This window comes from Actinomyces sp. 565 (assembly GCF_010365615.1).
In the GTDB taxonomy this organism is placed as follows: Bacteria; Actinomycetota; Actinomycetes; order Actinomycetales; family Actinomycetaceae; genus Actinomyces.
This window is the reverse complement of sequence record NZ_PIZD01000049.1, coordinates 112,257-165,856: the sequence shown is the minus strand read 5'-3', so window position 1 is coordinate 165,856 and position 53,600 is coordinate 112,257. Positions and strand designations below refer to the sequence as shown.

The window sequence follows — 53,600 nt, the reverse complement described above, 5'->3', positions numbered from 1 at the left end:
GGGGCCCGCCCACCGGTTGGTGGGCGGGCCCCGATCATGGCTGTGCTCCGGGAGGGTGGCCACCGAGGTGGACCCCGGTGAACCGGATCAGTTGCCGGTCAGCTTCTCGCGCAGCGCGGCCAGCGCCTCGTCGGAGGCGAGAGTACCGGTGGCCTCGGGCTGCGTTGAGGAGAAGGAGGTGGCGGCTTCCGCCGGGGCGGCCTCGCTGTCCTCCTGGTCCTCTTCCAGGGCGCGGGCGACCTGGGCCTTGTGAGCCTCCCAGCGGGCCTGCGCGGCCGCGTACTCGGCCTCCCAGGCCTCCCGCTGCGCCTCGTAGCCCTCCAGCCACTCGTTGGTCTCCGGGTCGAAGCCCTCGGGGTACTTGTAGTTGCCGTTCTCGTCGTACTCGGCGGCCATACCGTACAGCGAGGGGTCGAAGTCGTCGGAGTTCGGGTCGACGCCGTCGTTGGCCTGCTTCAGCGACAGGGAGATGCGGCGGCGGTCCAGGTCGATGTCGATAACCTTGACGAAGACCTCGTCACCAACCTTGACGACCTGCTCGGGCAGCTCCACGTGGCGCTGAGCCAGCTCGGAGATGTGCACCAGGCCCTCGATGCCGTCCTCCACGCGCACGAACGCGCCGAAGGGAACCAGCTTGGTGACCTTGCCGGGCACGACCTGGCCGATGGCGTGCGTGCGGGCGAAGGCCTGCCACGGGTCCTCCTGCGTCGCCTTGAGCGACAGGGAGACACGCTCGCGGTCGAAGTCGACGTCGAGCACCTCGACGGTGACCTCCTGGCCGACCTCCACAACCTCGGAGGGGTGGTCGATGTGCTTCCAGGACAGCTCGGAGACGTGGACCAGGCCGTCCACGCCGCCCAGGTCCACGAAGGCACCGAAGTTGACGATGGAGGAGACCACGCCCGTGCGGACCTGGCCCTTCTGCAGGGTCTGCAGGAAGTTGGTGCGAACCTCGGACTGGGTCTGCTCCAGCCAGGCGCGGCGGGACAGAACCACGTTGTTACGGTTCTTGTCCAGCTCGATGATCTTGGCCTCAAGCTCGCGGCCGACGTAGGGCTGCAGGTCCCGCACCCGGCGCATCTCCACCAGGGAGGCGGGCAGGAAGCCGCGCAGGCCGACGTCGAGGATCAGGCCGCCCTTGACGACCTCGATGACGGTGCCGGAGACGACGCCGTCCTCCTCCTTGATGCGTTCGATGGTGCCCCAGGCGCGCTCGTACTGGGCACGCTTCTTGCTCAGCAGCAGGCGGCCCTCCTTGTCCTCCTTCTGGAGAACCAGGGCCTCGATGTCATCGCCGACGGAGACGATCTCCTCGGGGTCGACATCGTGCTTGATCGACAGTTCGCGAGCGAGGATGACGCCCTCGGTCTTGTAGCCGATGTCGAGGAGGACCTCGTCGCGGTCGACCTTGACAACGGTGCCCTCGACGATGTCGCCGTCATCGAAGTACTTGATGGTCTCGTCGACGGCGGCGAGGATCTCCTCGGTCGAGCCGATGTCGTTGACGGCGACCGGGGCGGGGCTGGGCGTGTTGGTGGTCATTGAGTAGTTGCTCCGAATATGGACAGAAGGGTCGGGTCGATAGATTCCACACGTCCCCCGCCGCGCGAGCCGGCCCGGACCGGCTGCGCACCACGGTTGGTCGCCGCATATGCGACGCCCAGGGGCGTGCCCGTAAGACCATACCAGCACGTTCCCAATCCGTGACTTGTGGGCGTGTCACAAACCCGGCCGAGATTTACGTGGATTTTCTCACGCCAGTGTCGGTAGTCACTCCGCGACGGGTCAGTGAGCGGCTTCCCGCCAAGTGGTGCCGCGCCCCATGGACACGTCCAGCGGCACGGACAACTCGGCCGCGCCGCTCATCCGGTCCCGCACCAGCGCCTCAACGGACTCGATCTCACCGGGGGCGATCTCCAGCAGCAGCTCATCGTGGATCTGCAGCAGGATGCGGGAGCGCAGGCCGGCACCGGCCAGGGACTCGGCGACGTCCACCATGGCCTGCTTGACGATATCTGCGGCGCTGCCCTGGATGGGGGCGTTCAGGGCGGCGCGCTCGGCCATGTCCCGGCGCTGGCGGTTGTCACTGTTCAGGTCCGGCAGGTAGCGGCGACGCCCGAACATGGTCTGGGTCCACCCGTCACGGCGGGCCTGCTCGACCACATCCTCCAGGTAGTCGCGCACACGGCCGAAGCGGGCAAAGTAGGCCTCTCGCAAGGCTGCCGCCTCGGCTGTGTCAACTCCGAGCTGGCGTGCCAGGCCGAAAGTTGACAGCCCGTAGGCCAGCCCGTAGCTCATGGCCTTTACATGGCTGCGCTGCTGGGGGGTGACCTCGTCGACGCCGATGCCGTGCACCATGGCCGCGACGTAGCGGTGCAGGTCCTCCCCGGAGCGGAATGCCTCGATCAGGGCGGCGTCACCGGAAAGGTGCGCCATGATCCGCATCTCGATCTGCGAGTAGTCGGCGGTCAGCAGGCATTCGTAGCCCGCCCCCACGGTGAAGGCCTCACGGATACGCATGCCCTCCTCGGTGCGTGCCGGGATGTTCTGCAGGTTCGGGTCCGTGGAGGAGAGCCGACCGGTGGCCGCGATAGTCTGCTGGAAGGTGGTGTGAATGCGCCCGTCCGGTCCGATCGCCTTGCGCAGTCCCTCCACGGTCTGCCGCAGCTTGATGGCGTCGCGGTGCTCGAGCAGGTGCTCCAGGAACGGGTGACTGGTCTTGACGTAAAGGGATGCCAGGGCATCGGCGTCGGTGGTGTAGCCGGTTTTGGTGCGGCGCGTCTTGGGCATCTTGAGCTCGTCGAAGAGCACGGCCTGCAGCTGCTTGGGGCTGGAGAGGTTGAGCTCATGCCCGGCGGCGGCGAAGGCGCCCTCGGCGGCGTGAGTCACGCGGGCGTCAAGCTCGGCCTGGCGCACGGCCAGGACGCGGTCGTCAACCGCGATGCCGGCGTCCTCCATTTGCGTCAGCGTCGCCGACACCGGCATCTCCAGGTCCAGGTACAGGTCCAGAACCCCGCGTTCGCGCATCTGCCCCTCCAGGGCCCGCTGCAGGGGCAGGAGCACGGCCGCCCGGTGGGCGGCGGCGAGCGCGGTGGCCGCGGGGGCGTCGTCGGCGAGGGACTCCAGGTCGAAGGCACTTTGGTCCTGGTCGCCCCGCGGTGCGGTAAGTGCCTCCAGGTCGACGCCGAGCCACCGCTGCGCCAGCGCGGCGACGTCGTAGGAGCGCAGCTCTGGGCGGCACAGGTAGCCGGCGAGCGAGGGATCGGCGATTACGCCGTCCAGGTCGACGCCGCGGGCGTGCAGGGCGTGCCATGCGCCCTTGGCGTCGGATACGACCTTAGGACGGTCGGCGTCGGCGAGCAGGGCGAACAGGGCCGCCTCATCGGTCGGCTCGAGCAGGGACAGGTCCGCTACGAGGGCGGCAACGCCGTCGCACAGTGCGACCATGGTCGCATCCCCCTGGCCGGGGCGCATCGTGCCGACCACATCCAGTCCGAGCGGAGCGGACGGCTCGCGGACCGGGAAGTTGGCGTCCAGCCACCGCGCGACGTCGCCGGGGGCGACGTCGTGGCCGACAGCAGCGACGGTGACGGCCTCCAGACTCGCAGCGGGTGAATCGGCGTCGGCACGGGCCCCGTCAGCGAAGGTCAGGATCCGCTCGGAGCGCTGCTGGAGGGCACGGAATTCCAGGGCGTCCATGATGCGGCCGAGCGCCTCGCGGTCGGCCCCGGCCAGCCGCAGGTCGGCGGCGGGGTCGAGTCCGAGGTCGAGGTCGGTCAGCAGATGGTTCAGGCGGCGGTTGCGCAGCACGTCGTCGAGGTGGTCGCGCAAGGACTGGCCGGCCTTGCCCTTGATCTGGTCGGCGTTGGCGATGACGCCTTCCAGGCCGTCATACAGGCGGATCCACTTGGCGGCGGTCTTCGGGCCGACTCCCGGCACGCCCGGAAGGTTGTCGGAGGTCTCGCCGACCAGCGCGGCCAGGTGGGGGTAGCGCTCCGGCGGCACGCCGTAGCGCTCCTCGACTTCGGCCGGGGTCATTCGCCGCAGCGTGGACACGCCCTTGATCGGGTACAGGACCGTGCAGTGCTCGGTGACCGTCTGGAAGGAGTCGCGGTCCCCGGAGCAGACGAGCACCTCCATTCCCTCGCGCTGCCCCTGAGCGGCAAGAGTGGCCAGGATGTCATCGGCCTCGTATCCGGGTGCGGTCACCGTGGGCACTCCCATGGCCGCCAGCACGTCCTGGAGCAGCTCGACCTGGCCGGCGAAGGCGGGTGGCGTCTCATCGCGGGTGCTCTTGTACTCGGCGTACTCCTGGGTGCGGAAGGTACCTCCGGGCAGGTCGAAGGCCACGGCCGCGTGCGTGGGCCGCTCCTGCTCCAGCAGGGACAGGAACATGGATACGAAGCCGTACACGGCATTGGTTGACTGGCCGGTAGTAGTGGTGAAGTTCTCTGCCGGCAGGGCATAGAAGGCGCGGAAGGCCATGGAGTGCCCGTCTATGAGGAGCAGACGCCCTGCGACGTCCCGGGCGGCGGGGCTGGTCTGTTTGGTGCTCACCGTGACAGCCTAAGGGTATGAGCGACAAGCATCCCGCATCCGCCTCGGCGGACGCGCCCGTGGCCTTCCCCGCCAAGTCCGCCCGTCCCTTCCCGGTGCCCCGGGCAGCCGGCTCGGCGGTCTCGGCAACTAGCGCCCTGGGCGCATCCGGGCCCGTCGACTCCCTGGACGGCACTCTCATGGCGACGCTGCGCATGGAGCTTCAGGAGCGTTCTGCCGAGCACACGGTGGTGCGCATGCCGGTGGATGGCGCCCGGCAGGTCACCGGAGTGCTGCACGGGGGCGCCAATGCGGCCCTAGTGGAGACGGCGGCGTCCGTCGCGGCGCGGGAGGCAGCGCCGACGGGCACCGCCCCGGTGGGCACCGACCTGCAGGTCAGCCACCTACGGCCGGCACGGCGCGGCTGGGTGACCGCAGTGGCCACGCCCCTGCACCGCGGGCGGCGCACCACCGTATACCGGGTGGAGGTCAGCGACGAGGACGGGCACGTCGTCGCCCACGGCACGCTGCGCTGCCTGTACGTGGAGGTGGACGGCTTCTGAAGGCCCGTCCGTAGTTCCCCTGGCCCCCGCGCGCGGGATCCCTCCCGCCTACTCCTTCTTGGCGCCGCCGACCTGCTCGATGACGGCGTCGGCTACCTCACGCATGGTCAGGCGACGGTTCATGGATGTCTTCTGCAGCCAGCGGAAGGCCTCGGGCTCACTGAGGCCCATCCGCTCCATGAGCAGGCCCTTGGCACGGTCAACGCGCTTACGAGTCTCGAAGCGCTCCTGCAGGTCGGAGATCTCCGACTCCAGGGAACGGATCTCCTCGTGACGGGACATGGCGATCTCGATGGCGGGAATCAAGTCCGCCGGGGTGAAGGGCTTGACCACGTAGGCCATGGCGCCGGCGGCGCCGGCGCGCTCCACCAGTTCAGTCTGGGAGAAGGCGGTCAGCATGACCACGGCACAGCCGTGCGCGTCGATGATGCGCTCGGCAGCAGTGATGCCGTCCAGCACCGGCATCTTCACGTCCATGACGCACAGGTCGGGCTCGTGCTCCTCGGCGAGGCGAATCGCCTCCTCCCCGTTCGCGGCCTCGGCGACGACCTCGTAGCCTGCATCCGTCAGGGTCTCGACGATGTCCAGGCGGATGAGGGTCTCGTCCTCGGCGACAAGGACTCTGCGGGACTTGGAAGAAGCGGACTCGTTGCTCACGGCTCGATACTAGTATGCTCGGGTCCGTCGTGAAGCCCGCACGCCGCCCCGCGTGTGAGCGAACGCGCCTCCGTAGCCCAATTGGCAGAGGCATCCGACTCAAAATCGGAGTGTTGTGGGTTCGAGTCCCACCGGAGGTACCGAGGAACGGCACTGTCTCAACGAAAGACGGCGGTCGTGCCCAGTGCGGACACGAGGGAACAAGCCGCAACTCGGCGGTTTGCTCGACGGTTTGAAGCTTTGACACGCCGCGCTTGCAGGCCCGGAAGGGCAACTCGTGCGGTCGTGGTGGTCACAGTGCTCTGCTCGCCGAGTGTCTGACGGACTGGGCGGCGGAGCGCCCAAGGTCCGGGACGCTGGGGCGCCGTCCCGGCGTGCACGAGGGCGGAGCCGACCGTGAGCGTGAGCGGGCTGGGGAGTCTGCTACGCCGGTTGGAGGTTAACAACGCCACTTAACGGCCTGCTGTATACCTCAGAGCCCTTCAGCAGGCAGTTAACAGGCGTTGTTAACCCCGAAGTGGCGTTGCAGATGTCCCCGCTCCCGGAGATGGAGAGGCCGCAGCCAAGCCCCGACGCGGCGACCCCGCACGGCTCACCGCATTCTCGCCGGGTGCCCGCCGGTGCGCACAGGACAAGTGTGGCCCTGTAACGCACTATGCGTCACAGGGCCACATGGCCAGTGCGGGGCAGAGATTCTGCCGTTCGTAGGCTGAGGACCGGACCGGGCCAGCTACTCCTACCTGCGCTGCCGCCATCCCCTTACCAGAGCGACATTGCGCATAGCCGCGGCATCACACCCGGTAGTCGCTGCGCTCCCCCACCGTGTGCACGCGGATGGAGTTAGTGGAGCCGGGAGTGCCCGGGGGCATGCCCGCGACGATGATCACCTCGTCGCCCGGCTGGGCCAGGTGCTTGGCCTGAAGCACCTCATCGACCTGGTCGACCATGTCATCGGTGTGCTTGACCTCGGGCACCTCGTATGTCTGTACACCCCAGGAGACGGAGAGCTGATTGCGGGTCGAGCGCAGCGGGGTGAAGGCCAGCAGCGGAATAGTTGAACGTAGGCGGGACAGGCGGCGCGCCGTATCACCGGACTGGGTGAAGGTGACCAGGTAGGTGGCATCGAGCTGCTCGCCCATCTCGGCGGCGGCACGGGTGATGGCGCCGCCGCGGGTCTGCGGGTAGGAGCCCAGCGGAGCGATGCGCTCGCCGCCGTTCTCCTCCACGTTCTCAATAATGTTGGCCATGGTGCGCACGGCCTCGATCGGGTAGGCGCCCACCGAGGTCTCCCCGGAGAGCATGACGGCATCGGCACCGTCAAGGATCGCGTTGGCGCAGTCGGAGGCCTCCGCGCGGGTGGGCCGCGGGTTCTGGATCATCGACTCCAGCACCTGGGTGGCGACGATCACCGGCTTGGCCTGGCGGCGGGCGAGCTCGATGGCGCGCTTCTGCACCAGCGGCACCGCCTCCAGTGGCATCTCCACCCCGAGGTCGCCGCGAGCCACCATGATGCCGTCAAAGGCGGAGACGATGTCCAGCAGGTTCTCCACCGCCTGCGGCTTCTCGATCTTGGCGATCACCGGGATGCGTACGCCGACCTCGTCCATGATCTCGTGGACGTCCTTGATGTCGTTGGCATTGCGGACAAAGGACAGGGCGATGAGGTCAGCGCCGATCTTGAGCGCCCAGCGCAGGTCCTCACGGTCCTTCTCCGACAGGGCGGGGACGGACACGGCCACGCCCGGAAGGTTGATGCCCTTGTGGTTGGAGACGTAGCCGGGAACCTCGACGCGGGTGACCACGTCGGTGTCCGTAACCGCTGTGACGCGGACGGCCACGTTGCCGTCATCGATCAGCAGGCGGTCGCCGGGACGGCAGTCCCCGGGCAGCCCCTTGAAGGTCGTGGAGACGCGCTTGACGGTGCCCAGCACGTCATCGGTGGTGATGGTGAACTCGTCGCCCTTGTTGAGCATCACCTTCTGGTCGTCCACGAAGTTGCCCAGGCGGATCTTCGGGCCCTGCAGGTCCACCAGGATGGCGACGGCCCGGCCCGACGCCTCAGCAGCGGCACGCACGCGGGCGATGACCTCCTCCTGGTCCTCGGCGCGGCCGTGGGAACGGTTGATGCGGCATACGTTCATGCCGGCGTCCACGAGCGCCTGCACCTGTTCAGGAGAATCGGTGGCGGGCCCAAGGGTGCATACGATCTTCGCTCTGCGCATGGGCCAAGCCTAATTGACTACCGGCCCGGGCACGAGCAACCGACGCACTTGCCGCCCGGTTGGGACCGTCATCACCGGCGCTGCGCAGTGACCTCATCGTGCAGGGGGCGACGTGACAGGACGGTGAAGCAGGCCAGCCCGACCAGGAAGATGAGGATTGATGTCCACACGTTCAGCCGCAGTCCGGCAATGATGTGGGCGTCGTCGATGCGCAGGCACTCGATCCATACGCGGCCGGCGGTGTACACCATCAGGTAGGCCCAAAGCAGCCGTCCACCCACGGCGCCGTCGCGGCGTCGCAGCCGCCGCTCCAGCCAGATCAGGAAGGCTGCGCCGGCCAGGTTCCACAGGGCCTCGTACAAGAACGTGGGGTGGAACAGGGTGCCGGAGGCGTACCCGGGCGGAAGGTGCGCATCGTCGATCTGCAGTCCCCAGGGCAGCGTGGTCGGGGAGCCGAACAGCTCCTGGTTGAACCAGTTGCCCAGCCGGCCGATGGCCTGCGCTACCAGCAGCGCCGGGGCGACGGCGTCGGCGAAGGGCGCCCAGCGCAGCCCGCGGCGGCGCAGCAGCCAGGCGGCAGCGAGCGCGCCGAAGAAGATGCCGCCCCAGACGCCGAGTCCGCCGCGCCAGACCTGCGGGATGAGCGCTGGGTTCCCATGTGCACCGAAATACGCCTCCGGGGAGGTCACGACGTGGTACAGCCGCGCCCCCACAATGCCCCAGGGCACGGCCAGCAGGGCGACATCGAGCACCTGGTCCGCTCCCCCGCCCGCGGCACGGTAGCGGCGGTCGCTCCACCACACGGCGACGAACACCCCGGCAAGGATGCACAGCGCATAGGCGCGCAGCGGCAGTGGTCCCAGCTGCCACACCCCGCGGGCCGGACTGGGGATGGAGGCCGCGAGCACCGCGGCGGGGGCGAGGGAGGTGACGGGCACTTACGGCGCCTCTCGGTAAGTTGCAGGAAGGAGCGCCGGATGGCTGCCCGCGGCAACCAGCTCGGCAACGAACTGTTGGGGGTCGGCGGAGCGGATGACCGCCTCACCGACGAGCACGACGTCCGCCCCCGCGCGCGCATAGCTCATTACGTCATGGGGCCCGCGCACACCCCCGGCGGCAATGCGGGTTACGGATGCCGGCAGGACCTGCGCCACCCGCTCGAAGCGGGAGCGGTCAACTTCCCGGGTCTGGGGGTCACGGGCGTCCACGGAGACGAGGCGCGCACCCGACTGCACGGCCTGGACGGCCTCGCTGCGCGAGTGCGCCTCCACCACGGCGGCCATGCCCAGGGACTGGGTCCGGTCGATCAGCGACTCCAGGATCAGGGGCTCGAGCCGGGCGTCGAGCATGAGCAGGTCGGCACCGTGGGCGCGCGCCTCGTGTACCTGGTACGGGGTGACGATCACGTCGTTGACGAGGACCGGCACCTCGACGGCGGCGCGCACGGCATCCAGATCGGCCAGGCGGCCGTGGGAGCGGGCCGGCTCGGTCACTACCGAGACGCAGGCGGCCCCGCCGGCGGCGTAGAAGCCCGCCAGAATGGCGACGTCGCCTACGCCGGAGAGATCAGCGAAGGTGGCGGTGGCGCGCTTGACCTCAGCGATGACCGACACCGCTCTCCCCTCGCCGCGCAGCGCGGCGAGGGCGTCACGGCAGGCCGGTGCCGCGCGCACGGCCTCCTTGAGCTCATCCAGCGGGACGTGGTGCTCGCGCACGGACACGCAGGCACGCGCCGTCGCGGCAAGCTCTTCGAAGCTGTTCACCCGGTGGTCACTCCCTCCGCTCCTCATGGTTCCCGGCGAGGGGGCGCTCAGGCAAATCTGTCCGGCTAGAGGGACGCTCCCCCGCTCGGGCACCCAAGTCACCACCTGCCAGGAAGCAGGTGCGCTTACCGGTGTGGCAGGCGGCGCCGACCTGGTCCACCTCAACCAGCAACGCGTCTCCGTCACAGTCCAGAGACACCGCCTTGACGTACTGGTAGTGGCCGGAAGTGTCGCCCTTGCGCCAGTACTCCTGCCGAGACCGGGACCAGTAGGTCACACGGCCCTCGGTGAGGGTGCGGTGCAGCGCCTCATCGTTCATCCACCCGAGCATGAGGACCTCGCGGGTGTCGTACTGCTGGACGACGGCGGCAACCAGGCCGTTCGCATCCCGCTTCAGCCGGGCAGCGAGCTCCGCCGGCAGGGGCGAAACCGGGGATGAGTCCCCCAGGTGCGGATTACTGGGCTGCGCTGGAGTGTGGGAGGAAGTCACTGCGCAATTCTCCCACGGCCGGGTGCGCCGTCGGCCACCGTCATCCGGGCGGGCCCAGGAGAGGGCCCAGATAGACCCACATACCCGGAAGGTTGCGCAGCAGGGCGAAGACACCCGCCACTGCGAACACCGCAACGGCCTCACGCGGGGTTAGCAATGGGCGCGGCTTGCCACGGCAGCGGCCGATGATCCAGCGCAGTAGCACTGCGGCACCCGCGGCCAGAACCACCAGGGCAAAGGGGTTGTACCCCGCAGCCGCCGTCAGGTCGCCGTGCAGGAGCGCCCGGGTTGCGCGCGTGCCACCGCACAGGGGGCACCACAGTCCGGTCGCGCGGTGTACCGGGCACAAGTCCATTCCGTCCCGGCCAAGGAGTCCGGATCCGATGATCAGTGCTCCGGGCAGGAACGATATGGCCACCGCCGCGCCCATTAAGACGCGGCGGCGTGTATCGACCTCGAGAACTCCGGAGAGTTGGTCATAGCTCACAAGACGGACGGGTCACCTGTTGAGGAGCTCTGAGTACGTGCCGGTGGCGAAAGCGATAATCATCGACACGATGGACAGCGCGCCAAGAATGATGCCGGCGATCGACATGCCCTTGTTGCTGGCCCGCCCCTCATTAGCGGCCTGGATTCCGAGGTAGCCCAAAATGGCGGCGGGAATACCGGTGAAAATCCCGCAGCACAGGACGGAGGCGATCCCCAGTCCCAGGGCCCATCCACCGAGGTTGTTCTTCTCGGTCGACGGCATCATCGGGTTCATGCCGTAGCCAGCGGGCTGGTTGTAGCTGGGAGCCTGGTTCTGCGGGGCCTGCCCTGCCGGGTAGCCCTGATTGTTCCCGGGGTTCTGGTTGGGGTCATAGCTGGTCATATATCTGCCTTTCCTAGTGTGTCACGGATCGTAACACGAGGACTCGGCTCGAAAGTATGGGGAGAATTACCCATCCTGGACCGGTCTGGTTGCCCAGTGGCTCAGCGCACCGGGTGGCCGGCCGCCTGCAGCGCCTCCTTGGCCTGCCCGATAGTCATGGTGCCGTAGTGGAAGACACTGGCGGCGAGGACCGCATCGGCACCGTGGTCGGCGGCAGCGGCGAAGTCATCGGGCCGCCCGGCGCCTCCGGAGGCGATCAGCGGAATGCGCACGGCGCGGCGCACCGCGTCGAGCATCTCCAGGTCGAAGCCACCGGTGACGCCATCGGCGTCCATGGAGTTGAGCAGGATCTCACCGGCGCCGAGCGCGGCAGCACGCGCCGCCCACTCGACGGCGTCTATGCCGGTGGAGCGGGTGCCGCCGTGGGTGGTCACCTCATAGCCGGAGGCCGTGGCCACGCCCGGTGGGCAGCGGCGGGCATCCACGGACAGTACTACGACCTGGTTGCCGAAGCGGGCAGCCACCTCCGTCAGCAGCTCGGGGCGGGCAATGGCGGCGGTGTTGATACCCACCTTGTCGGCGCCGGCCCGCAGCAGACGGTCGACATCTTCCACACTGCGGACCCCACCACCGACGGTCAGGGGAACGAATACCTGCGCAGCAGTAGCGGCGACCACCTCAAGCATGGTGGCGCGCCCCTCGGCAGAGGCGGACACGTCCAAGAAGGTGATCTCGTCGGCGCCCTGGGAGTCGTAGCGGGCCGCCAGCTCCACGGGGTCGCCCGCATCACGCAGACCGGTGAAGTTGACGCCCTTGACCACCCGACCGTCCTTGACGTCCAGGCAGGGGATCACGCGCACCGCAACACTCATGGACTACCGCTCCTCCTTCCCGCTCCCACCAGCAGGTGCGGCAGCTGCGGGCCGCGCGGCCTCTGGACTGGGAGTAACCCTGATAATGCCCTCCGTGTCAGCCGTGGCCCCTGCACTGGGTGCCGTCGTGGCGTCGGTGAGGGTGCCGTCGGCGGCGACGGCGAGAATATCGATGACCACGGCCAGGGCGTCGTCGCCAGCCGCCTGATCGGCCGGCAGCGCCAGCACGATCCGGCTGCCCACGGTTACGTCTACGAGCTGCTGGGCAATCCCGGACATCGTGTTGGACATGTCAATCGTGCCGGGAACGGTGCTGGCGCCGTAGCTGGAGGTACCCAGGGTGGAATCGGACCAGTTGACAAAGGCGTAGCGGGCAATGATGACGTCACCGGAGTCGATCTGCTGCCCCGCTCCCACTATCAGGACGGAGGCGGCGGCCCGGCTGGGGGCGCGCAGGCCTTCAATCGACAGCGAGACGGTGCCGTCGTCGGCGACGGCTACAACCGGCAGGCCCTCGACGGGGCTCTGCTCCTGCCCTACCGCGGTGGTGGGCAGCACGTCGACCACCGTGATCTCGGTGGCGACGGCGCCGTCCGGGGCGGATACGGGGGCGCGCAGCACCAGGCGGGACCCCTCGGTCGCCCCGGTCACCGTTTCCGCGAGTATCTCGCCGAGTGCGTCCGGGTCCACGGTTCCGCGGTAGATACGCACGCCGGTGGGAGTTCCGGTGGTGTTCGCCCCGTTGGTGCCCGAGAACGTGGATACGGACAGCAGTACGGCGTCGCCTGCCGACAGGCTGCGACCGTCGCCGACGATCAGTGTGTCGGTGCTGACGGAAGTGGCCGGTGCCAGCGGGGAGATCAGGGACACCACGGGGACCGAGCCGACCCGGCCGGCCACCTCCAGCACCGAGTCGATGGGCGCATCCGCCGCGGTGACCTGGCTGCTTACGCTGCCCGTCTCCTCGCCGCCGTGACCGAGGCGGGAGACAATGACCGGCATCAGCACGATCGCCGCAACCACGATGACGGCGAGTATGACCGCGACGCGTCCGCGGGGCCGGGGCCGTCCCAGAGCGGCCCCGATCGCACGCTGTGCACCGGTAATCGGCGGCGGCTCCGGCTGCGAGCTGCCGACCAATGAGTTGACCGCCGTGGGAATACCGGGACCGCCGTCTACATGCACCACCGCCGGGGGCGGCGCCGTACCGTGCTCGCTAAGACTGTGCTGACGAGCACGCTCGAATTCCCGCTCGAGCTCGCGCAGCTGCCGGCGGGTCAAGGGCTTGCCGTCCGGCCCCGATGCGGGCACGGGCGTGGTCTGATCGGCGTACGGATTCATGGGCTGGTTACGAGTATGCCAGAGCGTGGCGAAATCGGCCCCTCCATTGCGGCCACCAGATCGTCGACGCGCGCATCGACGGCGGCGAAGGGATCGCGCAGGGCGACGGGGCGGGTGTGCCCGTCGTCGAGCTTGAGGTTGACCCAGTCCACTGACAGGTCGCGGCGCAGCTCTTCGGCGCGGGCGACCGCGGTGCCGCGCAGGTGCGCGCGGGTGGTGGCCGGAGGCGTGTCGACGGCGGCCCGGCAGGCGGGCTCGTCCACGATGCGCTTGAGCAGGCCGGCGGCCTCCAGGCGCAGGCGCAGCCCGTCGGTGGGGTCGACGTCGTGGTAGGCCAGGGCCAGGCGGGCCACGCGCGGGTCGTCCAGGCCGGTGCCGGCGCGCTGGGCGTAGCGGGTCAGCAGCTGCTGCTTGGCGGCCCAGTCGAGTTCGGTCGCCACCAGCGCCGGGTTGCCGGCGCGCACGGCCTCCAGGCCGCGCTCCCACAGGTCCAGTACGTGCCGGTGCGCGTCGGTGAGGTCCAGTTCGGCGTCGGCGTGGGCGCGTACGCGTTCCAGGTGCTCGGCCTGCAGGCCGACGGGAGTGATGGTGCGTCCGTCCGCCAGCTCCAGCTGCACGGTGCCGGTCAGGTCATGGCAGGTGTCGCGGATGGCCCGCATGGGGTTGGCCAGGCGCAGGTCGGACAGGTCACCGCCGGCCTCCAGGTAGTCCAGCAGCAGGTCCATGGCACCGACCTTGAGCAGGGTTGAGCCCTGGGCGATGTTGGAGTCCCCGACGATCACGTGCATGCGCCGGTACTTCTCGGCGTCGGCGTGCGGCTCGTCGCGGGTGTTGATGAGCGGGCGGGAGCGGGTGGTGGCCGAGGAGACGGCGTCCTCCATCTGGTCGGCGCGCTGGGAGAAGACGTAGCGGGCGGGACGCTTCCCGGCCGGGTCGGTGAGGATGTGGCCGGCGCCGACCAGGATCTGCCGGGTCACCAGGTGGGGTACCAGGGTGCGGGCGTCGTTCCAGAAGTCGCCGCGGCGGCGCACCAGGTAGTTCTCGTGGCAGCCGAAGCCGGCGCCCTCGGCATCCAGGTTGTTCTTGAGCAGGTGGATGCGGCCGGGCACGTCCTGCGCGGCCAGGCGCGCGTTGGCCTGTGCGGCCAGGTCGGCCATGGTGAGTTCGCCGGCCCGGTCCTGGGCGAGCAGGTCGGTGAGGCTATCGCATTCGGCGGTGGCGAACTCGGGGTGGGAGCCCACGTCCAGGTACAGGCGGGCGCCGCCGCGGGTGAAGACGTTGGAGGAGCGGCCGCGGGCGATCAGGGGGGCGAACAGCTCGCGGGCGGCGTGGTCGGCGTCCAGCGGTGGGGGGCCGCCGGCGGTGGAGGCGCAGGTGATGCCGTACTCGGTTTCGACGCCGATGATCCGCCGGGCGGGGGCGCGCCGGTCGGCTGGAGTGCCCGACGGCGCACTCAACGTCACTGCCCGCCCTTCTGGACGAAGCCCTGGACGAAGGCGGCGGCGTTGGTCTCCAGGACGGCATCGATCTCATCCAGGATGTCGTCAACACCGACGGCCTGCGTCTGGCCGGAGCCTCCGGCCGGTGCCGGGTCGGGCGCGGCGGGTTCGGGAGAGGGCTGGATCTGCTCGTTCAGGCTCATGCGCGTGACTGGCTTTCTGATTCTTCCGGTTCTGCGGGGGTGGCGGCGTCTTGGACGGCGCCCAGGATACGTGCTGACTCGGCTTCCGATACGGCCACGGCGTCGGGCAGCGGCAGGCGCAGCAGCTCGGCGCGCCCGGGCACGTCCAGCACCAGGCTGGTCCAGGAGGCGGCGACGACGGCGGCGTGGTTGGCCACCGCCGTGCCGCGAACTGCGGCACGCGTGCCGACGGGCGGCTGGTCGGCGGCGGCCTCCACCTCGGCGTCGGTGACCAGGCGGCGGGTGCGGCCGGCGGTGATGAGCTTCTCGGCCAGGCCGCGCCCGGCGCGCAGGTCGGCCCACTGGATGTCGGCGGCGGCCAGGCGCGGGTCGTCCCAGCCGGTGCCGGAGCGCTCGCGTAGGCGCTCGCACAGCTGCAGCTTGGCGACCCATTCGACCAGCTGCGCGGAGCGGGCGGTTGCCTGCGCCTGGGCGGGGGTGCCGTGAGCGGTGGCGTAGGCGTCCAGCGCCTCCAGGGTCTCGTCCCAAAGGGCGAGCGCCTGGGCGGTTTCGGCGCCGACGTGTTCGGCGTCGATGCCGCCGTAGTCCTCGCCCAGGGCAGCGGCGATGGCGTACAGGTGAGCGCGCTGGATCTCCACTGCGGTCAGCCGGCCGCGGGCGGTGGCGAGCGCGTAGCTGAGCGTCGGGTCGTGGGACAGGGCCCAGTGCTCCTCCACCGGGTCGGTGGTGATACGCAAGTCTTCCAGCGCCCCCAGGCCCTGGCCGCGGTCGTGGGCGCGCTCCAGGTACCACAGCAGCAGGTCGGTGCTGGCGACCTTTAGGTAGATCGGCACGTCGAAGCGGTTGGCGTCCCCGTTGATCACGTGCAGGCGGCGGAAGCGGGCGGCGTCGGCGTGCGGCTCGTCGCGGGTGTTCACGATGGGCCGGTTGAAGGTGGTCTGCAGGGCGATGTCGGTGCCGACGTAGTCGGCGCGCTGGCTGATCTGGAAGCCGGGGCGCTCACTGCGCTGCCCGATACCGACCCGGCCGGCTCCGGCGAATACGGGCCGGGTCACCAGGAAGGGGATGAGGGCGGCGGCCAGCGTGTCGAAGGGCAGGTCGCGGCGCACCAGGTAGTTCTCGTGCGAGCCGTACGCAGCCCCCTTGCCGTCGACGTTGTTCTTGTACAGGACCACCTCGCCGTCGCGCGGGTCCAGGGCGGCCATGGCGCGGCGGGCGATCACCTCCCCGGCCCGGTCCCACACCAGCGCGTCGCGGGGGGTGAGTACCTCCGGGGAGGAGTATTCGGGGTGGGCGTGGTCCACGTACAGGCGGGCACCGTTGGCGAGCACGGCGGTGGTGGCCTGCGGCAGGGCGGCCTCGGCGGCACTGGGACGCGGGCGCGTGCCCCATGGGGCCGGCGGGAGGTCGCCGGAGGGGGCGGGGCGGTCGGGGTCGTCGGTGAGTTGGCTGGGGTGGGCGGCGGCGCGCTCCAGCCTGCCGCCGCGCAGGTCGGCGAGCGGGTCCTCCCCCTCGTAGTCCCAGCGTACGGCCTGCCGGGTGCCGGCGTCGGGGCGGGCCGACGTGCCGTAGGCGGACACGATGCGGCTGGCCATGACTACGGCGTTGGCATAGGGGTTGCCCGGCTCAAGCACCCCGAACTCGGTCTCCAGGCCGACGGGGCGCCGCACCGGGCTGAACTGGCTGGACTCGGGCGCGCTCATGCGTTCTCCTGTCGGTCTGTGGTGATCGCGTCCGTCAGGCGGCGCACCGCGCGCACCATCTCGCCACGGTGACCGACGACGCGGGCCGCGGCCTCCGGGGCGGTGGCGGCAGTGATCTCCTCGTTCTGCTGGGCCTCGACGGCGACCGCCGCGCGCAGCCGCTCGGTGGACAGGCCGCCGTCCCCGCCGGCCAGCTCATCCTTAATGGCGGCGGTCTTGGCGCGGGCGACGATGGCGGCGAGCATGGCGCCGGAGACGAAGTCAGCCAGGTACAGGGTCTCGCGCCGCCCGGAGGCGTAGGCGAGCTCCAGTACCGCCCGTTCGGGGGTGCGGGCGTACAGGTCGGTGACGGCGGCGCGACGCATGGCCGCCGCGGCGGTCTCCCGGTGGCCTCCAGCTGCGGCGAGTTCCGCCGGGTCCAGGGGCAGGTCGGCGCGCAGGTGCTTGGCGAGGATCTCCTGCGCACCGGCGGCGTCGGGGCGGTCGATGCGAATCTTCACGTCGAATCGTCCGGGCCGGAGGATCGCCGGGTCGATCATGTCCTCCCGGTTGGAGGCGCCGATGATGACCACGTTGTTCAGCGACTCAACGCCGTCGATCTCGGTGAGGACCTGCGGCACGATCATGGTCTCCACGTCGGAGGAGACGCCGCTGCCACGAGTGCGGAACAGGGCCTCCATCTCGTCGAAGAAGATCACCACCGGACGGTCCTCGGCGGCGACCTTGCGGGCCTGGTCGAAGATGGCGCGTATCTGCCGCTCCGTCTCACCGACGAACTTGCTCAGCAGCTCCGGGCCCTTGATGTTCAGGAAGGCGGCGTCGTGGACGCCGGCGCCCGTGGAGCGGGCCAGGGAGGTGGCGACCGCCTTGGCTATCAGGGTCTTGCCGCAGCCGGGCGGGCCGTACAGGAGCATGCCCTTGGGGGCCTGCAGCCCGTAGGCGCGGTACAGGCCGGGGTGGGCGAAGGGCAGTTCGAGGGAGTCGCGGATCTGCTGAATCTGCGGGCCCAAGCCACCGATGTCGTCCCAGGACACGTCCGGGGTCTCGGCGACCACCAGCTGCTGGACACTGGTGCGGGCGATGCGGGCGGTTACCAGGTCGGCGCGCAGGTCGGCGGCAAGCGTGTCGCCGGGCCGCAGCGCGTCGGCGTCGAGGTGCCCGGCCACGCGCACCACGCGGGTGGCGCCGGAGCCGGTGGTGACCAGGGCGCGGGCCGTGGGCACCGCCGTGCTCTCGCCGGCGGTCGCGGCGTCGTCGACGTCGGCCAGCACCTCATCCAGGGTGACGGCCTCGCCGGTGTCGGGCGCGGGCAGGGCGGCGACGACCAGCATCTGGTCGTTGACGGCCACGCGCTGCCCCACTTCCAGCTCGGCCACCTCCAGATCGGGGTGCAGCCCCAGCCGCAGGTGACGTCCGCCCAGGGACACGTCGGCCTCCGCGGGACCGGGCAGGCCGGTGAGCAGGCCGAGCGTGACGGGTGGGCGGGTGACGGCGTCGAGCTGGGTGCCGAGCTCGGCGATGCGCTCGCGGGCGGCGCTCAGGGCCGACGCGAGGCGCTCGTTCTTGGCGGACAGGCTGATGGCCTCGGCGCGGGCCTCACGCAGCTGGTGGCTGGTGAAGTCGCGCGCCGGCATGCCCAAGGGCTGGGACTCACTCATGTTCCGACTCCTGTGGACCGGGCAGGCCCGGCTGAACCGGGGTGGCGTCCTCGGGCTGCTTGGCCCGGCAGTCGCGCAATACTCGGCGAACCTTGCGGTCGGTGCTGGTGCGCTCCCCCACGTCCTCGATGGTCCAGTAGCCGGCGTCGTCGTAGGCGCCGCGGGCGGGCGGGCGCTTACGGGTCAGCGGGGTGCAGTCCGCGGCGAGGCGGCGGGCGGAGACCAGGAAGCCGGTGTGGGCGACCATGCGGTGGTCGGGACGCACGGCCAGGCCGTCGACATGCCAACTGCGCACCGCCGACTCCCAGGACTCGGGCTCGGTGAACCGCCTGGAGTGGCGCAGTGCCTCCACGGTGCGCGACAGCTGCGGGACGGTGGCGACGTAGGCGAGGAACACGCCACCGGGTACCAGGGCGCGGGCGGCGGCGTCGATGTTCTCCCAGGGGGCGAGCATGTCCAGCACCACCCGGTCCACGCTCGCGTCAGCGACGTGGGCGGCGACCACGTCGACGAAGTCGCCGGTGCGCAGCTCCCAGGCGGGGTGGTGGCGACCGAACCAGGAGTCGACGTTGGAGGCGGCGATCGCCGCGAAGTCATGGCGCCGCTCGATGGACAGCAGGTGGCCGCCTTCCCCGATCGCGGACAGCAGGCTCATGGTCAGGGCGCCGGAACCGACCCCGGCCTCCAGCACGCGGGCACCGGGGAAGATGTCGGCGAAGGCGATCACCTGGGCGGCGTCCTTGGTGTAGACGACCTGGGCGCCGCGCGGCATGGACAGCACGTAGTCGGCCAGCAGCGGGCGCAGCAGCAGCAGCTCGTGTCCGGATTCGGTGGTGATCACCGTGCCCTCGTCGCGGCCGATCACGTCACGGTGGTAGAAGCTGCCGCGTTGGGACTGGAAGTAGCCGCCGGGGTCGAGCACGAAAGTGTGCTTGCGGCCCTTGGAGTCGGTGACCTGCACGCGTTCGCCGTAGCGGAAGGGGCCACGGCGCCCGGCCTGCCCCAGCACCTGCTGGGTGGCCACGCGTGGTTGCACGGCGGGAGTCGTCTGCTCGCTCATCGCGTCCGAGTCTAGTGATTCCCGGGTACGCCGGCGTTACACGGTATGCCCGCGCACACGCGTCGGCAGCGGAACGAAAACGGCTTCAGCGCGAGCGCTGCGAGCAACGCCGCGAAAAAGCTAAACGCCGCCACCGGGGTCACTGAGCTGCGGCGCGCTCCGGCAGGTGGGCCACCACCGCGAGCTGAAGCGGAAGCCGGTCACGCAGGGCCGGGTCGGCGAAGCGGAAACCCTCCGCACAGCGTTCCATGAGTTCGGGCCAACGGCACCAGGCGGAGTAACGGGTCTCGGTCACCTCGTCGAGCACCAGCCCGGCAGCAAGCAGAGCGGTGAGAATCTCGCCGACGCCGTGGTTCCACTGGTGGCTGACCGCATGGGTGATGGCGGGCGACCCGTCGGCGGCGGCGACGTAGGAGCCCGCATCCTCCCAGGTCATGGGATCGGCGCGTTGGAAGTAGGGCTCGTGGAGCATCAGGCCGCGACTGACGTCGTCACCCACCGCCTGGAAGACGGGATGGTCATCGCGCAACACCAGACGACCCCCGGGCCGCAGCAGCGAGGCGACCACGCGGGCCCATGCTGCCACGTCGGGCAGCCAGCACAGCACCCCCAGGGAGGTGTATACGAGGTCGAAGTCTCCCGTGAGCGCCTGACGGGCGTCGTAGACATTGGCCCGCATGAACTCGATGTCGGCGCCGGCGCGCTCGGCGATGGACCGGGCGCGGCGCAGGGACCCGCCCGACAGGTCCAGACCAACCACCCGGCGGGCTCCCAGGCGCGCCAGGCTCACCGTGTCCAGGCCGAGATGGCATTGGAGGTGCACGACGTCCAATCCGCTCAGGTCACCCAGGCGCTCGCGGTCCGGGGCGATCTCGGCGGTGATGGCGGTCGGGGAGGCGAGCAGCGCCTCGATGCCGTAGCCACTGGCCTCGTGCAATGCGGCGCGATCGTCCCAGTTGGCCCGGTTGTCGGCGAAGTACTCGGCGTGACGGGTCGGGTCGGCGGCGCTCATGGGGCCAGTGTCACATGTCAGTTGCGCGGAAGCGGGATTGAGGCGGCGTTATCAGCGGGCGCCGGTGGGGACGGCACCGGTGACGCGTCCGCCTTCCACCAGCACCAGCCACCGCGACACGCCCCGCGCCCGCGCCAGGGCATCGGCGGCAGGTTGTCCGGTGACCTGGGTGGTGACTGCGGCCGCCGGCAGCACGGTGCATACCTGGCCGACGGCGACGGCGGCGTCGTCGGGCAGTCCGGAGCGCTCCAGCTCGGCCAGGGCGGAAGCGTCGAGCGTGCCCAGGATCCGCGCGCCATCGGTCACGAGCACCAGCCCCGCCCCGGCGTCGAGCTGCTCGCGCGCAGTTGCCAGAGGCGTTTGGGCACCGGTGACGGCGACCGGCCGGGTCAGATCGCGCAGGTCGAGGCGGGCCGCGGCGCGCGTACCCCGGCCCAGGCCGAGGACCTGCCAGGAGGTGGTGGCGATGGGCCAGGAGACTATGACGGCGAGAAACAGGGTGAAGGCGTCGGGCTGTCTTCCCGTCACCAGGGGAACCAGAATCCAACGCCAGGCCAGGCCCGCCACTACCAGCAGCCCGCCGACCGCAGCGACCTTTTGACCGAGCCGGCGCCGGCCGCTGAGCTGTTCGACAAGCGCGCTCAACGCATGCCCGCCGTCAAGCGGCAGACCCGGCAGGGCGTTGAAGGCGGCCAGGGCGAAGTTGAGCCAACTCGCCATAAACAGCGCCACGAACAACGGTTCGGAGCTTACCCGCCCAAGCGTTCCGGTCCCGATGACCCCCAGTACCAGGTTCGCGGCCGGCCCGGCCAAGGAGGTGAGCACGTCCTTCCATGGCCGCCATCGACTGGTCGGGCCGAAGGTTGTGCGTCCGCCCCACAGGTGCAGCTCGTAGCGCACCGGTCGGCGCCCCAGCAACGCGCCGACCGCCCCGTGGGCCAGCTCGTGCGCCAGGATGCTTACCGTGAGTGCGAGCACTACCACCGCTAACGTCCCGAGCGCGGTGGCGGGTCCGTACCCGTCCAGCGCCGCGGCCACCACCGGGTACCAGCTGCCGGCGATGAGCAGGCCCAGCAGCAGCGAGGTCTGTGCCACAACGACGGGTGCGCCGCCGATTGTGAACAGAGTCCAGGAACCTGAGCGCCGGGCAGTTGATGCGGTCATAGCACGAAGAGTATCCGCGGCGGCCCGGAGACGCCGCGCTCGGCCCCGCTAGTCCCCCGTGTCTAGTGTGTCCACGTTGTCTGCGGTAATCCACACGGCCTCGGTGTAGTTGACGGCCTCGACCGTCTCGCCCTTGATGAGCTTGTCCATGGTGCCGACCGCCAGTCTGCCGATGCCGGCCGTGTCCTGGGAGACGGTTCCGGCCATGCCACCGCCACGGATCGAGGCGACGCCGTCGTCGGTGGCGTCCACGCCCGATACGTGCACCTCACGTTGTTCGCCGGCATTGGTAAGAGCCTTGAGCGCCCCCAATGCCATGGAGTCGTTCTGCGCGACGATCGCGTCGATGTGGGTGCCGGTGGACAGCCAGTTCTCGGTGACGGTGAGTGCCTCGGCGGTATCCCAGTTGGCGGTCTGCTCCAGCACGATATTCACTCCCGGGTGCTCGGCAAGAACCGCGTCATAGCCCGCCTTGCGCTGCAGCTGCCCGTCCGATCCCATGGGACCGTACAGGACGGCGACCGTCCCCTCCTCTCCGATCGCCTCAATGACCTTCTCCATCTGTAGCCTGCCGGCGGCGGTGTCGTCTCCGCCGATGTACGCGGCGGCACGGTCCTGCTGCTCGGCCTGCTGCACGATGGTGGCGATCGGAATCTCCGCCTCGTTGGCCGCCTTCAGGCCCGGGGCGACCCCCTCCTTGGAGACCGGCTCAACCAGAATGCCGTCATACCCCTGCGCGACGGCGGATTCGATCTGGCTGATCTGCGTAGCGGCGTCGGAGTTGCCGTCGAACACGGTCACTTCCAAGCCCAGCGCCTCGCCCTCCTCAACGGCGGCGTGCGCCAGCGTCGTCGTGAACGAGTTGGTCATATGGCTCATCATCAGGGCGATTCGGGTCCTCCCATCTGATCCGCCGACCACACATGCCGAAACCATGGCCGCGGCGATTATCAGCGAACCGACTATGGCGAGTAGGCGCTTCATGATTCCTCTCCCCCTTCGGGCCGAGCACCAAAGCAGCTCATTTCCGCTGCCGTGCCTTCACATCTAGCAGCACCGCCAGCACGATGATGGCGCCCTTAACAACCCGCTGGAAGTTCGCGTCGATTCCCAGGATGTCCAACCCGTTGGCGATCACGGCGATCATGAGCGCGCCGATGAGTACACCAGACGCCCGGCCTCGCCCACCGGACATGGACACTCCGCCGATCACGACCGCAGCAATCGCATCCAACTCATAGGACTCACCGGCGGTGGGGGCGCCGCTGATTGTCCGCGAGGCGAGCAGTACGCCGCAGAAGCCGGCCAACAGTCCCGCGATCACGAACACTGAGACCTTGGAGCGCCTGACATTCACCCCGGAGACCTCGGCGGCCACGGGGTTGCCGCCCACGGCGTACACCCTGCGGCCGTACACCGTTCGCCGCAGAACGAATGCGCAGACCAGAAAGATGACCAGTAGGTATACCGCCATAACGGGGAACCTTCCGATCCTGGCACTGGCGAAGGCCTCGAAGGTTTCGGATACGTTGAAAATCGGGGCGCCGCCGGAGACGATCAGCGCGAGTCCCCGTACCGCGGTCATGGTCCCCAACGTGACGATGAAGGACGGTATGGCCCCGTAGGCGACGCCGATTCCATTAAGCAGCCCAACCAGCGCACCGACCACGAGTGCCGCTACGATCGGCACGATGACCGGGTACTCACCGGGATGGGCGAGCATGGCGGCAACGACGCCGGCCAAGCCTATGGTCGATCCGACCGACAGGTCGATCTCCCCGGAGATGATGACGAACACCATACCCATCGCAAGAATGCCGTTGATCGTGGTCTGGACCAAGATCAGAAGCACGTTATTGACGCTGAGAAAGTGGTGCTCAGGGGATACCAGCCACAGCACCAGCACGAGGGCAAGGAACACCAGCAGTATTCCCGCGTCGCGGACGGACCAGGCCTTTGCCCTTCGTATAACTGCGTCCATGATTCATCCTTCAAATCTTGAGGCGAGCTCCATGACCGCCTCCTGGGAGAAGTCGGGGCGCGCCAGCGTCCCGGTGCAGCGGCCCTCCGCCAGAACCATGATCCGGTCGCTGAGCCCTATCAGTTCCCCCATCTCCGAGGAAATGAGGATGACGGCCTTCCCCTGCTCCACGAGTTCTCCGATGAGCTCGTAGATATCGCGTTTGGCGCCGACGTCGATGCCGCGGGTAGGCTCATCGAAGATGACGACGTCGGGCTCAGTCAGCATCCACTTCGCCAAGACGACCTTCTGCTGATTACCGCCCGACAGCTCAGCCACGTACTGGTTCGGCGAAGCTGCCTTGACCCGTAGCGACTGCATGTAATGGATCACGGTCCGGCGCTCTTTCCTCGGCGCTATCAGGCCGGAGGCGAATAATCGCCCGAGAGAGGGCAGGGTAACGTTCTCCAGGACGCTTCCCCTGAGGTTGAGGCCGGTGCGCTTGCGGTCCTCGGTGATCAGGGCAATGCCGCGTCCGATGGCATCGGCGGGGCGGCGCAACTGCACTTCCACGCCGTCGCGCAGCGCCGTGCCGCCGGAGTGCCGGCCGAACCCGAAAAGCGACTCGACCAGCTCGGACCTGCCGGCGCCGACGAGCCCGCCGATGCCGATGATCTCACCGCGGTGCAGCGTGAGGCTGACATCTTGGACGCGGCCCGGCACGCTCCAGTGGCGTACCTCGAAGGCCGGCTCCCCCAGCGGCACCTCCCGCTTGGGGAAGACATCGTCGATGCTCCGTCCGACCATGGCCCTGATCAGCGCGGGCTCATCGAGCTCCGCGGCCGGGCCGGTGCTCACACGCCTGCCGTCCCGCAGCACCGTAATGCGGTCCGCGACCCGGAAGATCTCCTCCATCTTGTGGGAGATGTAGATGATGCCGACCCCGGCGTCGCGCAGGCGCTGGATCTGGGCGAACAGGTTCTCAGCGTCGTCATCGGTGATCGCGGAGGTGGGCTCATCCATGATGACGATGCGCGCGTCCACCGACAGCGCCTTGGCGATCTCCACCTGCTGGCACTGCGCGACTGACAGGTCGCGCATATAGGCGTCCACGGGCAGCTTCACGCCCATGGCATCCAGCAGCTCGGCGGCCTCCCGACGCATCCGGCCCAGGTCGGCGAGCCCAAGGCGCCCCCGCGGCTCGCGGCCGATGAAGATGTTCTCGTACACGCGCATGTCCAGCACCGGGTTGAGCTCCTGGTGAATCATCGCGATACCGAGGTCCATCGCCTCGCGCACGGACCCGATCCGGACAGGCCGACCACCGATCAGGACTTCCCCGGCGTCCGCATGCAGGACGCCGATGAGGATCCGCATGAGCGTGGACTTGCCCGCGCCGTTCTCCCCCATGAGGGCATGCACCTCGCCGCTGCGCACATCCAGGCAGACATCATCAAGGACCTTGATGCCCGTGAAGGACTTGTCAATCCCGCGCGCCTCCAGCACCACCTCGCCCATGACCGCTCCCTTGCGTAGACGATTCAGTGATCTGAAGCCTAGGACGCCCACCATTGTCCTGTCAATAGCGGGATCACAGGCAGGTTTCTCCGGCGTCCACAGGCGGCGTAGCCGCAGGGCCGTGCTACCGGCCTGTGGACAGCCGAACCGGGCATTGCCGTTCATGTCACCGGGCCGCGATAGGTTCACACCGTGACTGAGCAACCAGACCTTCCGGCCGCGACAGCAGCCGCAGCACGCCCCACAGGACCCGGCGGTGGTGGTCGCCGCGGCTCGGGACGTACCGCGTTGTCGCCGTCGCGGGCCAAGGACTTCATGCAGTGCCCACTGCTGTTCCGCCTGCGCACCGTCGACCGCCTCCCTGAGCCCGGCTCCCTGGCCACGCACAAGGGCACGCTCGTACACGCGATCCTGGAGCGCCTGTACGACCTGCCGGCACGCGACCGCACCCGCGAGGCCGCCCTGGACATGCTGCCGGGGCAGTGGCAGACGCACCGGGAGAAGCATCCGGAGGTCATGGGCCTGTTCCCGGACTCCGCCGCAGTTGCCCCCTGGCTGGATGAGGCGCGCACGCTGATAAGCGCCTACTTCCACCTGGAGAACCCCAAGCGGCTGGAGCCTGCTGAGCGTGAGCTGTTCGTGCAGACCGAGACGCGCGACGGGCTGCTGCTGCGCGGCTTCGTAGACCGCCTGGACGTGGCCCCCGACGGCGCTATGCGCGTGGTCGACTACAAGACCGGCCGCTCCCCCGGCCCGCGCTTCCAGGAGGAGGCGCTGTTCCAGATGCGCTTCTACGCCCTGGTGCTCTGGCGCCTGCGCGGGCGAGCGCCGGCGCGCCTGCAGATCGTCTACCTCAAGGACGGGCGCACCCTCACCCACGATCCGCGCCTGCCCGAGCTGGAGGCCACCGAGACCAAGCTCGCCCACATCTGGGACGAGGTGGAGGACTGCACCGCCTCCGGCGAGTTCGCCCCGCAACGCTCCCGCCTGTGCGACTGGTGTGCCTACCAGGCCCAGTGCCCGCTGTTCGGCGGAACCACTCCCGAGCTGCCCGCCGACGGCGTCGCGCGCCTACTGACCGCCAGACGCTCACCCGGCGCCTGAAACGCGCCCACAACCCGTCTCACGAAGTGGTCACCCGCTGGCGCCGGGCATCCGGCCACGTCTAGCATCGCGGCCACGGTTACCGACCGTGGCCGGAAGAACCCGTATCAGTTTCCTGAACCTGATCCTGGAACCGATCCCGAACCCGCAAGGAAGACAGCACTCATGAGCTCCCAGATCGTAGCCCGCACCCTTCGCGCACAGCGCGGAGCGTGTTGCTGCATGCTCGACCTGGCCAGGGCTCAGTGAGGCAGCAGCACCCGTCTAATACTCACCTGCTTCTTCCCCCGACCTGCCGGCGCGGCGGCACGCGCCCGTAGGCGCCCCTGGTCAGGCCGTAGCCCATCACCCACAGTCGCGGGTGGGCCTACGCCTGTGCCGACGGCCTTCAGCGCCGCAGCAGTGCCCTACCCGCGTCCTCACCAACCGGACCGCGCTCACGGCGGTTCGTACAGTCGGACGAAGGACCCCCATTGATTTTCACCGGACTACTCGTCGGCGGCGTACTCGGACTCGTGCTCCAACGCGGCCGCTTCTGCATCACCGGAGCCTTCAGGGACCTGTGGGTCTCCGGTTCCTGGCGGTGGATGACCGCCTTCCTGCTGGCGGTCGCCGTCCAGGCGGTCGGCGTAACCCTGCTCACAGCCACCGGCGCCATCACCCCGGAGGTGCCCACGCTCTCCGTGGTGGCAACCGCGGTCGGCTCCCTGCTGTTCGGCGTGGGCATCGTGCTGGCCGGAGGCTGCGCCACCGGCACCTACTACCGTGCCGGAGAGGGCCTGGTGGGGTCCTGGTTCGCGCTCATCGCCTACGCCGGCACCGCAGCCGTGTCCAAGACCGGGGTGCTCGCCCCGGTAACCACGTGGGTCAAGGGACTGTGGCCCACTCAGCTGACCACGATCCCCGCCACCTTCGGCCTACCCGATTGGGTCGGCGTGCTCGTACTCGTCGCCGGCGTCGCCGGCCTCGTGCGGTGGCAGCTCCGTCTGGCCGCGGACAGGCCGGTCCCGCTGCAACTGGCCGCGCAGCGCACCGGGCTGAACCACCTCTTGTTCGAACGCGCCTGGAACCCACTGGTCACGGGCGTACTCGTCGGGCTGGTGGCGATTGTCGCCTGGCCGGCCTCCTGGGCCACCGGCCGCCATGACGGGCTGGGAATCACCACGCCGTCGTCGAACCTCGTCGGTTGGCTGGTCACCGGGGACACCGACCGACTCGACTGGGGCGTAATGCTGGTCCTCGGAATCCTGCTCGGCTCCCATCTCAGTGCACGTGCCTCAGGCGAGTTCCGCGTCCGCGTCCCCTCCGCCACCGTTATTCGCCGGTCCATCGCCGGCGGCCTGCTCATGGGTGTGGGCGCTGCCTGGGCCGGCGGCTGCTCCATCGGCAACGCCCTGGTGCAGACCTCTCTGCTGTCCTGGCAGGGGTGGACCGCCCTGGTCTTCCAGGTCCTCGGCGTCGGGATCACCGCCTACTTCACCCTTATCCGCCCCCGCAACCAGAGACGTGCCGCACGCGAGGCGGCGTCGTCCCCCTCCGGGCGCGCCAACGGCACCCAGGCGGCGAGCCCGGTTGCCGCGCGCTGATGCGCCGCCGTGCACACCCGAGTTCCATCCATGTCCTAGTCAAGTTCCATCTCAGAAAAGGAGTCGATTATGCGCACCGTACTGGAGACCGAGGGCCTGGTCTGCCCGTTCCCGGTTATGGAGGCAGAGGAGGCCATGGCCGATCTGGAGATCGGCGACGAACTGGTGATCGCCTTCGACTGCACCCAGGGCACCCAGTCCCTGCCGGCCTGGGCGGCGGATAACGGCTACACCGTCACGGAATTCGCCAAGACCGGTGAGGCCTCCTGGAGCATCACCGTCCGCAAGTAGCCTCCCTACCCCGCCTTCCGCCCTGGCCGTGCCGGCGCGGGAGGCGGGGCGCGCCGTTGTCTGCCTGCGCGGTCAGACAGGCTGTTGGCCATACGGTTGGCCCATGGAACACAGGAGGCTCGGGCGCACCGGGCTGCGCGTCTCCGCAGTCGGGCTGGGCACCATGACCTGGGGCCGAGACACCGATGAGATCGAGGCCAAGGATCAGCTGGAGATCTTCCTCGACGCCGGCGGCACCCTGCTGGACACGGCCGCCTCTTACTGCGAGGGCGCCGCCGAGGAGGTAATCGGCTCCCTGCTCGCTGGAACAGTAGACCGGCACGAGCTGGTACTGGTCTCCAAGGCGGGTGTGCGTACCTGGCGCACCGGTGCGCGCTCGACGGCGGCCGATGCCTCCCGCGGCACCCTGCTGGACACGCTTGACGACTCCCTGGCGCGTCTGGGAACGGACCACCTGGACCTGTGGCTGGTGCAGGTCCCCGATGCCACCACGCCGCTGGAGGAGACCGCCGATGCGCTGCGCACCGCGGTGGCCACTGGGCGGGCCCGGTACGTAGGAGTGTCCAATCACCCAGCCTGGGCGAGCGTGCACCTGGCGGATCTGCTGCGGCAGGGCGGCGGCCCCGGTATGGCTGCAGCAGAGGTGGAGCACTCGCTGCTGGCACGCGGAATCGAGCGGGAGCTGGCGCCGGCGGCGGATGCGCTCGGCTTCGGCGTCATCGGCTATGCGCCGCTGGGGCGCGGAGTCCTGACCGGTAAGTACCGGGCCGCCACTCCCCCGGACTCGCGCGGCGCCTCGCCCCATCTGCGGTCATATGTGGCGCCCTACCTGGGCGAACGGCACCAGGGCGTGGTGGAGGCGGTAGCAACGGCCGCTGTCGGCCTGGACCGTAAACCGGTGGAGGTGGCGCTGTCATGGGCTCGAGACGCCGAGGGCATCGCTTCCAGCATTGTGGGTGCCCGGACTCCCGGGCAGCTGCGTGGCGCTCTGGCAGCCGAGGACCTAGTGCTACCGGTGCAGATCCGACGCGCCCTGGATGAGGTGACGGCACCGGTGCTCGGCTACCCGGAGCGATTCTGACCGGCTGCGCCCCTGGTGCCCGACGATCGGGGGCTCAGTCCTCGTAGTCCTCGTCGACCTCCCGGTCGTCGTAGTCGTCGTAGTCGTCCTCGTCCACGTCCTCGTCGTCGTAGTCGTCCTCGGCGCCCTCGTCCTCATCATCCTCCGCATCTTCGTCATCCTCATCCTCGTCCTCGTCCTCGTCGGAGTCGAAGGCGTCGAAGGGCAGCTCGATGCCGTAGGCGGTGAACAGGGCGTCGTCGTAGGTGAAGAAGGCATCCTGAAGCGCGTCCTCTGCCGCGACAACGGCCGGAGACGCCTCATCACCCGTCGCGGCGGCGTCCAGGTGCGCCTCGAAGGCGGCAATGAGTCGATTGAGCGCTAACCGCGGGTCGTTCGTCATGTGGCACAGGATACCGGTTAAGTACCGGAGTTCACCCTCAGGCCGAACAACGATCTAGTTCAGTCCGCGGCGCCGCAGCAGCGGCTCGATCCGCGGATCGCGGCCGCGGTAGGCGCAGTAGGAGACCAGCGGGTCGCGGGAGTCCCCCCGGGAGAGGAACTCGCGGCGGAAGCGCTCCCCGGCCTCGCGATTCAGGCCCAGGTCGCCGTCGCGGGCGCCCTCGCCGTCGGTGCGGAACCACTCGGTGGTGTCGGCATCCATAACCTCGCTCCAGATGTAGGCGTAGTAGGCGGCCCCATAGCCGCCGCCGAAGACGTGGGCGAAGTAGGTGCTGCGGTAGCGGGGCGGGACCAGGGCGTCATCAATGCCGACGTCAGCCAGTGCGGTGTGCTCAAAGCCCTCAACCGCGGTCACGTCGGCGGGCACCTCCTGTGGCTGCAAGGTGTGCCAGGCCTGATCGAGGACAGCGGCTCCCAGGTACTCGGTGGTGGCATATCCCTGCCCGAAGGCGCCCTGGCTGCGCAGCCGCTCGGCGAGGCCCTCCGGCAGTGGGGCCCCAGTGTCCACATGCCGGGCATAGGAGGCGATGACCTGCGGGTGCAACGCCCACTTCTCGTTGACCTGGGAGGGGAACTCGACGACGTCGCGGGGCACGTTGGTGCCCGAGGCACTGGGCCAGCGGGTGTCGGCAAACAGGCCGTGCAGTGCGTGCCCGAACTCGTGGAAGGCGGTAATGACGTTGTCCCAGCTGAGCAGCGTGGGCCCGGCCTCCGGCTTGGTGAGGTTCAGGCAGTTGATGACCACCGGCTTGCGGCCGGTCAGGTGGCTCTGCTCCACCAGGGAGTCCATCCAGGCGCCACCGTGCTTGCCCTCGCGTGCGTAGTAGTCGCCGATGAACAGTCCCAGCACGGGCGCGTCGTCTCCCTCGCCGTCGCGGACCTCCCACACGCGCACGTCGGGGGCATACATGTGGGCGGCCAGGTCGGGCCGCTCGTGGAAGCAGATGCCGTACAGGCGGCCCGCGGCGTAGAAGACGCCGCGCTCGATGACATTGCTCAGCTCCAGGTAGGGGGCGAGGGTGGCGTCGTCAATGCCGAAGCGCTCCTTGCGCTCGGCCTCCTCGTAGTGGGGCCAGTCGGCGGGGCCGAAGCTCTCGCCGCGGACAGTGGCCGGGTCGGCGGCCATGCGGGCGGCGTAGGTCTTGGCGTCGCGGCGGGCGTTGGCCATGGCCGGAGGTACCAGGCGGGTCAGCAGCTCGCTCACCGCCTGGCTGGTGCGGGCGGCCGACTCGGCGGCGACGACGGCGGCGTGGTGGGGGTAGCCCAGCAGGCGGGCCCGCTCGGCCCGCAGCCCGGCCTCCTCCAGCACGATGGCGCGGGTGTCGTGCTCCCCGGACAGTCCGCGACCCAGTGACCGGTTCAGCAGGGCGACACGCTCGGCGTGGGTGGTGGCGGTGACCAGCGCGGGGGTAGCGGTGAAGTTGGCGACGCCGGCGGCGTGCATGGCGTTGGTCGTCAGGGTGGCGAAGCGGGTGGACAGGGCCGTCAAGCGGGCGTTGATGGCGCGCAGCCGGTCCGCGTCCGGGCCGGTCAGGGCGACGCCCTCGCGTTCGAACTCCTCCACCGCCAGGCGGATGTAGCGGGCGGTTTCGGCGTCGATCTCCTGGCCTTCTGCATCCACGGGGGTCTGGGCGGGGGTGGCCGCAGCCGCGGAGCGCACCCGCTCGTCGAGCGCCTTGAAACGCCGGTATATGCGAGCATCGAGGCTGTAGGCGTCTTCGTGAGCGGCCAGGTCCGGGGCCAGCCGCTCCTCCAGCGCATCCAGCTCGGGGCTGTCGGTAGCCGAGGTCAGGGAGTATAAGACGGTCAGGGCGCGGGACAGCAGCTCGCCACTGCGTTCGACGGCGGCGACCGTGTTCTCCACCGTCGGAGCAGCGGGGTCGGTGGCAATCGCCTCCCACTCGGCGCGCTGAGCCGCCATGCCGGCGCGGACGGCGGGCTCGATATCCGCGGGCTTCACGGCGGTGAAGTCGGGCAGCTCCAGGTCAAGCTCCCAGGGGCGGGCGAAGGGGTTGGTCTCGGGAAGTGCGTCCACCACTGCTGGAGTCGAGTCGGTCATGCACCCATCCTGCCACGGGGTTGTCAGAGCCCGAGCACGCCCTGAACGTCCGGGGGGAAGAATCCGGGGCCCTTGAGGACCTTGCCGTCCTCCCGGTAGATGGGCTTGCCGTCCTGCCCGAGCTTGGACATGTTGGATCGCTGTACCTCGGCCAGCACCGCCGCCAGGTCGATGCCGGTCTCCAGGGCCATGCCGTAGATGACGTAAACCAGATCGGCCAGGGCATCGGCGGCCTCCACCGTGTCGCGGGTGCCGTCATCGGCCGCGACGGCCCGCCGGTATGCGGACTCGATCTCGCTGCGGGCCGCCTGCCCGTAGACGGCGCCGGTCAGCTCGGCGAACTCCTCGGCGATAAGGCTCATGCGCATGTGCAGGCTCTCACGGTCCAGACTGGGCCCGTCGGTCTGGATCGGCAGGCCGTAGGTGGAGTGGAACCGGCGCACCAGCGCCTCGGGGTCGTCCCCCTCGCGCTCGCCGACGGCGTCGGCGGCCACCAGCGGCGTGGCATCGCCGTGGGTGTGGGAGGAGCCTGCCACCTGCCCGCCGACCGTTACGGGACCGTCCCAAGGAGCCACGGGCCGCCGGGGGTCGTCAGGCAGAAGGGTGCCCACCCAGCCGTCGTGCAGGACACCGTCGTTGGCGAGGAAGGAGCGCACCCTTCCCTCACGACGGAAGCCCAGCCCCCAGGCCACGCGCCACGAGGCCCAGTTGGGCACGCCGTCGTGAATGTCGCAGCGCCAGCGCAGGGCGGCCGCGCGCAGGGGCCCTTCTGGTGCGAAGGCGGCCTCAATGACTGCGCGTGCCGCCCGAGAGACGGTGCCGTGCCCCCGGGCCTCGGGGGCCAGCCAGTAGCCGATCTCCCAGGTGCCGTCCGGCTGTCCGGAAATGCCCATCATGCCCACCAGCGACGCGACGCCGTCGGTTCCGATCTCGCGCACCGCCCAGTTCAGGTCCTTACCCGCCTCCCAGCCGGCGCGTACTGTGCGGCGCACGAAGTCCTCCGCGTGTGCCCGGGTGTAGCCGCGGGGGACGGTGGTCCACTCCTGAATGTCGGGATCCTGGCAGATCTCCGCCACCCGGTCGACGTCGGCGCCGGTGGGAACGGACAACAGGAGCGCGGGCAGGCCGACGCCGTCGCGGGTCTCGGCGGGCACGCGGATCTCGAAGGGCTGCATGTGGCGAGCCTACCGGCAGCGCCGCATGCGGGTTCCCGCTCAGGCGGCGACGGCCTGACCCGCGGCGTTGGAGCGCGGCCCCCTGCGCAATGCCGGCCAGCTCAGCATCAGGATGATGCCACCAATGAGGCCGTAGACGAGTGCTACCCAAGTGCCGTGGGCATCGGCGAACCAGCCGACGATGGGCGGGGAGACCAGCATGATCACCCGGGCGAGCCAGGACACGACGGTAAGCCCCATGCCGGGGCGCAGGCCGGGGATGTCGTCCGCGGCGGCATAGGCCACCGGCACGGCCACGGCGCAGCCCGCGCCGGAGACCACCATGCCCACCAGCGTCCCCGGCACCGAGCCGGCCAGCAGAGCCGTGCCCATGCCGACGGCAACCAGCACTCCCCCGCCGGCGATCACCTTGCGGGCGCCGAGCCGGTCGATGACGGCGTCGCCCAGCAGCCGCCCGACAATCATGGTGACCTGCAGACTCACCAGCCCCATACCCACCATGCCGGGGGCTGCTCCCTGCTCGGTCAGCAGCAGCGAGGACCAGTTACCGGTGACGTCCTCGGGGAACATGGCGGCGGCGCACATCAGCCCGAGCACCACCACCAGCAGTGCGGTGATCGCCCGGGACGGGACGATCGGCGACGTGGCGGCGGCATCAGGATCAATGCCAACGGGCGCAGCAACGGTGCCGACGCCGGCGGCGGCATCCTCCGCCGCATCAGCCAGGCTGCGGTCGTCGGCGTCCGGGCCCTTGATGGTCCCGGGCAGGGCCGCGCCGGAAACGACGGTGAGCAGCACCAGCACACCGGCCATATGGGTTTCCACGGGTACGCCGGCGCCCGCCATCGCCTGTCCCATGGTGGCACCGAGCACCGCCCCGAGCGACCAGGCGGCGTGGAAGCTGGTGATGATGGAACCACCCCAGCGGCGCTCCACGCGCAGCCCGTGGGCGTTCTGAGCGACGTCGACGATCGCGTCACTACCACCGACCCAGGCCATGCACAGGGCGAAGACGATCCAGGAATCGGCCCGGCCGGCTCCCAGTAGGCCGAGCCCCAGAACCATCATGCCGATGGACGCCACCCGCGCGGACGTGAAGCGGGTTATGAGCCACGATGCCGCCAGCCCGGCCACTAGCGCCCCAATGGAGTTGAACATGACGGCCTGGCCGAAGGCCGCCTTGGTAATGCCCAAATGCTCCAGAATCTCCGGATAGCGCGGTACCAGGTTGGAAAAGCCCAGCCCGTTGGCCAGGAACATCAGGTAGACGGCGATACGTGCCTTGATGACGGAGGGCGAGTGCTTGCGTCCGGGCGGGGCGGCGGTCACGACGGTGTGGTCCTTGTCGAGGTATCTGTCGAGGTATCTGAGGTATCGGGTTGGGAGTCGATCGGGGCGCCGGTGGGAGGGCAGCCCGACGATGAGCGGATACGAGGCGGGGCCACGACCTGTAACGGCCGCGGCCCCGCTGCGGGTGTCCGAGGGGGGACTTGAACCCCCACGCCCTTTTAATCAGGCACTAGCACCTCAAGCTAGCGCGTCTACCTATTCCGCCACTCGGACTGACTTGCCACCGCCGCGGGGCACAGGCCCACGCCGCTGACGCAGGAAAGTTAACACGTTCCGGGCCAGAGCGGGCAAATCCGGCACGGGTGCCGTGCATCACAGCAGCAGCGGGGACGAGGCGGCGGGATTCACAGTGGAGCAACGGTGATTCTGGCTCCCAGCGACACTGACTGGCCGGACTCCAGAATGACGGCGTTTTCTCCCACTGCGGCGCTCTCGACGCACAGCATGGAGGCGAACTCGTCGTCATCCATATCCGCCATCGCGGCAGCGCCCGCACTCCACGGGTTCCACACCACCGTGTTGGGCGCATGCGCGCCGACGACGGTGATGCGGCGGCCGTGCCCCGGATCGCTGACAGTGACCGGAGCCGTAGGACCGCCCGACTGGTACACGCGATCCGTCTGCCCGGTGATACGCAGCGGCCCGCGCTGCAGCTGCCCGGCGCGCCCGGTCACCTTGTCCAGGTAGGTGGCGCCCTCCAGCCCCGTCACCTCAACCGCGGTTACGTCACCAACCGCCAGGTAGGTGTGCAGGGCCGCCTCCACCGGGGCAGCGGTGGGAGTACTAGCGGTACGCCGTAGGGAAAGCGTGAGGATCAGCTCCTCCCCCACCTCCACCGAGTACAGTGCGGCGATGCCGTCGCGCTCCAGCCCGAGCAGCGCCTGCACGCCGCCGCCCGGAAGCGACTGAGCACTGCGCAGCTGCCAGGTAGAGATGCGCCCCCAGCCGTGCGCCGGCCGCATTCGGCCGTCGACCCCCGTCCCGAACCAGGGCAGGCACAGCGGAACGCCGCCGCGAATCGGTGTCACACCGTCAAAAACCGCCCGGCGTGAGGTGAAGATTACGGGCCTGCCACCGCGTGGAGTCCACGCGGTCAGGTGGGCTCCGTGCAGGTAGATCTCCGCGCTGCCCGCAGGCGCATCGACGAGCAGCCGCGGCTGCCCGCCCCGCCCCGGGGTCAGGGCCGCGGTCCGTGGCAGGTCGGGGCGCGTGGTGTCTGTGCTCATGGGTGCCACGCTAGTAGGCTGAACCGCGTCCGCGAGTGAGAGCGAGCAAGAAAAAACATGCAAGTCACCGCTGGAGCGGGTCATGCCAACCCTCAGTTCCCGCTTCCCGATGCCCCGACCGTCGTCCTGTTCGACCTGGATGGAACCCTCATCGACTCCGCGCCCGCGATCCTCGCAGCGCTGAAGGGGGCATTCAAGGAACTGGGGCTGCCCGCGCAGGCGCCCGCGGAGCTGATGCGCTTCGTCGGCCCCCCACTGGTTGACGGCTTCCGGCTGTACGCCGGCCTGACCGGAGCCGCCAACACCCAGGCGGTGGAGACCTACCGACGCCACTACCGCAGGACGATGCTTGACTCCCCGCTCTACGACGGCGTGGCCGAGCTGGTGCGCGCCCTGTCAGCTGCGGGAACACCGCTGGCCCTGGCAACCTCCAAGCATGAGGGATTGGCGCGCGAGATCCTTGACCACGCCGGGCTGCTCGACTGCTTCGCCGTGGTCAGCGGCGCCGGCTCCGGAGACGTCGGGGGGCGCAAGGACCAGGTCATTGCGTCCGCGCTGCAGCGCCTGGCTGCAACCGGAGCCGACCTGAGTCGGCCGGTGCACATTGGCGACCTCCATCATGACGTCGCCGGGGCCAGTGCCGAGGGGATAGATTGCATCGGCGTCCTATGGGGCTACGGTGACCCCGAGTCACTGCGCAGTGCAGCCGCGCTTGTCACCACCGCGGCCGAGCTGGCCTCACTACTGGCAGTGGAGATCTGATATGGCGAACGCCGATACTTCATCAGGCGACCGGGACGAGGCGCCCTTGCAGGACGTGGAGCCGAACTCGGATGCGGCGGCCTCTGACTCCGCGTTCAAGCACCTCACGTCACGGCTGCGCGAAGGACGCGACGTGCTGGGCCGCACGATTGACAGGGCTGAACGCGCCCGGCTCGATGCCCGCGAGCAGCAGCTGCACTATGAGGACTCGCAGACCGCCGACGCGGCGGGGGCGGAAGGTGACGTTTCGCCCGCGGTTCCCCGCTCCCCGCTCAGTTCCCTGCCCTCGTGGCTGGTTCGCGGCGGAATATCGGCCTGGCTGCTGCTGGGTCTGCTAATCGTCATCAGCCTGGTCTTCTTCGCGACTTCGCGGGTGATCCCGGTGTTTGTGGGCGTATTCATGGCGCTGGTGCTCACCTCGATCCTGCAGCCGTTGGTGAACCTGTTCGCCCGGGTCATGCCCCGTTACCCCGCTACCTTCCTCGGTCTGCTCAGCGCACTGGCGCTGGTGGTGGGATTGGTGACCTACGTGGTTACCTCGGTGACCAGTCAGTGGAACACCCTCGCCTCACAGTTCTCCGACGGCGTCGACACCATCGTCGACTTCATCGTCAACGGTCCACTGCCGCTGGACCTGACCCAGCAGGAGCTCACGGGGCAGTTGCAGCAGCTAGTCAGGCAGGGACAGGACTACCTGATGAGCAATGCCCCCACATTGGCTACGGAGGTGCTGTCAAACGCGGGCACCGTGGTGAATATCTTCGCCGTGCTGGCCCTGGCAGTGTTCACCACGATCTTCTTCCTGGCCTCCGGCGGACGCATGTGGCGGTGGTTCCTCAACGAGCTGCCGGCCAGTATGCGCGAGGATGTCCACCACGCCGCAGGCGCCGGCTGGTACACCTTCGCCGGCTATGCGCGCGGCACCGTGCTGGTGGCCCTCACCGACGGGATCATGTGTGGAATCTTCCTCCAGATCGTCAGTGTGCCGCTGGCCGCGCCCCTGGCGGTCCTGGTCTTCATCGGCGCCTTCATCCCGATCATCGGCGCCCCGGCGGCGATGATTATCGCCATGGTGGTGGCTCTGGCCTCGAAGGGCTTCATCACCATGATCGTGGTGGGCCTGGGGGTGGCTGGAATCGGCCAGATCGAGGGGCATATCCTTCAACCGCTGATCATGGGGCGGCAGGTTTCGCTGCACCCGGTGGTGGTAATCATCGCCGTGGCCGTGGGCACCTACTCGGCGGGCCTGCTGGGTGCGATCGTGGCAGTTCCGCTGGTGAGCGTGGCCTGGTCCGTCTATTCCGAGCTGCACACCAAGGACGCGCCGGTGGTAGGTGAGCTGCCGGCCTATTCCGGGGACAAGGGCTGAGCGATGCGCCGGGCGCCCAGCGGGCGCTCGGCGCATCAGCACCAGTCACGGCTGCCCGGTGTGGTGACCCCGTGCAGGGGCGTGAGTTGTTCGGCTACCAGGGCGGTGACGCCATCACCGGACTCGACCATTCCCCGCACCACTAGTGCCGCGGCTCGACGGCCGACGTCGCGGTAGCGGCGCCACATGCCCGCGGGACAGATCACGTTGAGCAGTCCGGTCTCGTCCTCAAGATTGAGGAAGATCGTGCCCGCAGACGTGTTCGGTCGCTGCCGGTGGGTGACGATCCCGGCTACCCGCACCCTGCGCTCCGGTTCATGGCGCAGGACCTCGTTGACGGTGAGCACGCCGGCTGCAGCCAGCCGGCCGCGGTGGAAAACGAGGGGTGAGGCCTGGGTGGATACCCCGGTCAGGCGTAGATCGGCGTCCTGAAGCTCCCGCCGGGTCATGGCGGGCAGCTGCGGGGCGCGTGCGCCGACTGCAGTGCCGGGCAGTGGCGGCTGGTACCAGGCGGATCGGCTGTGGCCAGGGCTGGCGGGATGAGCATGACGCCGCCCATGCTCCTGCGCCAGAGCACCTGCGGCCCACAGTGCCTCACGGCGGTCAATGCCAAGGGAATTCAGCGCCCCGGAGGCGGCAAGCGCTTCCAAGCGGGAGCGGCTCAAGTGCACGCGGCGGGCAAGATCGGCGATATTGGTGTAGGGGCCATTCAGGGTGCGCTCGGCGACTATGGCTGCGGCGGCGTCGCCCAGTCCTTTTATGGGGCTGAGTCCTAGCCTTACGGCGAGCTCGGGGTGCACGTCCAGGGGGCTGAGCGCGCTGGACTCTGCCTGCACGGGAGCGGAGCCGGCATGGGTCTCCACGCCGGCCTGCTCCCGGGAGTAGTTGACGTCGGCGGGCAGCACGCGTACACCGTGTCGGCGCGCGTCGGCAACCAGGGTCTGCGGGGACCAGAATCCCATTGGCTGGGCGGCGAGGACGCCGGCGTAGAAGTCCTCGGGCTTACGCACCTTGAGCCAGGCGGAGGCGTAGACGAGGTAGGCGAAGGAGAAGGCGTGGGACTCGGGAAACCCGAAGTCGGCGAAGGCACGGAGCTTGTCGAAAATGACCTCCGCGGTCGCGGGATCGATGTCCCGCTCCACCATGCCGCGCACCAGGCGCTCATGCAGGGCCTCCATGCGCTCTACGGAGCGCTTGGCCCCCATCGCCTGCCGCAGGGCATCGGCCTCGGCCGGGCTGAAGCCGGCAGCGTCGACGGCGATTTGCATAAGCTGCTCCTGGAACAGTGGGATGCCCAGAGTCTTAGCCAGGGCGGGCTTGAGAGAGTCGTGCAGGTAGGTGACCTCCTCACGCTTCAGGCGACGGCGGATATACGGGTTGACGGCGTCGCCCTGGATGGGGCCGGGGCGGATGAGGGCGACCTCGACGACGATGTCGTAGAACTCGCGCGGGCGCAGGCGGGGCAGGGTGGCCATCTGGGCGCGGGACTCGACTTGGAATACGCCCACCGTATCGGCAGCGCCAAGCAGCCGGTATACGGCCGGATCCTCCTCGGGGAGCGTGTGCAGTCCCCAGGGTCGGCCCGTCTGCGCGGGGCGGAGCTTTCCGCCGGGGACGAGGTCGGGCACCGTCTCACCGCGCTCGGCAAGGCTGGTGAAGGCCAGGCGCAGTGCGGTCAGCTCGCCCAGTCCCAGCAGGTCGAATTTGACCAGTCCCGCAGCGGCGCAGTCGTCCTTGTCCCACTGCAGGACGGTGCGTCCCTCCAGCGCCGCCCACCGCACGGGGCAGACCTCGGTGACCGGCCGGTCGGCCAGTACCATGCCGCCGGAGTGGATGCCCAGGTGCCGGGGCAGACGCAGCAGGTGCCCGGCGACGTCAAGGACCTGCTGCGGGGGCGCGTCTGCCGCGGAGTCATCCTCGGCATGGATCGTGCTGCGGTGGTGGGACATCCGGGAGGCCCAGGCGTCTTGCAGCCCGGCGGGATGCCCCAGGGCGCGGGCGGCGTCACGGATGGCGGAGCGGGGCCGGTAGGAGATGACGTTGGCTACCTGGGCGGCGTATTCACGCCCGTAGCGGTCGTAAACATGCTGGATGACCTCCTCGCGGCGGCAGGCCTCAATGTCCAGGTCTATATCCGGGTAGCCGCTCCGGCCCGGGGAGAGAAAGCGCTCAAAGAGCATGTGGTGGCGCACGGCGTCCACTGCGGTGATGCCCAGGGCGTAGCAGACGGCGGAGTTAGCGGCGCTTCCCCGCCCCTGGCAAAGGATGCCGGCGTTTTCGCAGAAGTCGACGATGGCGCGGACAATGAGGAAGTACCCGGGGAAGCCCAAGGACTCGATGACGTCTAGCTCATGGGCGAGTACTCCCCAGGCCTCGGGGTCCTGCGCCTCGGTGCCGTAGCGGGCCAGGGCACCGCGGCGGGTCAGCTCACGCAGCCAGGTGGCGGGCGTGTGCCCTGGGGGGACCTCCGGTTCGGGCAGTCCGGGAGCGACTAGGTTGAGGTCGAAGGCCAGTTCCTGGGCGATCTCGGCGGCGGTATCGACGGCGTGCGGAGCACGACGGTGCAACCGTGCCATGTCCTGTGGGCTGCGCAGCCAGCGGCCGAGGGCGGGCAGGTGCCCGCGGGCACCCTCCAGGTCCGTGCGCAGGCGAGTAGCCGTCAGAACATCCGCAAGGCGAGAATCGGACGGACGGGCACAGCGCACGGCGCCGGTGGCGATGAGCGGGAGGCGGTACCTGGCGGCCAGCTCGGTGAGCGCGGCGGTGAGTGCGGCATCAGTGGGGCCCGCGCTCAGCGAGATCTCAACTGCGACTGCATCACGGCCGAATAGTTCGACCAGGCGTCCGAGGGCGGCGTCGGCGGACCCTAGGTCCCAGCTGTCCGGACGCTGCGGATCGCCAAGCGCATGACGGAGGGGACCGTTTTGGGTGCCGGTAAGAACCAGGCAGGCGGAGGCACCGGTTCCTGTGGCCGCGCCTGCCTGCAGGGCGGCGGCGAGGTCGGGCAGCTGGTAGGCGGGGGCTACCCGGCGGCCTGCGGCGAGGTTGTGGCGGGAGATGGCTGCACACAGGCGGTGGTAGCCGCGCGGGGTACGCGCGAGGAGTGGCAGGTGGGTGCCGTCGGCCAGGGTGAGCTCAGTGCCGTAGATGGTGGGGGTGCCATGAATACGACCGGCCTGGGCATGGCGGACGATGCCGGGCATACCGTCATGATCGGTCAGGGCGATGGCTTCGAGGCCGAGCTCGGCGGCGGCTCCGACGAGGTCCTCGGGCTCGTTGGCGCCGTCCAGGAAGGAGTAGGCGGAGTGGGCGTGTAGCTCGGCGTAGTGGTGGGTCCCGGCAGCGGTGCTAGAGCCTTTAGTGCCTGCGGTGGCGGCGAGTGCCGCAGTGACCTCGGGCATTTGCAGGAGTCCGCCGGAAGCTCCGTCGCTGCTTGGGGTATTGAGAGTCATGGAAGTACTCCTCATGGATGTCATCGGAAGAGTGGTCAGGGCTGGCGCCGCCAACGACTAGAACCCAGCGTTGCCAGCAGTCGGGGCCCTGCGCCGCCCCTCCGGGGTGTGGCTTAGAAGGGCGGAATTTGATCAAGCAGTGGAGCCAGCCCCAGCTCGTGGAGGGCATAGGGAAAGGGCTTGGTTTCAAAGGCACCGGTGGGGTGACCGGGACGAGGCCCACGGCTGACTATTTCGGGGGGTCGCGAGGGCCGAGCGGGGCTGGCCGCGTCAGTGGCAGGCGCCGCGGCCGTGGCAGCAGCGAAGCCGTCGGCAGGGTCGTTCTGCTGTGCTTGTGCAGCCAGGTCCAGGCCGTGCTCAAGCCGACTCACCACCGCACCGTCAACTGCGTCGGCCAGGTGCTGGGGTACTCGCTGGGCGGGCATGGCCAGTTGGCGTGGCCCGATGCGGCGAGGTAGGAGGGTGATGGTGCCGTCGGGAGTACGGCGATAGCGGGCCCCGGTGGGTGTAGTCCAGATCAGCGCCGCATCGCCTTCATCCGTGTGCTGGCGGGTGAGAGTCCAGCCGGGGGCGTGCTTGAGGCGGTGGTGGGCCTGGCACAGGGCGGCGAGGTTGTTCAGGCTGGTCGCACCGCCGGCAGCCCAGGGAACGACATGATCGATGTCGCAGCGGGCAGCGGGGGTGGCGCAGCCGGGGAAGACGCATTCCTGGTCACGGGCTTGCACCAGGTCGCGTAGGCCGACTGGGGGTCGGTAGTGAGTGCGCCCCACGTCCAGTACCGCCCCGGACAGTGGGTCGGTGACCAGCCTGCGCCAGGTGCCGCCGGCCGCTAGTGCCCTGGCTGTGGCGGCGGGTACCGCCATGCGGCCGGCGCCGACCACAACCTCTGCCGACTCAGATACCCCGGACACGCCTGAGCCGGGCAGAGTCCCGGTGCTTCTACCGGACAGAGCGCTCCCGCCGCCAGTTGCGGGCAGACTGCTGCCAACGGCAGTTTCAGGATCAGCCTTCCCGCCGCCCACGGTCACCTCTCTTCTACCTGAAGCGGGCAGGCTGCTCCTGCTGTCAGCGGGCGGACTTTCCCCGCCGCCGTCGGGCAGGATCAGGTTCAACGGCACGGTGACGTCAACATTGATGGTGATTCCAGGTGGCGGAAACACGGGGCGCAGGCCGGAGGGCATCCACCAGGGGCGGGATGGCTCTACCAGGCTGCTTAGCGCCCCCAGTAGGCCCGGCAAGGGCACCCCATCCGGCAGCAGACCCGCGGCCCCCTGCTCGACCCCGCCAAGGGCAGGGTCACTCCCGCCGACGGCGGCGGTGAGGAGCGCAGGAACCGCGGCACCCGCTACGGTCGGCGTCTGCGGATCGCCATGGGCGTCATCACCAGTGCCGTCGCCGCAGGTGCAGCCGTGTTTGGCACCATCGCCGTTGGCACCGTTGACGTCTACGCCAACGTCACCGCTGGTGGAGGTGCCGGCGTTGCTGGTGTTTGCGGTTCGGCAGGCCAGGTTCTGGCTGCCCTGCAAGGTACGCAGGGTCATGCCGGTGATGGCATCGGCCCGCAACTGGGACAGTGTGCGACGGTCACCGCCGGCCCGCGCGCTAGCAGCGATTGCGTCCAGGGTGGCGTCCAGCAGCAGCGCGTCCAGGCTCGGCAGTAGCAGACGCATCTCGTGGGTGCCCTCACCAGCCGGGCGGGGACGGGTCACCCGCCGTCCCGCCTCATCCCGCCTGCGCCTACCACTGATGCCCTTGGGGTCGAGAGAGGCCAGGGCCTGATCAATGTCCCGCCCCAGCTGAGAGCAGGTGCGGCGTGGAGCGCGGGCCAGCACCCGTTCCTGCACTGCTGCCGCCGTGTCAGGGCTGACGCCCTGTAGACGGCGGATGATCAGGGCAGTCTTAGAAGTGTCCAGCATGCCGGCCCGGTGCAAGGCCTCCGTGGCCGCGAACTCGGGTTGCAGCATGGCCTGGCCACGATCCAGGAGTAAGCCCGCACTGCTGCGAGTGGTGCCTAGCCGGGCGGAGATTTCCCCGCTGGCGGTGAACCTCCGCTCATCCTCAGTGACCGGGCACTCAAGTTCTCCTCCTGGCCCCCAGGGTGGGATGCCTCGGTTCATCTCCGCCGTCCGGGTCAGGCAGGCGGCGGCCACGCCCTCCGCCCAGGCCGCCCATGCACCCAGCCGGTGGCAGGCCCCCACCAGCTCGCTGAGCACCTGGCCACCCAGACATGCGAGCGCATCAGCCCCCGTGCCCTGTCCCCAGTCCATACCCAGCCGCCCGGCCGCCTCGGCCAGCGTCCGCTCGGCCGGGCTAGTGACCGTAGCCAGCACAGCGTCGGTATCAGGAATGCTCAAAACCTCATTGGCGTCCGCCGCGCCATCGGCATCATCAATGGTGGCGCCCGGATGGGCAGGCACTAGCAGCACCGACAGCAGGCCCTCAATCAGATCTGCCAGGTCAGCGCCCGCCGGCACCCCCGACAGGCGCTCAACCAGGCCCTCCGCCTCGCTATCCACCCGCAGTCCCGCCGGGTGACGCGGTTGCGGACCTGGCAGGGGCCCGGGCAGCTTCTTAGCGACAGCAGGCGGTGTCACCCGCCCCACCCGGGCACGCCGGGCGGGCCGGCTCTCAACACCCCTACCTTCGAACATATGTACACAGTAGCGCGGGGGTCCGACACGAATTCGACCCCCATAGCCACCAACGTGCCCACGCTTGCGAGATGCGCATCATATTTCTCGCGCATCTCCCATCACCCAGCAAGCCGCCTCAAGCGGCCCCGCAGCGGTTCGGCCCTCCCCGGCGCCACGCGGACGCCCTCCGACTCAGGCCACCGACACCCCAGCGATGGCAAGCACCGCCAGAATCCAGGAGGTCATCGAGCCGATGAGGAACTCCTCCGCCTTGCGACCGTCCTGATCCTTGTTGATCTCGGGAAAGCGGATCACGCCCTTGGCGGCGATGACCGCTGCGACCGCGGCCTGTGCGCCGGCCGCCGCGAGCAAGAGGATGAGGATGCGCTCAAGCGGTCCGATCCAACGGCCACCACGCATCGCCACCACCAGCGGCGACAGCGCGCCCGCGGACGCATTGGAGCCACGTGCAAGACTGAGGACGGCCGACACCAGCCCATTCGCCGGCGCCCCCAGGAGAATGACCACACCCACTACGGCGCATGCCCGTGCCGTCGGCGTACCAACGGGGGCAGTCAGCACGGCACAGGCCCCACAGCCGACGGCAAGCACGATGAGCGCCGCCGCTTCGCCCCGCTCGGTTGATACAAGCATTTCCCATACGCTCCACCCCACCGGGACGGCTATGGCGAGCGCGACCCCGGCGGCCGTGAGCCCCAGCGGCCCCCGGGCGAGGATGACTCCGACAACGACGATCGCCCCGGTCCCGACGGCGATCGCTACGGCTCGCCGCCCCGGGCGTCCCTCGCCGACGATTCGCCGCGCCAGGACCGGCAGGGTGCTGGCGAGCCCGGTAAGCAGCAGCACGAGCGCGCTCATTGCTGCACCGCCGGCGGCATTTGTCCCGTACGCGCCACGCCGACAGGGTCGATCAGAGTGACGAGCAGGGTGTCGAGCAGGGTTTGGGCCTCGATGAGGGCGGCCCCCGGCCCGCGGGAGAAGTCGGAGACGGCCTGCTGGCTGACCTTCTCCGACCGAGCCACCTCGACCTGAGTCGCGCCCGCCAGGAGCGCCATGGTCATGCGCCGCTGCCGTGGTCGCAGGCGGTAGACGGCCTGGTCACGCAGCAGGAGCAATGCATTGACAACCGCCTCGCCTTCCTGGGCGCCCCCCGGGACGACAGCGTCCTGCGCCACCCGCATCCAGGTATGGCAGAACTCGCGGCCCGAGTCCTGCACGGCGTGCGCCTGCTCGATGGCCTCACGCGCCGCCCACCAGGCGGTGCCGTCCTGAATACTGGCTTCAGCGTCAGCACCGCCGGCGTCGGAGGAGACCGTCTCCACCCATCCGGCACCGATGCCGAAGCGCAGGGCCAGCCCCTCGGGCAAGTGCAGTTGAACACGCAGGGTGAGCGTCAGGGCAGCTGGCAACGAGGCGGCGACGGCCTGGAACTCGTCACCGACGGTGGCGACGGGCGGCTGCGGCAGCGCCAGCCCCGCGGCCGCCCGCGTGAGCACGTCTACGAAGGTAGCCTGCGCGGCGCGGCGATCGGTCAGCCGCCTGGACCCGACGATATCGGCGATGATGGCGTAAGAGACATCCACGCCTCCACGGTATCGCTTGTATTTCCCCCATTACAAGGATCTTCTCGGAGGCTCAGCACAAGCCGGCAGCTCTGGGCGCCGACTGCGCACCGCCGCCCGAACGCCCTGCCCGGATACTCACACCCCCGGCAGCACGCCGCCTACCTCCAGGTAGCACTTGCCGCATAGTGGCTCATAGGTGACGTCAACGCCATCAATCGCCACCTGATCGCCGTCGAACACGAACTCATCCCCCGCCTTGCGGGCATTGAAGATGGCCTTGCGCCCGCAGCGGCAGATGGTCTTGAGCTCCTCCAGGGAGTGGGCGATCTCCAGCAGGCGCCGCGATCCGGGGAAGCTCAGGGTGCGGAAGTCGGTACGGATCCCGTACGCCAGTACGGGGACGTCGTCGATGAGCACCACCTCCATGAGCTGGTCTACCTGTGCCGGGGTGAGGAACTGCGCCTCATCGACCAGCACGCAGTCAACCGCCTCAAGCGCACTGACCCGCAGGTCGGAGGCACGCTCACCCAGAGCTGCACGCCGTACAAGGGCGCGCACGTCATCGGAGCTGGTGACGAGCAAGTCCACACGGCGGGTCATCCCCAGGCGGGATACCACAGTGTCATCTCCCTTGGTATCTATGGCGGCCTTGACGAGGAGCACCCGCTGCCCACGCTCCTCATAGTTGTAGGCGGTCTGCAGCAGCCCCGTGGTCTTGCCGGAGTTCATGGCGCCATAGCGGAAGTAGAGCTTGGCCATACGTGCACCCAGGTCCTCTCCCGGAGCGGTGCGAGCCCTCTCCGCGGCTTCTCTCCCCCGCCCGCGTACACGGGGCGGCCCGCCCCGATGCTACCGGCCCGCATCCGCCCCAGCTCATCCCCGTCATCAATGCGCAGCACCACAGCTGCTGCCAAGGGTGGGCTTATAGGGTCTCGTTCCATGCAGCAGACCATCGCCGTCCCGCAGCGGGACCTGCGGCCGCGGCTCGCCCTCCTGGCGACGGCGGCGATCACCGTATTCGTGTGGCTTGCGGTAAGCACGGAATTCGGGTACTCACTGGCCGCCTACGATCCCCTGGTCACCGCATGGGCGGTGAGCCTGCGGCACGGACTCGTCACCGCGGCGGCGTGGGCACTGACGTACCTGGGAGGCACGCTCGGGCTGACGGTACTGACGACGGTCACCTGTACGGTTCTCCTGTTACGCGGTCTACGGCGCCACGCCCTGGTACTGGCCGGGGCCATGATCGGCTCCTCCCTGCTCACGGTGCTGCTGAAGGCCGCCTTCGCGCGTTCGCGCCCACATCCCTCCCTGCTGCTGGGCGAGCCCGCGTCGTCCTGGTCCTTCCCCTCCGGTCACGCATTCAACACCGGGGTCTTCGCGGGAGTCCTGGCTGGTTTCGTGCTGTTCTCCACAACGGCACCGGCCCGTAAGGCAGCAGCGACGGCGACGGCCTGCGCAGTCATTGTGCTGGTGGGCCTGTCACGCATCTACCTCGCCTATCACTGGTTTACCGACGTGCTCGCCGGCTGGAGCATCGCCCTGGCGTGGCTGTGCGTGGTCGGCGTCGTCGTCCTCACCACTACTAGACGATGCGCCCGCGGCCTCCCGGCCGGAGGCGGTCCGCGAGCGCCCACAGCTGTCCCCGGACGCTCTCAGGAGTAGATGCCGTCAACCCACCAGCGGCCCGAGCGGGCAAGCAGCAGGGGCGGCCCGGCATCGGTGACGACCTGCAGGTAGGCGCGCCGCGACGCACCCTCGGGACGCCACCAGTGCTCATCAACCGGCCAGGGCCCAGCCCACAGCAGGACCCGCCTCCGCGTCGGCCAGTCCTCCGCTCTACCGTCCCAGCCCGCGCCCCACCGCGACGGCGCACTCCCCGCAGTGGAGGGCTCCAGCCGCACGCCGGCCGGCGAAGCGGTCAGCTGCCCCTGGCGGTCTACGCCGACCTCCCGCCCATCGGCATCGAGGAGAAGGGCGGGCAGCGGCTCGGGGGGAACCAGGGCGGGCGCCGGAGAAGGCAGGGCGCCGTCCCAGGGGGCGGAGCCCGGGACCTCCTCGAGGCTCTCACCCCAGCCGATGAGGGCGACCCGGGAGCGCGGGTCACGCCCGGGACGAGACACGGGAATGCGGACAGAACCTGCACCGAGAAGGGACTCGACGCGCCCGGCGGCACGATGTGCCCGGCGCTCGGCCTGTTCCCCGCTAGCGCTCCACAGTCCGGCCTGGGCGGAGCCTGCCGGGGCCAGCTCGAGGGCGACCAGGCGCAGGTGCGTCAGGGGTGCCGCGGGAGGGCGTCCGGAGCGGCCCGCCAGCCACCCTTCCAGTTGCCAGCGCACCCGGTCGGTCAGCTCGGCGGGTGAGGGAGTTGCGCCCAGTAGCCACGAGCGCCCCAGTTCCGCCCCGTCCTCGCACCGTGCCTCCACGCGGAGGCGTTCGGCCGACATCCCCAGGCGGATCAGGCGCTCCGATAGCTGCTCAGCGAGGGTGCGCGCGGCCCAGGCCGCGGTATCGGTACGCGCAATGGGAGGGTCCAGCCGCGCCTCGGCGGAGACATCGGCTGCGGGGCGGGTGGCGCGCGGCAGGGGCTCCCACTTTCCGCAGGCGAGTCTGTGCAGGCGCTCCCCCTCGGATCCGAAGCGGGCGGCGACGTCGCGGCGGGGCAGCGCGGCAAGGTCACCCAGGCGGTGCAGGCCGAGGCGGCCGAAGTCCTCGAGAAGTGGGCCTGCCCGCTGGCGCTCCGGTTCGGTGACCAGGGCGTGCAGCAGGCTCTCCAGCGGCCAGGGGGCAAGGAATTCAGGTCCGGTCCCGGGCGGGACGATAATGCCTTGCCGGGCGGCCAGGATGGCGCCGAGGAAGGAGTCGGCCACCCCGACTTGGCACTCGACTCCCGGTCCGGCTGCTACCGCCTCGACGAGGGCGGCGGCCAGCGGCTCCTCCCCGCCCGCCCAGCGGGCCGGGCCGGCGACCGTGGACAGCGCCAGCCCGGGACGGGCGACAAGCGGCTCGGCGAGGAGCTCGGAAAGAGCTTCCATAACGGCTTCAAAGGCCCGTGCCTCCCGTTCAGGCTGTGGCGGTAAGACGATGAGCCCGGGGCACAGGGAGCGGGCAAGACGCAGCCGCATGCCGCGGGTGACTCCGGCGGAACGGGCGGACGCGGAGGCGGCTATGACACCGCGTCCGCCCACTACGGCAACGGGGGTCAGGGCGGGATCGGGCACCTCTGGTCGTTCGCCCCTGTCCAGGGTGAGGGCGACGACGGGCCAGTCGGGCACCCATACGGCGATCAGCCGTGGCGCGCGCGGCTCTCCGGCAAGGTCCATGCCTCCTCCTCTCGAGGGTCCTGTGGCGTGACCGGATCTACGACAACCAGGCGCGGTCGTACTGCCGGCGCAACCGGTACGGGGGCCTGAGGCCGCGCGGGTACGGGCGCCAGCTGCACGCCGGTGTCATCCAGTACTAGGCGGGCCCGGCCGGGACGCCGCCGGTCATGCAGGTTCCAGGCCAGTTGCCGCAGGTAGCCGCCGCGCATCTCCTGCGGCTGCGGGTCCTGCAAGTGGTCGTGCAAGTGGTTGTGCAAGTGGTTGTGCAATGGCACCAGAACACCGGTATGAGGCGGCTCCCGGGAGGCCGGTGGAGACGGTTGCCTCGCGGTGAGCCCAGCGGGCAGGCCGGTGTCGTAGTCATCCGGCTCGGCCTCCAGGAAGCGGGCCCCCTCCCAGGCGAAGGGAGTGAGGATCAGGCAACCGCGCTCGCGGGCCCGGGCCAGGAGGGTGCGGCGGTCACCAGCCAGCAGGCGGGATGCTGCGGCGGCAGAGACCAGAAGGACGGCGACGCCGTCCAGCAGGGCCCCGAGGGCTGCCGTAAGCAGATTGGGGGGCAGGTCCGCAGCGGGTACGGCTAGTACCCGGGAAAGATCCAGGCCGGCCTCGGCCGCGGCACACCAGCCCAGTCCCTCGCAGCCGACTACACCGCACCAGTCGCTCCTGCCTTGCTGGAGTGCGGCCAGGGCGAGCAGCGCCCCGGTGGATCCGGTCAGGGTCACCACCCCGGCGGCATCGGCGCCTACTGACAGGAGTGACTCCGGCGTCGGCTCCCCCGCCTGCGCGAGGGAGGCCGATGCCGCGAGCGCGGTGGCACCGGCTATTGGCGCCCCCCGCTCGGCGTCGGCCAGCACTCGGGTGATCCGCCTGGCCGCTTGATCGTGCAGGCCCGCACGGGACTCGGCGCGAGTCAGGGCCTTCCGGGCCGCGGCGAGGCGGTCCGCGCGCGAGGTGCTTCCCGACTCATAGGCGCCCCGACGGCTGTACCCCATGACTTCTCCTCCCAACAGGACATCTATCGAACACCTGTTCGATGTGTTGTTGCAAGCGTAACTCCGGTCGCCGACACGAATCCTCCTCGGTCCGCGTCTACAGTGGTGGGCATCACCCCGGCCGACAGGCCGGCCCCGACTCCGCCCGCCTAAGGAGGACGCCATGACCGCTGATCTGACCCGCCCGCGCCCACCGTTCCCCTATGACTCGCTTCCCGCGCTCCCCTCATTCACGCTGGCCTCCACTGATCTAGTGGAGGGTGAGCGCATGCCCGACTGCTTCACGGCAGTGCACGAGAACATCTCCCCCGAGCTGCACTGGTCGGGGTTCCCAGCCGCGACCCGCTCCTTCGTGGTCTCCTGCTTCGACCCTGACGCCCCCTCTCCGGCCGGATGGTGGCACTGGACGGTGCAGGACCTGGACGTGTCGGTCACCTCCCTGCCCCAGGGCGTGGGCGAATCCGACCTCCAGCTGGATGGTGCGGCCTTCCATGCCGCCAACGACTCGGGCACGCATGCCTGGTCCGGCCCCTATCCGCCGGCGGGCGACGGCGACCACCGCTATATCTTCGCCGTACATGCGTTGGACGTGGACACCCTGGGCCTGGATGACGACGCCTCGGCGACAACCGTGGCCGCCCAGTGCTCCACCCACGCCATTGCCCGGGCCCTGCTTACCGTCACCTACTCCCAGCCGGGCGAGCCCGGTGCCGCCCCGTTCCTCCAGGAGTCGCGGTAGCACTCCGCGCCTGCTCGCACCGGCCGCCGGGACTGCGTGGCCATCCTGGAGGACACCTCACACGGTGCTGCCGGGAAAGCCGAGGCTGCGCCAGGCCTCGTACAGGCCCACGGCGGCTGAGTTGGCCAGGTTGAGCGAGCGGCTGCCGGGAAGCATGGGGATGCGGGCCCGCCCGGTGACGCGCGGGTGGTTCATGATCGGCTCGGGCAGGCCGGTGGGTTCGGGGCCGAAGAGCAGGGCGTCATCCTGGCGCCAGGCGATGTCGGTGTAGAGCGTGGTGGTGTGGGCGGTGAAGGCGAAGATGCGTCCGGGGACTTGCTCCAGGCACTCCTCCCAGGTGGCGTGTACGCGCGTGCGGGCCAGGTCGTGATAATCGAGCCCGGCGCGGCGCAGCTTGGCGTCGTCCATGTCGAACAGGGGATCCACCAGGTGCAGCATGGCCCCGGTATTAGCGCTCAGCCGGATAGCGGCACCGGAGTTGCCCGGGATGCGGGGCTCGAAGAAGACGACGTGAAGCACGCGGGCCATACTGCCACCGATACTGTCACCGATACTGCCATCGATACTGTCACCGCCCCGTCGGCTTTCAGCGCCGACAGGGCGGTGACAGCCGGGTCAGCCCAGCGAGTCGAGGACGATGTTGAGCCCCTCCCCCATGGTCGGGTGAGAGATGGGGGCGTCGCGCAGCTGCTGCCAGGGCATGCCGGCGAGCATGGCCACCTGGACGGCGGTGATGACCTCCCCGGCGCTCTCACCGATGATCGCGGCACCGAGGATCAGGTCGGTGTCGGCGTCGATGATCAGCTTGTAGAAGCCGGAGGTGGTGCCCAGGGTCTTGGCACGGGGCACCGCCGCGGTGGGGGTCTTGGCGACGCGCACGTTGTGCCCGGCCGCCCGGGCCTGGGCCTCGGTAAGGCCGACGTGCCCGAGCTCGGGGGTGGCGAACACGCTCCAGGGGATTACCCGGCCCGCGGTGGAGGCCTCGCGGCCGTCCAGCAGGTCCCGCAGCACGCGGAAGTCATTCCAGGAGGCGTGCGTGAACATGGGGGTGCCGGCCACGTCCCCGGCGGCGTAGACGCCGTCGGCGGTGGTGCGCAAGTGGTCGTCCACCCGCACGAAGCCGCGCTCGGTCAGCTCCACCCCGGCCGTCTCCAGGCCCAGGCCGGCCGTAACCGGGGTCCGTCCCAGGGCAACGAGCAGGTGCGAGCCGGTCGCCTCGCGCCCGTCCTCGGTACGCACCACCACGGGGCCGGAGCGGGCGGAGGAGCGCACCGCACTCACGCGGGCGCCGGTGAGGACCTCCACACCGAGGGCCTCTAGCCCGGCGGTGACCTCGGCGGCGACGTCGGCGTCCTCCCGGTTCAGCACGTGCTCGCCGGAGTGGAGCAGGGTTACGGGCACGCCCAGCATGCCCATCAGGGAGGCCATCTCCACGCCGATGACTCCACCTCCGAGGATCAGCAGGTGCCCGGGCAGCTCGGGCAGGCTGAGCAGGTCCTCGCTGGTCCAGTAGGGGGCGTCGGCCAGGCCCGGGATATCGGGGACGGCCGGGGTGGTGCCGGTGTTGATCAGGACGCGCCGGCCCCGCACCCGGCGCACGGTGCCGTCGGCGGTGGCGATCTCCACGGTGCGTGGGGCCACAAAACGCGCGGTGCCGCGCACGAAGTCCATCCCGGAGTCGGCGAACATGGTCTCGTGGGCCGCCACCATGCCACCCACGACGCCCTCCTTGCGCGCCCGCAGCGCGGCGAGGTCGATGTGGGCGCGGGTCAGCAGGGCGGTGTCATCACGGGAGCTGGAGTCGTCGGCGCCGAGCTCGGGCAGGGCCACGCCGTAGGCGGCCGCTCCCTGCACCTGGTGCAGGACGCGGGCGGAGGTGATGAGGGTCTTGGTGGGGATGCAGGCGACGTTGATGCAGGTGCCGCCGACCTTGTCGCGCTCGACCATGACGACGTCGTCGCCCTTGCGGGCGCGCAGCATGGCCAGTGATTTGCCCGCCTTGCCTCCGCCGACGACGAGCAGGTCTACCTCTTGAACCTGCCCGGATGCGGTGACGATGGTGTTGGTGCCGCCCATTTACTTCTCCTCGGTCTTCCCGTGGCCGGCCCCACGCCCTCTCGGGCCTCCGGTCCGCGGCGGTGTTCGTGAGGCGCACGCGCCTCGCTCGGTTGCTGTCGCGGGTGGCAACGCCGTGCATGGCACGCTTCATTCCCGCTGTTGCTCACCACCGTGGATCGACGCCGCCGTAGACTCCCTGTGGAGTTCTCCTCTGGCGAGGACTCCTCCCACCGCCCAGAACTGAGAGGTTGTGCCGTATGACCGAGCTGCGTGAGCCCGCCGATGTTTTCGCCGAGACGCTCGGCTGGCAGTCCGCCCTGGAGCGCACGGACCTGCTCGCCCAGCCCGTGGCAGCGGCGTTGCAGGCCCTCGCCGCCACCGATGCGGGTCGGGACCTGGCGGGTGCTGCGAAGGTGGTTGAGATCGACCCCGCCCTGTCCGACACGGATACGCTCAACGCGGAGTACTCGCTCAACCCCGAGGCCACCGGCAACTGCGTACTGGTGGCGGGCAAGCGCTCCGGGGAAAGACGCTTGGCTGCCTGCGTGGTGCGGGCGACCGACTTCGCCGACGTCAACCACCTGGTCAAGCAGCTCATCGACGTGCGCAAGGCCTCCTTCCTGCCCATGGAGCAGGCCGTGGAGATGAGCGGCATGGCCTACGGCGGCATCACCCCGGTCGGTCTGCCCGCCGACTGGCGGCTGCTGCTCGACGCACAGGTGGCCGCGCGCGACACGATGCTCATCGGCTCCGGCGTGCGCCACTCCAAGCTGCTGGTGCCCGGGGCACTGCTGGCGGCCCTGCCCGGCGCCGAGGTGATAGAGAACCTGGGCATCACCCCCGCTTGATCGCGTCGGCGCCCAGCCAAGTCGCCTACGCATAAGAGCCCAGCCACTTGCAAGAACGCCGAAGCGCAAATGAGCGGGCGCTTCGTGTTTGAGGGTTGATGGGGTGATGGGTGGCGGTTCGTCGGGTGGTTGTGCGTGGCGGTGGTGCGCGGCGAAGCACGGCGGCGCGGTGTATCCGGGCGGCGGTTTGTCGGGTGTCCCCGTGAACCGTTGCGGTTCACGGCGGGTCGTCGCCGCTACCTGATGAAGGGGCAGACGCGGGATCATCTGCAACGCCACTTCGGGGTTAACAACGCCCGTTAACGGCCTGCTGAAGGGCCCTGGGGTATACAGCAGGCCGTAAAGTAGCGTTGTTAACGTCCAGCCGGCGCAGCAGGCACCTCGCCCCGCACGTACCGCGCCTGTCGGAAGCGTCCTCGCTGCCGGCGGGCGGTCGTCGACAACGCCGGATCATCTGCAACGCCACTTCCTGGTTTGCAACGCCACTTCCTGG

45 protein-coding genes and 2 tRNA genes are annotated in these 53,600 nt (G+C 69.6%); 11 read left to right on the top strand and 36 right to left on the bottom strand.

The features are described from left to right. Window positions 1–87: 87 nt before the first annotated feature. Window positions 88–1,542, bottom strand: coding sequence for a 30S ribosomal protein S1 (gene rpsA, locus GZ997_RS08280; RefSeq protein WP_161923972.1), 1,455 nt, complete (start codon window positions 1,540–1,542; stop codon window positions 88–90). Window positions 1,543–1,785: 243 nt separating this feature from the next. Further along, window positions 1,786–4,557 carry a DNA polymerase I gene (gene polA, locus GZ997_RS08275; RefSeq protein ID WP_162679543.1) on the bottom strand — a complete coding sequence of 924 codons (2,772 nt, stop codon included), beginning with the start codon at window positions 4,555–4,557 and terminating at the stop codon, window positions 1,786–1,788. Window positions 4,558–4,574: 17 nt separating this feature from the next. On the opposite strand from polA, the gene GZ997_RS08270 reads away from it, so the two are divergent. Next, a complete protein-coding gene (locus GZ997_RS08270; protein ID WP_162679542.1) occupies window positions 4,575–5,099 on the top strand; it encodes a PaaI family thioesterase in 525 nt (174 codons plus the stop codon). Window positions 5,100–5,147: 48 nt separating this feature from the next. On the opposite strand, the gene GZ997_RS08265 is transcribed toward GZ997_RS08270, so the two are convergent. Beyond that, on the bottom strand, window positions 5,148–5,756 hold the full coding sequence (locus GZ997_RS08265; protein ID WP_162679541.1) for a response regulator: 609 nt from the start codon (window positions 5,754–5,756) through the stop codon (window positions 5,148–5,150). Between the two features lie 66 nt (window positions 5,757–5,822). Here GZ997_RS08265 and GZ997_RS08260 point away from each other — a divergent pair. Then, window positions 5,823–5,896 (top strand) — tRNA-Leu (locus GZ997_RS08260). Window positions 5,897–6,547: 651 nt separating this feature from the next. Here GZ997_RS08260 and pyk read toward each other — a convergent pair. The 18 genes from pyk to GZ997_RS08170 all read right to left on the bottom strand — a co-directional run bounded on the left by pyk (window position 6,548) and on the right by GZ997_RS08170 (window position 25,032). Beyond that, window positions 6,548–7,978 (bottom strand): pyruvate kinase, encoded by a 1,431-nt coding sequence (gene pyk, locus GZ997_RS08255; protein ID WP_161923969.1) that lies wholly within the window; start codon window positions 7,976–7,978, stop codon window positions 6,548–6,550. A gap of 71 nt (window positions 7,979–8,049) precedes the next feature. Then, window positions 8,050–8,916 (bottom strand): prolipoprotein diacylglyceryl transferase, encoded by an 867-nt coding sequence (lgt, locus tag GZ997_RS08250; RefSeq protein ID WP_343212306.1) that lies wholly within the window; start codon window positions 8,914–8,916, stop codon window positions 8,050–8,052. Next, complete coding sequence (locus GZ997_RS08245) at window positions 8,917–9,741, bottom strand: indole-3-glycerol phosphate synthase TrpC (protein WP_308807152.1); 825 nt, start codon at window positions 9,739–9,741, stop codon at window positions 8,917–8,919. 7 nt (window positions 9,742–9,748) lie between these two features. Then, window positions 9,749–10,162 (bottom strand): phosphoribosyl-AMP cyclohydrolase, encoded by a 414-nt coding sequence (gene hisI / locus GZ997_RS08240; protein ID WP_162679570.1) that lies wholly within the window; start codon window positions 10,160–10,162, stop codon window positions 9,749–9,751. 109 nt (window positions 10,163–10,271) lie between these two features. Continuing rightward, window positions 10,272–10,649, bottom strand: coding sequence for a DUF2752 domain-containing protein (locus tag GZ997_RS08235; protein ID WP_237564325.1), 378 nt, complete (start codon window positions 10,647–10,649; stop codon window positions 10,272–10,274). An 81-nt stretch (window positions 10,650–10,730) separates the two neighbouring features. After that, entirely contained in the window at window positions 10,731–11,102 is a 372-nt protein-coding gene (locus tag GZ997_RS08230) for a DUF4190 domain-containing protein (protein WP_161923967.1), read from the bottom strand. Window positions 11,103–11,203: 101 nt separating this feature from the next. Next, complete coding sequence (gene hisF, locus GZ997_RS08225) at window positions 11,204–11,974, bottom strand: imidazole glycerol phosphate synthase subunit HisF (RefSeq protein WP_162679539.1); 771 nt, start codon at window positions 11,972–11,974, stop codon at window positions 11,204–11,206. A 3-nt stretch (window positions 11,975–11,977) separates the two neighbouring features. Continuing rightward, window positions 11,978–13,315 (bottom strand): hypothetical protein, encoded by a 1,338-nt coding sequence (locus GZ997_RS08220; protein WP_161923965.1) that lies wholly within the window; start codon window positions 13,313–13,315, stop codon window positions 11,978–11,980. Further along, window positions 13,312–14,778, bottom strand: coding sequence for a Pup--protein ligase (pafA, locus tag GZ997_RS08215; RefSeq protein WP_237564324.1), 1,467 nt, complete (start codon window positions 14,776–14,778; stop codon window positions 13,312–13,314). The genes GZ997_RS08220 and pafA overlap by 4 nt, the downstream gene beginning before the upstream one ends. Further along, window positions 14,775–14,957 (bottom strand): ubiquitin-like protein Pup, encoded by a 183-nt coding sequence (locus GZ997_RS08210; protein ID WP_162679538.1) that lies wholly within the window; start codon window positions 14,955–14,957, stop codon window positions 14,775–14,777. The genes pafA and GZ997_RS08210 overlap by 4 nt, the downstream gene beginning before the upstream one ends. After that, window positions 14,954–16,660 carry a depupylase/deamidase Dop gene (gene dop / locus GZ997_RS08205; RefSeq protein WP_162679537.1) on the bottom strand — a complete coding sequence of 569 codons (1,707 nt, stop codon included), beginning with the start codon at window positions 16,658–16,660 and terminating at the stop codon, window positions 14,954–14,956. Before dop ends, GZ997_RS08210 begins: the two co-directional genes overlap by 4 nt. Next, window positions 16,657–18,318: a proteasome ATPase gene (gene arc, locus GZ997_RS08200; RefSeq protein ID WP_162679536.1), complete on the bottom strand. Its 1,662-nt coding sequence runs from the start codon at window positions 18,316–18,318 to the stop codon at window positions 16,657–16,659. Before arc ends, dop begins: the two co-directional genes overlap by 4 nt. Further along, a complete protein-coding gene (locus GZ997_RS08195) occupies window positions 18,311–19,378 on the bottom strand; it encodes a tRNA (adenine-N1)-methyltransferase (protein WP_162679535.1) in 1,068 nt (355 codons plus the stop codon). The genes arc and GZ997_RS08195 overlap by 8 nt, the downstream gene beginning before the upstream one ends. Before the next feature lie 139 nt (window positions 19,379–19,517). Continuing rightward, entirely contained in the window at window positions 19,518–20,390 is an 873-nt protein-coding gene (locus tag GZ997_RS08190) for a class I SAM-dependent methyltransferase (protein ID WP_162679534.1), read from the bottom strand. Between the two features lie 51 nt (window positions 20,391–20,441). Then, a complete protein-coding gene (locus GZ997_RS08185) occupies window positions 20,442–21,554 on the bottom strand; it encodes a site-2 protease family protein (RefSeq protein WP_162679533.1) in 1,113 nt (370 codons plus the stop codon). Window positions 21,555–21,602: 48 nt separating this feature from the next. After that, the gene (locus GZ997_RS08180; protein ID WP_275405363.1) at window positions 21,603–22,490 is read right to left on the bottom strand and encodes a sugar ABC transporter substrate-binding protein; all 888 of its coding nucleotides are present in this window, start codon (window positions 22,488–22,490) and stop codon (window positions 21,603–21,605) included. 85 nt (window positions 22,491–22,575) lie between these two features. Continuing rightward, window positions 22,576–23,535 carry an ABC transporter permease gene (locus GZ997_RS08175; protein WP_162679531.1) on the bottom strand — a complete coding sequence of 320 codons (960 nt, stop codon included), beginning with the start codon at window positions 23,533–23,535 and terminating at the stop codon, window positions 22,576–22,578. Between the two features lie 3 nt (window positions 23,536–23,538). Next, window positions 23,539–25,032 (bottom strand): sugar ABC transporter ATP-binding protein, encoded by a 1,494-nt coding sequence (locus GZ997_RS08170; RefSeq protein ID WP_162679530.1) that lies wholly within the window; start codon window positions 25,030–25,032, stop codon window positions 23,539–23,541. Between the two features lie 192 nt (window positions 25,033–25,224). Here GZ997_RS08170 and GZ997_RS08165 point away from each other — a divergent pair, with 192 nt between their 5' ends. The 4 genes from GZ997_RS08165 (at window position 25,225) to GZ997_RS08155 (ending at window position 29,094) form a co-directional block, all read left to right on the top strand. Then, window positions 25,225–26,136 carry a PD-(D/E)XK nuclease family protein gene (locus GZ997_RS08165; RefSeq protein ID WP_343212305.1) on the top strand — a complete coding sequence of 304 codons (912 nt, stop codon included), beginning with the start codon at window positions 25,225–25,227 and terminating at the stop codon, window positions 26,134–26,136. Window positions 26,137–26,609: 473 nt separating this feature from the next. After that, a complete protein-coding gene (locus GZ997_RS08160; RefSeq protein ID WP_203234108.1) occupies window positions 26,610–27,722 on the top strand; it encodes a YeeE/YedE family protein in 1,113 nt (370 codons plus the stop codon). Window positions 27,723–27,791: 69 nt separating this feature from the next. Next, complete coding sequence (locus GZ997_RS12460; RefSeq protein ID WP_161923953.1) at window positions 27,792–28,013, top strand: sulfurtransferase TusA family protein; 222 nt, start codon at window positions 27,792–27,794, stop codon at window positions 28,011–28,013. Window positions 28,014–28,116: 103 nt separating this feature from the next. Beyond that, on the top strand, window positions 28,117–29,094 hold the full coding sequence (locus GZ997_RS08155) for an aldo/keto reductase (RefSeq protein WP_161923952.1): 978 nt from the start codon (window positions 28,117–28,119) through the stop codon (window positions 29,092–29,094). A 34-nt stretch (window positions 29,095–29,128) separates the two neighbouring features. On the opposite strand, the gene GZ997_RS08150 is transcribed toward GZ997_RS08155, so the two are convergent. From GZ997_RS08150 to GZ997_RS08125, 6 genes are all read right to left on the bottom strand, one after another. Then, window positions 29,129–29,476, bottom strand: coding sequence for a DNA primase (locus GZ997_RS08150; protein ID WP_161923951.1), 348 nt, complete (start codon window positions 29,474–29,476; stop codon window positions 29,129–29,131). Window positions 29,477–29,530: 54 nt separating this feature from the next. Continuing rightward, window positions 29,531–31,594: a M3 family metallopeptidase gene (locus GZ997_RS08145; RefSeq protein ID WP_162679529.1), complete on the bottom strand. Its 2,064-nt coding sequence runs from the start codon at window positions 31,592–31,594 to the stop codon at window positions 29,531–29,533. A 23-nt stretch (window positions 31,595–31,617) separates the two neighbouring features. Further along, on the bottom strand, window positions 31,618–32,769 hold the full coding sequence (locus GZ997_RS08140; protein WP_162679528.1) for a bifunctional GNAT family N-acetyltransferase/nucleoside triphosphate pyrophosphohydrolase family protein: 1,152 nt from the start codon (window positions 32,767–32,769) through the stop codon (window positions 31,618–31,620). Window positions 32,770–32,808: 39 nt separating this feature from the next. Further along, window positions 32,809–34,029, bottom strand: a complete 1,221-nt coding sequence (locus tag GZ997_RS08135; protein ID WP_161925309.1) for an MFS transporter — start codon at window positions 34,027–34,029, stop codon at window positions 32,809–32,811. A gap of 215 nt (window positions 34,030–34,244) precedes the next feature. Beyond that, window positions 34,245–34,332, bottom strand: a tRNA-Leu gene (locus GZ997_RS08130). A 131-nt stretch (window positions 34,333–34,463) separates the two neighbouring features. Then, a complete protein-coding gene (locus GZ997_RS08125) occupies window positions 34,464–35,345 on the bottom strand; it encodes a D-hexose-6-phosphate mutarotase (RefSeq protein ID WP_162679527.1) in 882 nt (293 codons plus the stop codon). A 57-nt stretch (window positions 35,346–35,402) separates the two neighbouring features. Here GZ997_RS08125 and GZ997_RS08120 point away from each other — a divergent pair, with 57 nt between their 5' ends. Next, window positions 35,403–36,107, top strand: a complete 705-nt coding sequence (locus GZ997_RS08120) for an HAD hydrolase-like protein (RefSeq protein WP_162679526.1) — start codon at window positions 35,403–35,405, stop codon at window positions 36,105–36,107. A 1-nt stretch (window position 36,108) separates the two neighbouring features. Beyond that, a complete protein-coding gene (locus tag GZ997_RS08115; protein ID WP_161923946.1) occupies window positions 36,109–37,476 on the top strand; it encodes an AI-2E family transporter in 1,368 nt (455 codons plus the stop codon). A 35-nt stretch (window positions 37,477–37,511) separates the two neighbouring features. Here the strand turns inward: GZ997_RS08115 and GZ997_RS08110 are convergent, their stop codons facing one another. The 5 genes from GZ997_RS08110 to GZ997_RS08090 form a co-directional block, all read right to left on the bottom strand. Continuing rightward, a complete protein-coding gene (locus GZ997_RS08110; RefSeq protein ID WP_238994354.1) occupies window positions 37,512–40,928 on the bottom strand; it encodes an error-prone DNA polymerase in 3,417 nt (1,138 codons plus the stop codon). A 113-nt stretch (window positions 40,929–41,041) separates the two neighbouring features. Continuing rightward, window positions 41,042–43,444, bottom strand: coding sequence for an HNH endonuclease (locus tag GZ997_RS08105; protein ID WP_343212304.1), 2,403 nt, complete (start codon window positions 43,442–43,444; stop codon window positions 41,042–41,044). A gap of 309 nt (window positions 43,445–43,753) precedes the next feature. Further along, the gene (locus GZ997_RS08100; protein WP_162679524.1) at window positions 43,754–44,440 is read right to left on the bottom strand and encodes a hypothetical protein; all 687 of its coding nucleotides are present in this window, start codon (window positions 44,438–44,440) and stop codon (window positions 43,754–43,756) included. Continuing rightward, window positions 44,437–45,165, bottom strand: a complete 729-nt coding sequence (locus tag GZ997_RS08095; protein WP_161923942.1) for a SatD family protein — start codon at window positions 45,163–45,165, stop codon at window positions 44,437–44,439. The genes GZ997_RS08100 and GZ997_RS08095 overlap by 4 nt, the downstream gene beginning before the upstream one ends. Before the next feature lie 117 nt (window positions 45,166–45,282). After that, window positions 45,283–45,906 (bottom strand): thymidine kinase, encoded by a 624-nt coding sequence (locus tag GZ997_RS08090; protein ID WP_161923941.1) that lies wholly within the window; start codon window positions 45,904–45,906, stop codon window positions 45,283–45,285. 180 nt (window positions 45,907–46,086) lie between these two features. Here GZ997_RS08090 and GZ997_RS08085 point away from each other — a divergent pair, with 180 nt between their 5' ends. After that, window positions 46,087–46,812, top strand: coding sequence for a phosphatase PAP2 family protein (locus tag GZ997_RS08085; RefSeq protein WP_161923940.1), 726 nt, complete (start codon window positions 46,087–46,089; stop codon window positions 46,810–46,812). Here GZ997_RS08085 and GZ997_RS08080 read toward each other — a convergent pair. Then, entirely contained in the window at window positions 46,803–48,470 is a 1,668-nt protein-coding gene (locus GZ997_RS08080) for a DNA polymerase Y family protein (protein WP_162679523.1), read from the bottom strand. The genes GZ997_RS08085 and GZ997_RS08080 overlap by 10 nt on opposite strands. Further along, complete coding sequence (locus GZ997_RS08075) at window positions 48,434–49,462, bottom strand: hypothetical protein (RefSeq protein ID WP_162679522.1); 1,029 nt, start codon at window positions 49,460–49,462, stop codon at window positions 48,434–48,436. The genes GZ997_RS08080 and GZ997_RS08075 overlap by 37 nt, the downstream gene beginning before the upstream one ends. A 163-nt stretch (window positions 49,463–49,625) precedes the next feature. Between GZ997_RS08075 and GZ997_RS08070 the strand changes: the two genes are divergently transcribed. Further along, the gene (locus GZ997_RS08070; protein ID WP_161923938.1) at window positions 49,626–50,201 is read left to right on the top strand and encodes a YbhB/YbcL family Raf kinase inhibitor-like protein; all 576 of its coding nucleotides are present in this window, start codon (window positions 49,626–49,628) and stop codon (window positions 50,199–50,201) included. 57 nt (window positions 50,202–50,258) lie between these two features. On the opposite strand, the gene GZ997_RS08065 is transcribed toward GZ997_RS08070, so the two are convergent. Together GZ997_RS08065 and GZ997_RS08060 are read right to left on the bottom strand one after the other, a co-directional pair. Next, window positions 50,259–50,720, bottom strand: coding sequence for a tRNA (cytidine(34)-2'-O)-methyltransferase (locus GZ997_RS08065; RefSeq protein WP_162679521.1), 462 nt, complete (start codon window positions 50,718–50,720; stop codon window positions 50,259–50,261). Window positions 50,721–50,816: 96 nt separating this feature from the next. Next, entirely contained in the window at window positions 50,817–52,277 is a 1,461-nt protein-coding gene (locus GZ997_RS08060) for an FAD-dependent oxidoreductase (RefSeq protein WP_162679520.1), read from the bottom strand. Between the two features lie 239 nt (window positions 52,278–52,516). Here GZ997_RS08060 and GZ997_RS08055 point away from each other — a divergent pair, with 239 nt between their 5' ends. Beyond that, a complete protein-coding gene (locus GZ997_RS08055) occupies window positions 52,517–53,107 on the top strand; it encodes a YbaK/EbsC family protein (protein ID WP_161923935.1) in 591 nt (196 codons plus the stop codon). Window positions 53,108–53,600: the final 493 nt, after the last annotated feature.

What these genes read in the sequence shown, in the direction of transcription:
- rpsA (WP_161923972.1), bottom strand. Translation starts at nt 1,542, where the DNA reads ATGACCACCAACACGCCCAGCCCCGCCCCGGTCGCCGTCAACGACATC.
- GZ997_RS08270 (WP_162679542.1), top strand. Translation starts at nt 4,575, where the DNA reads ATGAGCGACAAGCATCCCGCATCCGCCTCGGCGGACGCGCCCGTGGCC.
- pyk (WP_161923969.1), bottom strand. Translation starts at nt 7,978, where the DNA reads ATGCGCAGAGCGAAGATCGTATGCACCCTTGGGCCCGCCACCGATTCT.
- GZ997_RS08230 (WP_161923967.1), bottom strand. Translation starts at nt 11,102, where the DNA reads ATGACCAGCTATGACCCCAACCAGAACCCCGGGAACAATCAGGGCTAC.
- hisF (WP_162679539.1), bottom strand. Translation starts at nt 11,974, where the DNA reads ATGAGTGTTGCGGTGCGCGTGATCCCCTGCCTGGACGTCAAGGACGGT.
- GZ997_RS08220 (WP_161923965.1), bottom strand. Translation starts at nt 13,315, where the DNA reads ATGAATCCGTACGCCGATCAGACCACGCCCGTGCCCGCATCGGGGCCG.
- GZ997_RS08210 (WP_162679538.1), bottom strand. Translation starts at nt 14,957, where the DNA reads ATGAGCCTGAACGAGCAGATCCAGCCCTCTCCCGAACCCGCCGCGCCC.
- dop (WP_162679537.1), bottom strand. Translation starts at nt 16,660, where the DNA reads ATGAGCGCGCCCGAGTCCAGCCAGTTCAGCCCGGTGCGGCGCCCCGTC.
- arc (WP_162679536.1), bottom strand. Translation starts at nt 18,318, where the DNA reads ATGAGTGAGTCCCAGCCCTTGGGCATGCCGGCGCGCGACTTCACCAGC.
- GZ997_RS08195 (WP_162679535.1), bottom strand. Translation starts at nt 19,378, where the DNA reads ATGAGCGAGCAGACGACTCCCGCCGTGCAACCACGCGTGGCCACCCAG.
- GZ997_RS08190 (WP_162679534.1), bottom strand. Translation starts at nt 20,390, where the DNA reads ATGAGCGCCGCCGACCCGACCCGTCACGCCGAGTACTTCGCCGACAAC.
- GZ997_RS08185 (WP_162679533.1), bottom strand. Translation starts at nt 21,554, where the DNA reads ATGACCGCATCAACTGCCCGGCGCTCAGGTTCCTGGACTCTGTTCACA.
- GZ997_RS08180 (WP_275405363.1), bottom strand. Translation starts at nt 22,490, where the DNA reads ATGGTTTCGGCATGTGTGGTCGGCGGATCAGATGGGAGGACCCGAATC.
- GZ997_RS08175 (WP_162679531.1), bottom strand. Translation starts at nt 23,535, where the DNA reads ATGGACGCAGTTATACGAAGGGCAAAGGCCTGGTCCGTCCGCGACGCG.
- GZ997_RS08170 (WP_162679530.1), bottom strand. Translation starts at nt 25,032, where the DNA reads ATGGGCGAGGTGGTGCTGGAGGCGCGCGGGATTGACAAGTCCTTCACG.
- GZ997_RS12460 (WP_161923953.1), top strand. Translation starts at nt 27,792, where the DNA reads ATGCGCACCGTACTGGAGACCGAGGGCCTGGTCTGCCCGTTCCCGGTT.
- GZ997_RS08155 (WP_161923952.1), top strand. Translation starts at nt 28,117, where the DNA reads ATGGAACACAGGAGGCTCGGGCGCACCGGGCTGCGCGTCTCCGCAGTC.
- GZ997_RS08150 (WP_161923951.1), bottom strand. Translation starts at nt 29,476, where the DNA reads ATGACGAACGACCCGCGGTTAGCGCTCAATCGACTCATTGCCGCCTTC.
- GZ997_RS08145 (WP_162679529.1), bottom strand. Translation starts at nt 31,594, where the DNA reads ATGACCGACTCGACTCCAGCAGTGGTGGACGCACTTCCCGAGACCAAC.
- GZ997_RS08140 (WP_162679528.1), bottom strand. Translation starts at nt 32,769, where the DNA reads ATGCAGCCCTTCGAGATCCGCGTGCCCGCCGAGACCCGCGACGGCGTC.
- GZ997_RS08135 (WP_161925309.1), bottom strand. Translation starts at nt 34,029, where the DNA reads ATGTTCCTGGCCAACGGGCTGGGCTTTTCCAACCTGGTACCGCGCTAT.
- GZ997_RS08125 (WP_162679527.1), bottom strand. Translation starts at nt 35,345, where the DNA reads ATGAGCACAGACACCACGCGCCCCGACCTGCCACGGACCGCGGCCCTG.
- GZ997_RS08120 (WP_162679526.1), top strand. Translation starts at nt 35,403, where the DNA reads ATGCAAGTCACCGCTGGAGCGGGTCATGCCAACCCTCAGTTCCCGCTT.
- GZ997_RS08115 (WP_161923946.1), top strand. Translation starts at nt 36,109, where the DNA reads ATGGCGAACGCCGATACTTCATCAGGCGACCGGGACGAGGCGCCCTTG.
- GZ997_RS08110 (WP_238994354.1), bottom strand. Translation starts at nt 40,928, where the DNA reads ATGACTCTCAATACCCCAAGCAGCGACGGAGCTTCCGGCGGACTCCTG.
- GZ997_RS08100 (WP_162679524.1), bottom strand. Translation starts at nt 44,440, where the DNA reads ATGAGCGCGCTCGTGCTGCTGCTTACCGGGCTCGCCAGCACCCTGCCG.
- GZ997_RS08090 (WP_161923941.1), bottom strand. Translation starts at nt 45,906, where the DNA reads ATGGCCAAGCTCTACTTCCGCTATGGCGCCATGAACTCCGGCAAGACC.
- GZ997_RS08085 (WP_161923940.1), top strand. Translation starts at nt 46,087, where the DNA reads ATGCAGCAGACCATCGCCGTCCCGCAGCGGGACCTGCGGCCGCGGCTC.
- GZ997_RS08080 (WP_162679523.1), bottom strand. Translation starts at nt 48,470, where the DNA reads ATGGACCTTGCCGGAGAGCCGCGCGCGCCACGGCTGATCGCCGTATGG.
- GZ997_RS08075 (WP_162679522.1), bottom strand. Translation starts at nt 49,462, where the DNA reads ATGGGGTACAGCCGTCGGGGCGCCTATGAGTCGGGAAGCACCTCGCGC.
- GZ997_RS08070 (WP_161923938.1), top strand. Translation starts at nt 49,626, where the DNA reads ATGACCGCTGATCTGACCCGCCCGCGCCCACCGTTCCCCTATGACTCG.
- GZ997_RS08060 (WP_162679520.1), bottom strand. Translation starts at nt 52,277, where the DNA reads ATGGGCGGCACCAACACCATCGTCACCGCATCCGGGCAGGTTCAAGAG.
- GZ997_RS08055 (WP_161923935.1), top strand. Translation starts at nt 52,517, where the DNA reads ATGACCGAGCTGCGTGAGCCCGCCGATGTTTTCGCCGAGACGCTCGGC.